Source organism: Vibrio sp. 10N.222.51.C5 (genome assembly GCF_041474575.1).
GTDB lineage: Bacteria > Pseudomonadota > Gammaproteobacteria > Enterobacterales > Vibrionaceae > Vibrio > Vibrio crassostreae_C.
Map to the genome: position 1 here is coordinate 115,343 of NZ_JBFRUJ010000046.1, position 57,204 is coordinate 172,546.

The 57,204-nt window shown below is 45.1% G+C and carries 55 protein-coding genes and 1 pseudogene (2 of these 56 only partly in view); 24 read left to right on the forward strand and 32 right to left on the reverse strand.

Translation table 11 applies throughout. The features are described 5' to 3' along the window. The 3 genes from AB4558_RS14835 to AB4558_RS14845 form a co-directional block, all read left to right on the forward strand. On the forward strand, positions 1-209 hold the final stretch of the coding sequence (locus AB4558_RS14835; protein ID WP_004732237.1) for a DeoR/GlpR family transcriptional regulator. Its footprint begins 577 nt before the window's first position; only the last 209 of its 786 coding nucleotides appear in the window; its start codon lies off the left edge, out of view; its stop codon occupies positions 207-209. 268 nt (positions 210-477) lie between these two features. Beyond that, complete coding sequence (glpD, locus tag AB4558_RS14840) at positions 478-2,037, forward strand: glycerol-3-phosphate dehydrogenase (protein WP_372158892.1); 1,560 nt, start codon at positions 478-480, stop codon at positions 2,035-2,037. A 302-nt stretch (positions 2,038-2,339) separates the two neighbouring features. Beyond that, complete coding sequence (locus tag AB4558_RS14845) at positions 2,340-3,152, forward strand: SDR family NAD(P)-dependent oxidoreductase (RefSeq protein WP_372158893.1); 813 nt, start codon at positions 2,340-2,342, stop codon at positions 3,150-3,152. 99 nt (positions 3,153-3,251) lie between these two features. Here AB4558_RS14845 and AB4558_RS14850 read toward each other — a convergent pair whose 3' ends face one another. From AB4558_RS14850 to AB4558_RS14880, 7 genes are all read right to left on the reverse strand, one after another. After that, on the reverse strand, positions 3,252-4,148 hold the full coding sequence (locus AB4558_RS14850) for a LysR family transcriptional regulator (RefSeq protein WP_004732242.1): 897 nt from the start codon (positions 4,146-4,148) through the stop codon (positions 3,252-3,254). Between the two features lie 192 nt (positions 4,149-4,340). Beyond that, positions 4,341-4,577 (reverse strand): YdcH family protein, encoded by a 237-nt coding sequence (locus AB4558_RS14855; RefSeq protein ID WP_372158894.1) that lies wholly within the window; start codon positions 4,575-4,577, stop codon positions 4,341-4,343. A gap of 267 nt (positions 4,578-4,844) precedes the next feature. Next, positions 4,845-5,717: a radical SAM protein gene (locus AB4558_RS14860; protein WP_372158895.1), complete on the reverse strand. Its 873-nt coding sequence runs from the start codon at positions 5,715-5,717 to the stop codon at positions 4,845-4,847. A gap of 199 nt (positions 5,718-5,916) precedes the next feature. Next, complete coding sequence (locus AB4558_RS14865) at positions 5,917-6,039, reverse strand: hypothetical protein (RefSeq protein WP_258182976.1); 123 nt, start codon at positions 6,037-6,039, stop codon at positions 5,917-5,919. A gap of 223 nt (positions 6,040-6,262) precedes the next feature. Then, on the reverse strand, positions 6,263-6,958 hold the full coding sequence (locus AB4558_RS14870) for an aspartate/glutamate racemase family protein (protein ID WP_372158896.1): 696 nt from the start codon (positions 6,956-6,958) through the stop codon (positions 6,263-6,265). Between the two features lie 159 nt (positions 6,959-7,117). Then, positions 7,118-8,101: an HAD family hydrolase gene (locus AB4558_RS14875; protein WP_372158897.1), complete on the reverse strand. Its 984-nt coding sequence runs from the start codon at positions 8,099-8,101 to the stop codon at positions 7,118-7,120. Between the two features lie 236 nt (positions 8,102-8,337). Then, entirely contained in the window at positions 8,338-9,582 is a 1,245-nt protein-coding gene (locus tag AB4558_RS14880; RefSeq protein ID WP_372158898.1) for an NADH:flavin oxidoreductase/NADH oxidase family protein, read from the reverse strand. 278 nt (positions 9,583-9,860) lie between these two features. Here AB4558_RS14880 and nfsA point away from each other — a divergent pair, with 278 nt between their 5' ends. Beyond that, a complete protein-coding gene (gene nfsA, locus AB4558_RS14885) occupies positions 9,861-10,583 on the forward strand; it encodes an oxygen-insensitive NADPH nitroreductase (protein ID WP_017060948.1) in 723 nt (240 codons plus the stop codon). A 128-nt stretch (positions 10,584-10,711) separates the two neighbouring features. On the opposite strand, the gene AB4558_RS14890 is transcribed toward nfsA, so the two are convergent. Then, the gene (locus AB4558_RS14890) at positions 10,712-12,244 is read right to left on the reverse strand and encodes a phospholipase D family protein (protein ID WP_372158899.1); all 1,533 of its coding nucleotides are present in this window, start codon (positions 12,242-12,244) and stop codon (positions 10,712-10,714) included. A 493-nt stretch (positions 12,245-12,737) separates the two neighbouring features. On the opposite strand from AB4558_RS14890, the gene AB4558_RS14895 reads away from it, so the two are divergent. Next, on the forward strand, positions 12,738-13,235 hold the full coding sequence (locus tag AB4558_RS14895) for a hypothetical protein (RefSeq protein WP_372158900.1): 498 nt from the start codon (positions 12,738-12,740) through the stop codon (positions 13,233-13,235). 207 nt (positions 13,236-13,442) lie between these two features. Next, positions 13,443-13,733 carry a putative quinol monooxygenase gene (locus AB4558_RS14900; protein ID WP_017062386.1) on the forward strand — a complete coding sequence of 97 codons (291 nt, stop codon included), beginning with the start codon at positions 13,443-13,445 and terminating at the stop codon, positions 13,731-13,733. A 120-nt stretch (positions 13,734-13,853) separates the two neighbouring features. Here AB4558_RS14900 and AB4558_RS14905 read toward each other — a convergent pair whose 3' ends face one another. Then, on the reverse strand, positions 13,854-14,735 hold the full coding sequence (locus tag AB4558_RS14905) for a LysR family transcriptional regulator (protein WP_136977970.1): 882 nt from the start codon (positions 14,733-14,735) through the stop codon (positions 13,854-13,856). A 280-nt stretch (positions 14,736-15,015) separates the two neighbouring features. On the opposite strand from AB4558_RS14905, the gene AB4558_RS14910 reads away from it, so the two are divergent. Then, on the forward strand, positions 15,016-16,203 hold the full coding sequence (locus tag AB4558_RS14910; protein ID WP_017062388.1) for an MFS transporter: 1,188 nt from the start codon (positions 15,016-15,018) through the stop codon (positions 16,201-16,203). Between the two features lie 88 nt (positions 16,204-16,291). Here the strand turns inward: AB4558_RS14910 and AB4558_RS14915 are convergent. The 5 genes and pseudogenes from AB4558_RS14915 to AB4558_RS14935 all read right to left on the reverse strand — a co-directional run bounded on the left by AB4558_RS14915 (position 16,292) and on the right by AB4558_RS14935 (position 20,696). Next, positions 16,292-16,821, reverse strand: a pseudogene (locus tag AB4558_RS14915) (sugar O-acetyltransferase). Positions 16,822-17,023: 202 nt separating this feature from the next. Beyond that, on the reverse strand, positions 17,024-18,022 hold the full coding sequence (locus tag AB4558_RS14920; RefSeq protein WP_372074164.1) for a LacI family DNA-binding transcriptional regulator: 999 nt from the start codon (positions 18,020-18,022) through the stop codon (positions 17,024-17,026). Between the two features lie 99 nt (positions 18,023-18,121). Beyond that, positions 18,122-19,561, reverse strand: coding sequence for a 6-phospho-beta-glucosidase (locus tag AB4558_RS14925; protein ID WP_017069700.1), 1,440 nt, complete (start codon positions 19,559-19,561; stop codon positions 18,122-18,124). A gap of 169 nt (positions 19,562-19,730) precedes the next feature. Then, positions 19,731-20,255 (reverse strand): hypothetical protein, encoded by a 525-nt coding sequence (locus AB4558_RS14930; RefSeq protein ID WP_004732288.1) that lies wholly within the window; start codon positions 20,253-20,255, stop codon positions 19,731-19,733. A gap of 51 nt (positions 20,256-20,306) precedes the next feature. Next, complete coding sequence (locus tag AB4558_RS14935) at positions 20,307-20,696, reverse strand: VOC family protein (protein ID WP_017064032.1); 390 nt, start codon at positions 20,694-20,696, stop codon at positions 20,307-20,309. A 197-nt stretch (positions 20,697-20,893) separates the two neighbouring features. Between AB4558_RS14935 and AB4558_RS14940 the strand changes: the two genes are divergently transcribed. After that, entirely contained in the window at positions 20,894-21,793 is a 900-nt protein-coding gene (locus AB4558_RS14940) for a DMT family transporter (protein WP_017059463.1), read from the forward strand. Here AB4558_RS14940 and AB4558_RS14945 read toward each other — a convergent pair. Beyond that, positions 21,790-22,692 (reverse strand): LysR family transcriptional regulator, encoded by a 903-nt coding sequence (locus tag AB4558_RS14945; RefSeq protein WP_017059462.1) that lies wholly within the window; start codon positions 22,690-22,692, stop codon positions 21,790-21,792. The genes AB4558_RS14940 and AB4558_RS14945 overlap by 4 nt on opposite strands. A gap of 188 nt (positions 22,693-22,880) precedes the next feature. Between AB4558_RS14945 and AB4558_RS14950 the strand changes: the two genes are divergently transcribed. After that, on the forward strand, positions 22,881-24,953 hold the full coding sequence (locus tag AB4558_RS14950; RefSeq protein WP_017087622.1) for an alkyl/aryl-sulfatase: 2,073 nt from the start codon (positions 22,881-22,883) through the stop codon (positions 24,951-24,953). A gap of 134 nt (positions 24,954-25,087) precedes the next feature. Here AB4558_RS14950 and AB4558_RS14955 read toward each other — a convergent pair whose 3' ends face one another. Next, the gene (locus AB4558_RS14955) at positions 25,088-26,002 is read right to left on the reverse strand and encodes a LysR family transcriptional regulator (RefSeq protein WP_017078505.1); all 915 of its coding nucleotides are present in this window, start codon (positions 26,000-26,002) and stop codon (positions 25,088-25,090) included. A 9-nt stretch (positions 26,003-26,011) separates the two neighbouring features. After that, complete coding sequence (locus AB4558_RS14960; RefSeq protein ID WP_372074160.1) at positions 26,012-27,385, reverse strand: MATE family efflux transporter; 1,374 nt, start codon at positions 27,383-27,385, stop codon at positions 26,012-26,014. A 327-nt stretch (positions 27,386-27,712) separates the two neighbouring features. On the opposite strand from AB4558_RS14960, the gene AB4558_RS14965 reads away from it, so the two are divergent. The 3 genes from AB4558_RS14965 to AB4558_RS14975 all read left to right on the forward strand — a co-directional run bounded on the left by AB4558_RS14965 (position 27,713) and on the right by AB4558_RS14975 (position 30,674). Next, positions 27,713-28,558, forward strand: a complete 846-nt coding sequence (locus AB4558_RS14965; protein ID WP_004732302.1) for an enoyl-CoA hydratase/isomerase family protein — start codon at positions 27,713-27,715, stop codon at positions 28,556-28,558. Between the two features lie 210 nt (positions 28,559-28,768). After that, positions 28,769-29,590, forward strand: coding sequence for an SDR family NAD(P)-dependent oxidoreductase (locus AB4558_RS14970; protein WP_137002222.1), 822 nt, complete (start codon positions 28,769-28,771; stop codon positions 29,588-29,590). A 208-nt stretch (positions 29,591-29,798) separates the two neighbouring features. After that, positions 29,799-30,674, forward strand: a complete 876-nt coding sequence (locus AB4558_RS14975; protein ID WP_017087617.1) for a radical SAM protein — start codon at positions 29,799-29,801, stop codon at positions 30,672-30,674. A 90-nt stretch (positions 30,675-30,764) separates the two neighbouring features. Here AB4558_RS14975 and AB4558_RS14980 read toward each other — a convergent pair whose 3' ends face one another. The 3 genes from AB4558_RS14980 to ascF all read right to left on the reverse strand — a co-directional run bounded on the left by AB4558_RS14980 (position 30,765) and on the right by ascF (position 34,394). Beyond that, positions 30,765-31,382 carry a bifunctional 4-hydroxy-2-oxoglutarate aldolase/2-dehydro-3-deoxy-phosphogluconate aldolase gene (locus tag AB4558_RS14980; RefSeq protein WP_102398561.1) on the reverse strand — a complete coding sequence of 206 codons (618 nt, stop codon included), beginning with the start codon at positions 31,380-31,382 and terminating at the stop codon, positions 30,765-30,767. Positions 31,383-31,413: 31 nt separating this feature from the next. Next, complete coding sequence (gene ascB / locus AB4558_RS14985) at positions 31,414-32,844, reverse strand: 6-phospho-beta-glucosidase (RefSeq protein ID WP_017059454.1); 1,431 nt, start codon at positions 32,842-32,844, stop codon at positions 31,414-31,416. A 71-nt stretch (positions 32,845-32,915) separates the two neighbouring features. Beyond that, positions 32,916-34,394, reverse strand: coding sequence for a PTS cellobiose/arbutin/salicin transporter subunit IIBC (gene ascF, locus AB4558_RS14990; RefSeq protein ID WP_372158901.1), 1,479 nt, complete (start codon positions 34,392-34,394; stop codon positions 32,916-32,918). Positions 34,395-34,636: 242 nt separating this feature from the next. On the opposite strand from ascF, the gene AB4558_RS14995 reads away from it, so the two are divergent. After that, positions 34,637-35,161, forward strand: a complete 525-nt coding sequence (locus AB4558_RS14995) for a gluconokinase (protein WP_017059452.1) — start codon at positions 34,637-34,639, stop codon at positions 35,159-35,161. Then, positions 35,158-36,954, forward strand: a complete 1,797-nt coding sequence (gene edd, locus AB4558_RS15000; protein ID WP_372074156.1) for a phosphogluconate dehydratase — start codon at positions 35,158-35,160, stop codon at positions 36,952-36,954. The genes AB4558_RS14995 and edd overlap by 4 nt, the downstream gene beginning before the upstream one ends. A gap of 73 nt (positions 36,955-37,027) precedes the next feature. Here the strand turns inward: edd and AB4558_RS15005 are convergent, their stop codons facing one another. Together AB4558_RS15005 and AB4558_RS15010 are read right to left on the reverse strand one after the other, a co-directional pair. Further along, positions 37,028-38,035 (reverse strand): LacI family DNA-binding transcriptional regulator, encoded by a 1,008-nt coding sequence (locus AB4558_RS15005; protein ID WP_017059450.1) that lies wholly within the window; start codon positions 38,033-38,035, stop codon positions 37,028-37,030. A 105-nt stretch (positions 38,036-38,140) separates the two neighbouring features. Beyond that, entirely contained in the window at positions 38,141-38,842 is a 702-nt protein-coding gene (locus tag AB4558_RS15010; protein ID WP_137002218.1) for a lipoyl protein ligase domain-containing protein, read from the reverse strand. Positions 38,843-39,027: 185 nt separating this feature from the next. Between AB4558_RS15010 and AB4558_RS15015 the strand changes: the two genes are divergently transcribed. Together AB4558_RS15015 and AB4558_RS15020 are read left to right on the forward strand one after the other, a co-directional pair. Continuing rightward, complete coding sequence (locus AB4558_RS15015) at positions 39,028-39,312, forward strand: hypothetical protein (RefSeq protein WP_017059448.1); 285 nt, start codon at positions 39,028-39,030, stop codon at positions 39,310-39,312. Beyond that, positions 39,309-39,587, forward strand: coding sequence for a type II toxin-antitoxin system mRNA interferase toxin, RelE/StbE family (locus tag AB4558_RS15020; RefSeq protein ID WP_017064043.1), 279 nt, complete (start codon positions 39,309-39,311; stop codon positions 39,585-39,587). The genes AB4558_RS15015 and AB4558_RS15020 overlap by 4 nt, the downstream gene beginning before the upstream one ends. 149 nt (positions 39,588-39,736) lie before the next feature. On the opposite strand, the gene AB4558_RS15025 is transcribed toward AB4558_RS15020, so the two are convergent. Both AB4558_RS15025 and AB4558_RS15030 read right to left on the reverse strand, forming a co-directional pair. Further along, positions 39,737-40,024, reverse strand: a complete 288-nt coding sequence (locus AB4558_RS15025; protein WP_372074154.1) for a type II toxin-antitoxin system RelE/ParE family toxin — start codon at positions 40,022-40,024, stop codon at positions 39,737-39,739. Then, the gene (locus AB4558_RS15030) at positions 40,021-40,302 is read right to left on the reverse strand and encodes a type II toxin-antitoxin system Phd/YefM family antitoxin (RefSeq protein WP_011080399.1); all 282 of its coding nucleotides are present in this window, start codon (positions 40,300-40,302) and stop codon (positions 40,021-40,023) included. Before AB4558_RS15030 ends, AB4558_RS15025 begins: the two co-directional genes overlap by 4 nt. A gap of 401 nt (positions 40,303-40,703) precedes the next feature. Between AB4558_RS15030 and AB4558_RS15035 the strand changes: the two genes are divergently transcribed. After that, entirely contained in the window at positions 40,704-41,660 is a 957-nt protein-coding gene (locus AB4558_RS15035) for an IS110 family transposase (protein ID WP_372074152.1), read from the forward strand. A 22-nt stretch (positions 41,661-41,682) separates the two neighbouring features. On the opposite strand, the gene AB4558_RS15040 is transcribed toward AB4558_RS15035, so the two are convergent. After that, positions 41,683-42,771, reverse strand: coding sequence for a hypothetical protein (locus tag AB4558_RS15040; RefSeq protein WP_161437624.1), 1,089 nt, complete (start codon positions 42,769-42,771; stop codon positions 41,683-41,685). A gap of 346 nt (positions 42,772-43,117) precedes the next feature. Here AB4558_RS15040 and AB4558_RS15045 point away from each other — a divergent pair, with 346 nt between their 5' ends. The 4 genes from AB4558_RS15045 to AB4558_RS15060 all read left to right on the forward strand — a co-directional run bounded on the left by AB4558_RS15045 (position 43,118) and on the right by AB4558_RS15060 (position 47,738). Continuing rightward, entirely contained in the window at positions 43,118-44,074 is a 957-nt protein-coding gene (locus AB4558_RS15045) for an integron integrase (protein WP_372074150.1), read from the forward strand. Positions 44,075-44,183: 109 nt separating this feature from the next. Beyond that, positions 44,184-45,083, forward strand: coding sequence for a homocysteine S-methyltransferase family protein (locus tag AB4558_RS15050; protein WP_017065219.1), 900 nt, complete (start codon positions 44,184-44,186; stop codon positions 45,081-45,083). 113 nt (positions 45,084-45,196) lie between these two features. Continuing rightward, positions 45,197-46,207: a Gfo/Idh/MocA family protein gene (locus tag AB4558_RS15055; RefSeq protein ID WP_372074148.1), complete on the forward strand. Its 1,011-nt coding sequence runs from the start codon at positions 45,197-45,199 to the stop codon at positions 46,205-46,207. 10 nt (positions 46,208-46,217) lie between these two features. Next, positions 46,218-47,738, forward strand: coding sequence for an SgrR family transcriptional regulator (locus AB4558_RS15060; protein ID WP_372074146.1), 1,521 nt, complete (start codon positions 46,218-46,220; stop codon positions 47,736-47,738). Positions 47,739-47,834: 96 nt separating this feature from the next. Here AB4558_RS15060 and AB4558_RS15065 read toward each other — a convergent pair whose 3' ends face one another. The 4 genes from AB4558_RS15065 to AB4558_RS15080 form a co-directional block, all read right to left on the reverse strand. After that, positions 47,835-48,929 carry an HDOD domain-containing protein gene (locus AB4558_RS15065; RefSeq protein WP_372074144.1) on the reverse strand — a complete coding sequence of 365 codons (1,095 nt, stop codon included), beginning with the start codon at positions 48,927-48,929 and terminating at the stop codon, positions 47,835-47,837. A gap of 236 nt (positions 48,930-49,165) precedes the next feature. Further along, positions 49,166-50,221: an alcohol dehydrogenase family protein gene (locus tag AB4558_RS15070; protein ID WP_372074142.1), complete on the reverse strand. Its 1,056-nt coding sequence runs from the start codon at positions 50,219-50,221 to the stop codon at positions 49,166-49,168. Further along, complete coding sequence (locus AB4558_RS15075; protein ID WP_017065213.1) at positions 50,218-50,736, reverse strand: TetR/AcrR family transcriptional regulator; 519 nt, start codon at positions 50,734-50,736, stop codon at positions 50,218-50,220. Before AB4558_RS15075 ends, AB4558_RS15070 begins: the two co-directional genes overlap by 4 nt. Positions 50,737-50,891: 155 nt before the next feature. Beyond that, the gene (locus AB4558_RS15080; RefSeq protein WP_102398044.1) at positions 50,892-52,025 is read right to left on the reverse strand and encodes a multidrug effflux MFS transporter; all 1,134 of its coding nucleotides are present in this window, start codon (positions 52,023-52,025) and stop codon (positions 50,892-50,894) included. A gap of 97 nt (positions 52,026-52,122) precedes the next feature. On the opposite strand from AB4558_RS15080, the gene AB4558_RS15085 reads away from it, so the two are divergent. Continuing rightward, positions 52,123-52,896, forward strand: a complete 774-nt coding sequence (locus AB4558_RS15085) for a helix-turn-helix domain-containing protein (protein WP_372074140.1) — start codon at positions 52,123-52,125, stop codon at positions 52,894-52,896. A 99-nt stretch (positions 52,897-52,995) separates the two neighbouring features. On the opposite strand, the gene uxuA is transcribed toward AB4558_RS15085, so the two are convergent. The 3 genes from uxuA to AB4558_RS15100 all read right to left on the reverse strand — a co-directional run bounded on the left by uxuA (position 52,996) and on the right by AB4558_RS15100 (position 56,264). Then, positions 52,996-54,183 carry a mannonate dehydratase gene (gene uxuA / locus AB4558_RS15090; protein WP_017068145.1) on the reverse strand — a complete coding sequence of 396 codons (1,188 nt, stop codon included), beginning with the start codon at positions 54,181-54,183 and terminating at the stop codon, positions 52,996-52,998. A 207-nt stretch (positions 54,184-54,390) separates the two neighbouring features. Continuing rightward, entirely contained in the window at positions 54,391-55,173 is a 783-nt protein-coding gene (locus tag AB4558_RS15095) for an FCD domain-containing protein (RefSeq protein WP_017068144.1), read from the reverse strand. A 107-nt stretch (positions 55,174-55,280) separates the two neighbouring features. Further along, positions 55,281-56,264: a TRAP transporter substrate-binding protein gene (locus AB4558_RS15100; RefSeq protein ID WP_029235323.1), complete on the reverse strand. Its 984-nt coding sequence runs from the start codon at positions 56,262-56,264 to the stop codon at positions 55,281-55,283. A gap of 299 nt (positions 56,265-56,563) precedes the next feature. On the opposite strand from AB4558_RS15100, the gene AB4558_RS15105 reads away from it, so the two are divergent. Together AB4558_RS15105 and AB4558_RS15110 are read left to right on the forward strand one after the other, a co-directional pair. Further along, positions 56,564-57,076 carry a TRAP transporter small permease gene (locus AB4558_RS15105; protein WP_017068142.1) on the forward strand — a complete coding sequence of 171 codons (513 nt, stop codon included), beginning with the start codon at positions 56,564-56,566 and terminating at the stop codon, positions 57,074-57,076. A gap of 15 nt (positions 57,077-57,091) precedes the next feature. Further along, positions 57,092-57,204, forward strand: the 5' end (the start) of a protein-coding gene (locus AB4558_RS15110; RefSeq protein WP_017068141.1) for a TRAP transporter large permease. Its footprint extends 1,195 nt past the window's final position; only the first 113 of its 1,308 coding nucleotides appear in the window; the start codon lies at positions 57,092-57,094; the stop codon falls past the right edge of the window.

Below are 57,204 nucleotides of genomic sequence, written 5' to 3' on the forward strand. Positions count from 1 at the left end.
AACAAGCTATCATCGAAAACAGTCGCAGCATCTTCTTAGCCGTCGACCACACTAAGTTTGGCCGTAACGCGATGGTTAAGCTCGGTAATATCTCTCAAGCGCACATGGTCTTTACCAACAAGCAGCCACCGGAAGAGATTCTCAACATCCTTAAAGATTCAGCAATACCATTAGAAGTGATCGATACTGCTCGTCCTGTGAGCGAATAACTCAACATAAGTGCCCGGTGAGCCGCTTTCTATAATGAATCACGATTCTTTATAGAAAAGTTAAAAAAGTAAAACTTGCTCACTACCACTGTCGCTTCTATGCTCGAATTAGACTTATTTGAACCTCTGCTTTCATAAGCAGAGGTTTTTTTATGCCCAAATCACATAAAACGCGCATAAACGAAAATAATAAATGACCGCAAACGAAAGTTCATATAGGATTCAATTATGTTCTAAAATGCTCGTTCGCTCAGAAGAGGTCAAAACCATGAGTGCTCAACAAAATAATTCAAACAACAGTACATCTTCCACTTTAGACTTGATCGTGATTGGCGGCGGCATCAATGGTGCAGGCATCGCGGCAGACGCATCAGGTCGTGGTCTAAACGTTGGCTTATACGAAGCAAATGATTTCGCATCTGCAACGTCTTCTGCCAGCTCAAAGCTTATCCACGGTGGCCTACGCTACCTTGAACATTACGAATTTCGTTTGGTTTCGGAAGCACTCGCTGAACGTGAAGTCTTGTTAAGAAAAGCGCCTCATGTTGCTCAGCCAATGCGCTTCCGTTTACCTCATCGACCATTTTTACGCCCAGCTTGGATGATCCGCTGCGGCCTATTCCTTTACGATAACTTGGGTAAGCGCACCACTCTTCCGGGAAGTAAGACAGTCAACCTAGCGAAATCAGGCCTACTGAAACCAGAAATGAAGACGGGCTTCGAATACTCAGATTGCTGGGTTGATGATGCGCGTATGGTGTTGCTTAACGTGTTGGCAGCAAAAGAGAACAACGCAGAAGTTCGTAACTACTGCCGTGTTGAAAAAGCGCACCGTGAAGGTGGTATTTGGCATGTGACGATCCTTGATGTGATGACAAACCAACGTTTTGAACGTAAAGCGAAAGCGCTGGTTAACGCTGCTGGCCCTTGGGTTAAGCAGTTCTTTGATGATGGATTAGAGCAGGCTTCGCCTCGTAATATTCGTCTTATCAAAGGCTCACACATTGTTGTGCCACGCATTCATGACGAACCACAAGCGTACATTCTGCAAAACAAAGACAATCGCATTGTGTTCATGATCCCTTACCTAGATAAGTTCTCGATTATCGGCACTACCGACCTTGAATACAAAGGCGACCCTCGTAACGTCGCAATTGATGATGTCGAAGTGGATTACTTGATTGATATCGTTAACCAACACTTTGTTAAACAACTTGGCCGTGAAGACGTGGTTTGGACATACAGTGGCGTAAGACCGCTTTGTGACGACGAATCTGATTCACCACAAGCGATCACTCGTGACTACACATTGGAATTGGACGCAGAGCTTGATCAAGCACCACTGCTTTCGATCTTCGGTGGCAAGTTAACCACTTACCGTAAGCTCGGCGAAGCGGCGCTTAAGAAGCTTGAGCCACACCTAACCAACATGGGTGCGCCATGGACAGCGAACGACACGCTTCCAGGTGGTAACTTTAGTTGCAGCAGAGAGCAACTTGCGAAGATGATCCACACTAAATACCCTTGGGTATCTGAAGCGTTGTTACTTCGCTACGTGACTCAATTTGGTACTTACACGTGGAAGCTACTGGAAGGCGCGAATAGTGAAGCAGACCTTGGCAGCCAATTTTCAAACGAAGCGCATGGCGTTTATCAAGTTGAGATTGATTACTTGATCAATGAAGAGATGGCGATGACTGACGAAGACATCTTGTGGCGCAGAACCAAGCTTGGCCTGTACACGAGTGAATCAGAGCAGCAAGCAGTAACGGATTACCTGAAAGAGAAACTACAAAGCAAGGTAGTGAGCTTTTCTCAAGTAGGCTAACCCCACCAGCCTAAACATGGTTCAAGAACATACTTAACAACGAAGCTTAGCGTCCCCCGCGCTAAGCTTTTTTATTGCCTGCTATTCCGGCCTAAGAACTCGATCAGATAAATCTCTCGATTGATCGTCTCCTTCGCACGGGCTGAGGCTTTGTTCACTCCCCCATTTTCAACAAAAACTAAATAGTGTTTTATTAATCAGCTTGATTATCAACTTTACAAAAGATTGCTATTCTTTACCTCAACGAAACGACACATTTAGAAACGCTCACTATGTCAGCGCTTTAATAAGGAATCTATTCCATGCAAAAAGTTATTCTGATCACAGGCTCTACCGATGGTATCGGCTTCGAAACGGCAAAAGTACTTGTTCAACAAGGTCACCACGTTTTATTGCATGGACGTAACCCAAGCAAGCTCAAAGACGTAGAGCAACAACTTGTGGAGATCTCTGATGAAGTGAAAATTCAAAGTTATGTGGCAGACTTGTCTGTTCTGGCCGATGTGGATGCGTTGGCTGACGAAATAATTGCTGAGCACGATAAGATTGATGTACTGATTAACAACGCAGGTGTGTTCAACACTCCGAACCCGATCACTAAGGACGGTTTAGATGTTCGTTTTGTTGTGAATACTATTTCACCATACCATCTGACTAAACGTCTGCTACCTGTCCTCGATGCATCTAGCCGAGTGGTGAACCTGTCTTCAGCGGCGCAAGCAGCAGTGAACATCGAAGCGCTAGAAGGTAAAAAACCGCTTTCTGATGGCGACGCTTACGCACAAAGCAAGCTTGCGATCACTATGTGGACTCGCGAGATGGCAAAAGAGTTAGGCTCTACGGGGCCAATGGTGGTTGCGGTTAACCCAGCTTCGTTACTAGGCAGCAAGATGGTGAAAGACGCTTACGGTATTGCAGGCGGCGACCTAAGCATTGGTTCTGATATTCTAGTTCGCGCATCATTGTCTGATGAGTTCGCACAAGTAGGTGGTCAATACTTTGATAACGACAACAACACGTTTGCGAACCCGCACCCAGATGCGATTTACGGCGATAAATCGCAGCAAGTTGTCGCTAAAATTGAAGAGATCATCAAAGCAACGCTTTCTTCATGACAGCTATGCTCAATTGATTTTCTAATTCCAAGAAAAAAGCCCTACGTGACTAACGCATAACTTAGTCACGTAGGGCTTTTTCCTTAAATCTATCTGACTCTACTTTTGTTCCCAATACGGTGGATTACCATAATATTCAGAGAAGTAGTCAATGAAGGCTCTCACCTTTGGTGCAAGTAACCTTGTGCTTGGGTACACAGCCCAAATCGCAGGCTCTGAGGTTAATGGGTAATCTTCTAATATTTGAACCAGCTGACCGCTTTTCAGTTGTTCATAGGCACACCAATTCGACGTCACCGTGATACCCATACCACCAGAGGCTGCGTCTCGCAGTGCTTCACCGTTATCTGCCCTGAACGACCCAGATGCCTTAATCGTCTTAGGCCCGCTTTCAGTATTGAAGGTCCAGTTTTCTAAACCAATCAAGCTAATACACTGATGATCATTAAGATCTCGAGGTGTAGCTGGCTTACCATATTTGATTAAGTAATCAGGCGATGCACACACAATACGCTTGTCTGTCGCCAATTTTCGGGCAATCAGTGTCGAGTCTTTCAGCTCTGAGATACGAATCGCGATATCAAAGCCACCCTCAACAACATCCACCATCGAATCTGATAGCCTGAGATCGACTTTTAACCCAGGGTAGCGTTCTAAGAATCCAGGTAAAGCAGGAACAAGATGCAAACGCCCAAAAGACGCAGATGCGGTAACTCTCAGCGTTCCGGTTGGAGAATCACAGCCCACACCGACCGCCGATTTGGCAGCATCCACGCTCGATAACACTTCTTCAGCATGAGGTAAGAATGCTTCCCCCTCTTCGGTTAAAGAGACCTTACGAGTGGTTCTGTGGACCAAGCGAACGCCTAAATTGTCTTCCAGTTTACTGATGTGCGAGCTTGCAACAGCAGGAGATAAACCAAGCTCTTGCCCAGCCATGCTGATGTTATGTGTGGAAGCTAAACGAACAAACAATTTGAGGTGTTCAATATTCATGAGATTACCAATAAAATCTTAAAAATCGTGTACCAGTAACCCTCATTATGCGTCATTCACATAACAATACAACGTATTAACTCAGTTGAATTGTGAAGAAGTGATTGAGCCAAAACGAAAAAAAACTCCCGAAGGAGTTTTTGTCTAAGTCTGTAATTCGCCATTTAGATAGTCAGCAAAATTACCAACTCACTAGCCCGTTAAACGAGCATGCAGTAAATCTTTAAGCTCAGAACGATCATGTTTCAATTGGTGCATCGAGCCGTCATCAATGGGTGAATCTTTCAGCTCAAGCTTACGAATCTCTTTATCAAGGTTGTCGTACGTCTTCATGTCTGCTGCAAAGCCATCGTCAGTTTTAACAAGCTCAGCAATTTTATCTTTCATTTCAGGAAATTCGTGAACAAGAGAATGATTTTCACCTAGCATAGAAACCTCTTAAGTTGAGTAAAGTGATTGGTATTACGCATTCATTATTAACCTTAGCAAGGGAGTCAAATAACAAATGAGATCCAGTACACAGCATAGAATATAGACAATTCAGATTCACAAATTTACAACATCCACCAAGAAAATGGCTTTGCTGATTTTGAATTGTCTCAGTAACGGAAGTAGGTTTATGGCGATTATCCCGCCTCGAAAACAATACTTCTTTCGATTTTCACTTAGCCTGCAAGTATCGTTTTTAACTAAACGCTACCAAGCAAACGTCTGAATAACACTGTCTTTAGCCATTGGGTTTGATGCTATCGCATGGTTCACCTTAGCCAAAAATTGCTCTCTTGAATCAAGCAGGAAACCTTTCTGAGTCACGATGTTATTACCATGGTTGCCCCAATAGAAAGTGTCGATGTTTAGATTCTCAAGCAGATACTTTTCTTCTTCTAAGATCTGAAGTTGCGTCGGCATAACGAACTTGCCACCTTTTACTTCTTGTTCCATCACGGTTCCTGGCTGAATCGCTAACGCCATTGGCGCTATCTGCTCAGGCTTCATGATATTCAGTAATCTTGTGGTTTCGACAATATGTTCACGTGATCGATCGCGACCACCAAGGCCGAAGATAAACGAAAGTAAGGTTTCAATGCCGGCTTCTTTGGCTAATTCCATGCCTTCGATCGCTTGTTCTGGTGTCATGCGCTTTTTGATGTTGTCGAGTACAACCGCATCGCCTGACTCCAACCCCGCATAAGACATAGTGAGACCGGCACTTTTAAGCTCTTTAAGTTCGCTCAAGCTTTTACGACGGAAATCGTTCAAACCACTATAGAGCGATACTTTTCTGCTTTCTGGAAAGGTATGACGAAGCTTATCCAAAATCTTAAGGAGATAATCCGTGCGGGCGGCCATCACGTTGCCATCGATAAGGAAAATTGATTCAACATAAGGATAAATCAGGCGAGCTTCTTCGATATCTTTAAACACATCCTCAATATCACAAACCTTGAATCGTTTATCGCTGAACATATTACAGAACGTGCACGTGTTGATACTGCAACCTAAAGTGGTTTGAATCAGAATGCTCTTCGCCTCTGTCCATGGACGATATACTTTTCCCTCGTAATTCATATTGGTTTCTCCGGTCTATAAGCACGAGAGCGTGCTTTAATAAAACAGAGTTTATCAACACCAGTATTCATTGATAATTCGCGATATAGTCGAATCAGTTTTTAGATTTTGTATAAAATAAAAGCCTTGTGACAACACAAGGCTTTGTAGGGGTAACTCTCTACCGGAGCAGCTGAAAATGTGTTTCCACAAAAGAAGATTAGCTGCTGCACCCTTGGGTATGAACTCGATTCATGTCGTCACCGACTTGTGCTTCTTGAGACCCCGTCGATTGGCATCCTGCCACGAATAACAGCGTTACAGATAAGATAAGCCATTTCATAATAAATCCTCTTTCGGTCATGACTAAAGCATAGTGCTTAAAAGCGCGGATACCTCAGTCATTAACTAAAACCTTACCTACCGATAAGGCCTTGGTTAATGAACAAAGCATCGCTTCTTTAACTAACGACCTGCTTTTGTACAAAAAACTTTCACTTCAACGAATGAAAATCGTACAAGAGCGAAAATAGGACAGCTATGGAACTAAGAATAAGAACTAGAAGTTAGTCACTCGTCGCCAAACGTACAGCCGCTTCTGCATGAATGGCTGTGGTATCAAACAAGGGAACATCAGTGTGTTGCTGCTGAATCAGGAGGGCGATTTCAGTACAGCCCAGAATAACGGCTTCTGCACCTTGTTGGCCTAGCTTCTCAATGATTTGACGGTATACATCTCGAGATTCTTCTTTTACTTGGCCTCGACACAGCTCTTGATAAATGATGTTGTGGACTTTCTCTCGGTCACTCTCATCAGGAATCACCACATCGATACCGAATTTGTTAGTCAGACGGCCTTTATAGAAATCTTGTTCCATGGTGAAAGCGGTACCGAGTAATCCAACTTTCTTTACACCCTGTTCAAGCAACTCCTGCGCTGTGGTATCAGCGATGTGCAAGATAGGAATCGTGACCTTCTCTTCGATCTCAGGAACGACCTTATGCATGGTATTGGTACAAATTAAGATGAAGTCTGCGCCACCTTTCTCAACAGATAATGCCGCGTCAGCTAAAATATCGGCAGTCTCAGCCCAACGGCCTTGGTGTTGTAACTTTTCAATCTCATCGAAGTTCACGCTATACATACAAATCTTTGCAGAGTTCAACCCTCCCAGCGTCGCTTTAACACCTTCGTTAATGGATTTGTAATAGCTCATGGTCGATTCCCAACTCATACCACCAAGCAAACCGATCGTTTTCATTTTTTATTCCTTTAATTTCTGACTATCCCGATTAAAGCGTCATGCGTTAAAAATTTATAGTACGATCTTGCTGAAAATGAGACGAAGTCTTCGCTATTTAGCAAAAGGCTCGAATGAACCATCCGAGCCTTTGCTGTTTTGTCCGAATGTTTGTGTGGGTTAATACACCTCACACCAATCGGATTTCATGTCGATCAGTGTCCAATCCTCTCTGGAATTTGCCTCATCTAGTGCTTTATCAAGCTTGCCAACATGGGACTTACGATCGTACTGCCACTCGCGCTCAGCATCAGTGTGATGAACAATCATCGCCATTGAGTTGGGTTGGCTCGTTGCCCATTGCATCATGGCTTGATCACCGTCTGAGTTACCGACCGCTAGAATAGGTTTTTTGCCGATAATATGCTGAATGTTAGTGACCTTTCCGGCTTTGTCATCAATGGTCAAAATGGACGAGTCTTTAGTAACGGTTGGCTTACCATCGTTGTAGCTGTAGTTGTATTTAAGCGCGCTACCGATGATTTGCTCTGTAGGAATATTATAAGCTTGTGGAGCCCACGCTCTCATGAAATCAACGCCTCCGCCCGACACAATATAAGTCTTAAAGTCATGCTCTTGCAGGTAAGTCAGCATCTCTTTCATTGGCTGATAAGTAAGGTCTGTGTAGGCTTTGTTGAAACGTTTATCTTTTGCTACCGTCAGCCATTGCTCAACGTCTTGCTGGTATTGCTCAACAGTCATACCAGAATGTGTCGCCATGATGATTTTCAATAGCCCTTCTTCACCGCTGCCCAGAACGCTCTCAATATCATCTTCGAGTACAAACTTAAACGGTGCTTCGGTTTTCCATTCAGGGTGATCAGGCGCCATCTCTTTTACACGATCTAGTGCAAAGGCTAATTGGAAGTAATAAGGCTTTTCCGACCAAAGCGTACCGTCGTTATCGAACACGGCAATGCGATCTTCAATTGCCACGAACGTATCAGACTCAGCTTTAGTGGCTTGCCCAACAAAGTCGACGATAGCGGATTTACTCTCGCTGTCCTTCCAAGAAGGCAGCAAGTTGGGATCACAATCTTTAGCAAAAGATGAGAAAGAGAGACTGGATAAGATCGCGACAGATAAGAGGGTTATTTTCTTCATAGCAACTACCATGTTGTTGAATTAATTGTAGGGTTTAATTCAATTCATCCTAGTTGGTCTACTCTGATTTGCCACTTATGAACACTATAACCAATGCTCATGTTGGTATTAGATTAGTACCACAGCTAAGCTGGCTGAGGGTGCTCTGCGATGTATTTATCGAGAACTTAAAAGGAGACAAACAAAAAAGCAGAACTTCAATTCCTCAAAGTTCTGCTTTATCAATCCATGACTGCTTACACTCTGCGCTTTTTGAAAGCGTGCCAGCCAGCGCTGAGAATTGTTTTTACCACCACGCTTAATGCGCTAAGTTTAGGGTCAGCATTCTTGCCAGAGGCAATGCGCCACATTTGATGTTCATACCAAACCAGCCCGACCATCGCCATCTTGTCTAATGCGGGCTTTCCTGTGGTTGGCACCGTTAGTGGCATGCCGTGGCTAGGGTCTTCAATTAACTTGTTAGGGAAATCAGGATCAACCGCCATTGTGCGTGCAATACCAATAAAATCGGTCGCCGAGGTGTTTAATGCTTCATTCATTGCTTGCGCGGTTCGAAAACCACCCGTGACCACCAGCGGTGTGCTGACGAGTTTTCTCGCCTTCACCATGTAATCCATAAAATACGCTTCACGCTTTACCGTGCTGGCCTTGATTGGTTCAGCTTTGCTTTTCGAACCCATCATTGATGGACTTTCATAGGTGCCGCCGGAGATCTCAATCAGGTCGATACCGTTATCACTCAGTGTTTGCACAACCTGCATCGACTCTTCTTCAGTGAAGCCACCTTTCATGAAATCAGCACTATTGAGCTTAATTCCGACAGGGAAATCGTCACCGACCTCTTTTCGAATCGCGCGATAAACCTCAAGCACGAAACGAAGTCTGTTTTCGAGTGAGCCACCCCATTTGTCTTGGCGTTGATTATGTCTTGAAGACAAAAACTGACTCACGAGATAACCATGAGCACCGTGGATCTGCACACCGGTAAAACCCGCTTGTTTTGATAGCTTTGCACTCAGCGCAAATTTATCAATGATTGCGATTATTTCCGTCTCAGTCAGAGCTCGTGGCGTATTGAAGCCTTTCTCTAATCCACGCTCTAAAGAGATAGCCGAAGGAGCAACCGGGCTATCACATAAGAATTTAGGGATTTGCTTTCCTGGGTGGTTCAATTGCATCCATATCTGCGAACCATTTTGTGCTCCAGCCTTCGCCCACTCACGAAATACGCTTAAGTCACTTTGTTCATCCAACACAACGTTTTTAGGTTCACCAAGCGCGCCTCTATCGACCATCACGTTACCCGTTATGGATAGACCAATTCCTCCTTGAGCCCAACGCTGATAGAGCGTGACTAAACCTTGCTTAGGGTTATGCTGTTTATCACCTAGCTGTTCACTCATTGCCGATTTGAACAGGCGATTTTTGATCACTTGACCATTAGGAAGAGAAAAAGGGTCGTTGAGGCAGATTGGATTCATGCGCGTGGTTACTTTCTTGGGTTTATATATTGAGTCCAGTATGCCCTATTTTATCCGGCACTTCTGAGCATTTAACGCCTATTTCGAAGCAAGTTTCGCTCAATAAAAAATGCCAGCGGCATGGCAGCTGGCATTAATCGACTATAAATAGAATCTCAAAAACTGGGCTGACGCTGCTGAAAAATGTCAACCAGAAAGGCTCAAACACCCTTTACGCTCATGGTAATTGTCGTTATTGTGATTCTCTACGCCATCATCACAAGGACAGTCTGAGAGTTATGAACAGCACGATTGAAACTATTCTGGGGCACCGCTCCATTCGTCAATATACAAATCAACCGATTGAAAAAGCACAACTTGATGTGATTATTCAGGCTGGTCTCGCGGCTTCATCATCGAGCTTACTGCAGGCTGTTTCTATCGTGAGAGTGACAGACACAGAGAAGCGCAAGTTGCTAGCTGAATACGCAGGCAATCAAGCTTACGTGGAGAACGCGGCTGAGTTTTTGGTGTTCTGTATCGACTATCAACGCCACGCTCAAATTAACCCTGAAGTGAAAACCGACTTTACTGAACTGACCCTGATTGGCGCGGTAGATTCTGGCATCATGGCGCAAAACTGCATGCTGGCTGCTGAGTCTCTAGGTTTGGGTGGCGTTTACATTGGCGGGTTGCGTAACAGCGCACAACAAGTCGATGAACTGTTAGAACTGCCACAGCACACCGCCGTGTTGTTCGGGATGTGCTTAGGTCACCCGGCACAACAACCAGAGGTGAAACCTCGCCTCCCTGCTCACGTAGTAATGCACGAAAACCAATACCAACCGCTGAGCCTAGATGAAATTGCCAGCTACGATGATTCGATGCAAAGCTACTACGCAAGCCGTTCAAGCAACCAAAAGCAGAGCAGTTGGTCACAGCAGATCACACAGAAACTCTCTGGTGAATCTCGCCCACATATCCTGCCTTACTTAAACAGCAAGCAGCTGACCAAGCGTTAAGCCGTTAAGCCGTTAAGCCGTTAAGCCGTTAAGCCGTTAAGCGATTAGAGCTAGCAGCAAACAGCAGTACAAACAAAAATGTCAGCGTAATATACGCTGACATTTTTATTTATCCGGAGGCGGCTAGCTTACAGATATTTCTCAATCGGTAACAACTGTAGGAAACCTGATTGCATTCGTTCCCACTTACCCGTTTCTGGTTCGCTGTCCCAGCTTTGATCGCCTGAATACCAATACACATCACCGTCTTCCAGTTCCAAACGCCAGCTATTGTCGTCACTCATTGCTTGCTCAATAGTTTTTGCTAACGTTTCAGCAACCTCTTTATTCTCGATGATCAAAACCGATTCAGTATTGAGGTAGGTAGAACGCAAGTTGAAGTTAAATGAACCGATGCTCGCGATGCTGCGGTCGAATACGACTGATTTAGCGTGCAAGCCATAGGCCGTTTCAGGCGCACATTTAGACACGTCTTGAGTCGATGCTTCACACAGCTTAGATTCTGGTTTTAGCTCAAACAGATCGATGCCATGCTCCAACATGTCGTAACGTCTGCCTGCATAAGCAGAATGATTAGTCACCAGATCATTAGACGCCATAGAGTTAGTTAGCGCTTTTATCTCAACGCCCTTGTTGTTCAATACCTGCCACTCTTCAAGCTGACCATCATCGAATACAAGGTAAGCGGATTCCAGCAAGATCTCTTGTTTCGATTCGCTCGCTAATTTCCCTAGAAGAATCGCGGTCGCTTTCGGTTCATCGGTATTGTCTGAATCATCAGGGACGGGTTGATCGTAAACAAAACGAGCATTCACCCATGTCATCTCACCAATCACCTCTTTCAGCAAACTATCAGCAGCCTCACGGTCTAATGGTAATTCAGGGTAATTTTGATAGTGCGGAACGACAATATTATCTATCTTTGAGAGATCAGGTTGTTCGTCATCCCCCAGCATATCGACAGGGTAAGACCAACGACTGTTCCAGTATTCAACAAAACTGGTTTGGATGGTGTTAACTACCGAGCCCATGACTAATACATCGCGGTCTCGGAAATTGATTTCATCAGAAAGGTCAAAGTATTCATCACCAATATTACGCCCGCCAACCACAGACAAAGTACCATCTACGGTAAACGACTTATTGTGCATACGGCGATTTAAGCGAGAAAAGTCACCGACAAAGCTCAGCCATTTACTGAAGCCACGGCGTGTTGGTGTTGGATTGAAGATACGAATCTCGACGTTCGGGTGCGCATCCAATGCCGACAGCAAACCTTCACGTTCGTTGAGGTTGATATCATCCAGCATTACACGAACCTTCACACCGCGCTCAGCCGCGGCTAATAAACGGCTAGCGAGATAGCTTCCCGATTCGTCAGAGTTCCAGATGTAGTATTGAATGTCGATGGTGTGCTCGGCACTTTCTACCAGCGCTAATCGCTGTGCCAAAGCATCCCAACCGGACTCTTGCAGACGAACCGCAGTGTTGCCTTGCTCTAAAGCTTCAGGCTGAAATTCATTGGTTAGAACCGATAAAGAGCTAGGTGCAGGAGAGGTTGGCGGTTCTGTTGGATGATCGATGCCTTCAGGAAGTGAAGAACACCCACCTAAAACGGCGATTAAGATTAACGTTAAACTGATGCGTTGGAGCACAGGCATGTATCTGACTTCCTTTTCACGATGCGTCTTTAGAAACTTTCCGTACAGCTTTTCAATGAACAAGCTATTCCGATCTATTCATTGATTATTACTGCTAAATCCTGAAATTTATAGGTAATTATCCAGTATAAATTTGAAGATCAGTAAATTGACCTACAAATCACCTAAGTTGAGTGAGTGTCAGGCAATATAAACTTAGCGGGTTTTCTACCATTTCGATGGTGAGTCTGTTCGGTCTGGGTGATGCTTCACCATTGTTTGGAGATCTAGTTTCACCGCTTGATTTCACACTAACAGGCGTGTCGACTTACTTATATGAGATCGTGCAAACGCATTACTTACGTAAGCGCTAAAGCTGTTGTTCATCTAAGGGACATGTAAGGATCAACACCGAAAACATTGTTCACACTACATAACGTTTATCGTCCCTACACAAGCCTTCCCTATAGTAGTACCCTTTATTGTCTCTCATTCTTGATGGTAACTGGATATTATGAAGCTTTTGGTCGATCGCACTGGTGAACAGTTTTTAGATATTCTGCAAGAATCGGGAGACACGCTGACGGTTCAATTCATTACCAATGAAGGCAATCGAAAGGGCAAGCCGTTCCAAGATCACTTGAGTGGATTGTTCCTCACAGGGTGGAAGCCGCGCACTACTTCAACCGCCATCGGATTAGAACGCTTTAAGCAAGGCAAGCTTGAAGATCCCAAAGTGAGTTTCGCATTGCACCAGCTCTATCCACTGGGTCGAGACGTAAAGTTACCTTCTGGTGATATCGCAACTATCGCGAGTTACGCCAATACCCATGCCCATGGCTACTATATGTTTGTGCGCCTCAACGATGAGTTGACCCGACTCAAGATTACACCCGATTGGGAACTGCAACCTTCCACTCAAAGATTGGCTCTGCCTTATTACCCAGCCCCAAGAACTAAAGAAGAGCTCGACAACATTGACGATTTTGATGCGTGGGCGGGCGGCTTCTAAATACTCCTCACCTACGCCTAGTAGCACATAATACCCAAGTTATTATCAATTATTTTTTGACAATAATTCAAATGTAGCACTGTTTATCGTTTCAAATATTCCCACTATTATTTATCCATCGACACAGACTGCAGCTCAATGAACAAAGAGTGGCACTGTAAACACAGACAAATCACCATTTCGGTGAAAAATAATATAGGTACCAACATGACTCAACTAACTATCGTCGCTAACATCGTCGCTAACGAAGACAAAATTGAATTGGTTAAAGCAGAGCTGCTAAAGCTGATTGATATTACTCGCGCTGAAGAAGGCTGCATCAACTACGACCTTCACCAAGACAATGAAAACCCAGCACATTTCACTTTCTACGAAAACTGGACGTCTCGTGAACTTTGGCAAACACACATGGGTAATACTCACCTCGCTGAATACATGGCAGCAACCGAAGGTAGTGTTACGTCATTTACACTTAACGAGATGACTAAGATCGCTTAAGTACAGTTTCAGTAGTCTGTTACTAGAAAGCACACTGACAAGCTATCGAGTTCAATTTGAAAGCCCCGCTACACGTCAGCGGGGCTTTTTCATTTATGCGGATATCGTCAGCCGCCTTAGTTAGAGCTTCAAACGGGGTTGAATAAAATCAATAAACGCCGAGATACGTTTAGAGACCGATGACGACTTGTAGTAAACCGCATTCACTCGCTCTCGGTCTGTGTTGGCAAGTTTGTCTTGTTCCAGAATAGGGATTAGGCGACCCGCAGCCATATCTTCCTGCACCATAAACCCCGATAAACAAGCAATCCCATTTCCAGCTAAGACTAGTTGACGCACGGTTTCACCATTACTGGCTGTCACAGTAGGCGCGACATCACTTTGGTTTGGTAAAGGCCAATGGTTAAGCACTTTGTTACCCGCAAACCCCACAATTTGATGCGAACTCAAATCTTCAGGTTTGGTGGGCACCCCACGCTTAGCGAGATAATCAGGTGACGCAACAATATGGAGTAAACTTTTTCCTAACGGGCGAGCGTGCAGTGTTGAATCGGACAACTTACCGATTCGAATCGCAACATCAGTTCTCTTTTCGAGAAGATCAACGAAGCCTTCGTTGGAAGTGAGTTCCAACTCAATGTCTGGGTAAGCCTCTTTGAATGACTGCACCAACGGCACTAGTTGGTGAAATACGAATGGACTGGCGGCATCGACTCTTAAACGACCTTTTGGCAACTCACCGCGCGACACGATTTCTTCTTCCGCGCTCTGAATCATCTGTAATCCCACCCTGACTGAATCGACAAACTGCCGTCCTTCCTCCGTCAATTCCACGCGTCTCGTTGTTCGGTTGAATATTGAGACGCCGAGTTGTAACTCAACCTTACTCACCGAGCGAGACACCTTGGCGACCTGCACATCCAGCGCCTCTGCCGCCGCAGAAAAACCACCAGCATCGACAACGGTGAGTACCATTTCTAAATCATCTGAACGGGTTAACATGAGGCTCCTTCGCTATCTTCATTTTGTTTAATGTCATCTCGCTTGTGCTCATCACAGCTCAAATCACGGTGTCTTTTCGATCTCATCAGCTTAATCCAATGATCGGCTAACCCTCCAATTATTGCAAATATCACAAAGGTTATTTGTTAATGATGGCATTTTTCACAAATATATTTTGCTAGATAATCCTCGCCATCAAACGAAGCGCTCCTATTGCAGTCACAAGCTGCCCCATTTTATCGCGCTCGGTACTTAACAAAGAACAGTAAGAGAGATGATTATGCCACTAGCATTACTTGCATTGACGCTCAGCGCCTTTGCCATCGGAACCACAGAATTTGTCATCGTAGGCTTGATTCCTACCATGGCGAGCGACTTGAATGTATCTCTGCCATCAGCAGGCCTATTAGTCAGTTTATACGCGCTTGGCGTTGCTATTGGCGCACCAGTCTTAACGGCATTAACCGGCAAATGGAATCGTAAAGCGGTGTTGCTGACCGTGATGGCATTGTTTGTCATTGGTAACTTATTGGCGTGGCAAGCTCCAGGCTATAACACGCTGATCGCCGCACGAATTTTGACTGGCCTTGCCCATGGTGTGTTCTTCTCGATTGGATCGACCATCGCGACAGGTTTGGTTTCAAAAGATAAAGCAGCCAGTGCCATTGCGATCATGTTTACAGGTTTAACGGTTGCATTGGTAACCGGCGTACCACTGGGCACTTATATCGGCCAAACCTTTGGCTGGCAAGCGACCTTCTTGATCGTTGCTCTGCTTGGTCTTATTGCTCTTATCGGCAGCGCTATCTTGGTTCCAAGCAACCTTAAGCAACCACCAGCGGCGAAGATTTCAGCACAACTAAAGGTTCTAACTCAACCACGCTTACTGTTGGTTTACGCTATCACAGCACTAGGTTATGGCGGCACATTCACAGCGTTTACCTTCCTTGCTCCAATACTGGAAAATGTATCAGGATTTGATTCGAGCTCAATCAGCTTAATCATGTTGGTTTACGGTGTGTCAGTGGCGGTCGGTAACATCTGGGGCGGAAAAATGGCCGACAAGATGGGCCCAATTAAAGCACTGACCGTTATCTTCTCTGGTTTAGCCGCAGTACTGGTGGTATTCAACTTTACCGCAGTAAACCCTTACGCAGCTGTTGCTACCATTTTGGTTTGGGGTGCATTCGCATTCGGTAACGTTCCAGGACTACAAGTGTATGTTGTGAAACTGGCTGAGAAATACACACCAGACGCCGTCGATGTCGCTTCTGGATTGAACATTGCAGCCTTCAACGTCGGTATTGCATTAGGCTCATGGGGCGGTGGTTTGATTGTCGCGAAATCTGGATTAATGAACACCCCTTGGGTAGGTGCTGTGATCGTTTTGATCGCTCTTGTTCTGACTCGATTCAGTGGTGCGTTAGATAAGAAGCAAGCACAACAAGCTGTTCCATCTAGCATCTAGCATCTAGCATCTAGCATCTAGCATCTAGCAAGAATAGAAAAAACAAAGCCCGAACCTAGGTTCGGGCTTTATCAATTCAATCTGATTATTACTCGTTATCGATCGCTTTCAGCACTTTACATGGATTACCGACTGCAACCACATTGGCTGGGATGTCTTTGGTTACGACACTGCCCGCGCCAATCACGCTGTTTTCGCCAATGGTGACACCGGGGCAGATAATTACACCACCGCCAAGCCAAACTCAACGCCTTCTTCTACACGGCCTTTCACATCGAGTGGGTGACCTGCAGTCAGGATTTGAACGTTCGGACCAAGCAGCACATTATCGCCAATAGTCACTTCAGCCACATCCAAAATCACGCAGTTAAAGTTAGCGTAGAAGTTCTTGCCTAGCTTGATGTTCGAGCCGTAGTCACAACGAAATGGAGGTTCTAAATGTGCATTTTCACAGTCCGGAATGAGCTCTTGCGTTGCTGCTTCCCATTCAGATGTGCCAGGAATACTGTTATTGAGTTTTTGAAGCACCTTACGACATTCGATACGAGCTGCATAAAGCTCTTTATCCCAAGCCTGATAAGGTTCACCTGCTAGCATTTTTTGTTTTTCTGTTTTCACGTTACTTACCTGTTCTCACATCAATTAGCTATTTTCATATTACTTATCTAGCTTCACATTACTTAACTAATGGTGGTCAATTCATCGACCAAAAACGCAATATCGCACATCTAAATAACAGTGAATAAGGAGTGTTTGAGCTTGGTTTAAGAGATGCGCAGCTCGTCACTTTTTGTAGGTAAAATATGAAATTCGAACAGTGCTAATTTAGCTTCGCTATCGAATCACGTAACACCAAACTACCAGTGGTATTGATGGTGGTCGCTTGCTCTGTTTCACCGACAATTTGCAGGATCGCCTTTTGCGTCATTTGCTCTAATGGCACACTCACAGACGTTAAGCTTGGCGTTAAAAACGCCCCCACTTTGCTGTTATCAAAGCCGACGATCGAAACATCTTGAGGCAATGAGTACCCAAGTTCGGTTAACGCCTTAATTGCACCAATCGCCATATCATCGTTTTCAGACAAGATAGCAGTGAATGTGGTTCTGCTTTTTGCCAAAGCCTGAGCCGCGTGATAACCGCTCTCCATCGTCCAATCACCTTGAACAACGTTGGACTCATCCAACGCAACACCATGTTTAGTTAACACATCTTGATAGGCTTGGTAACGCAGCTCATCGGTCGAAGAACCGGCTTTACCACGAATCACTGCAATATCGGTATGACCCTGCTCGATGATGTGTTCAACCATAAAACAAGCGCTCTGATAATGGTCGGTGGTAATAGCATGATTGGGCTTCGACGGCATTTCTCGGTTGAGTACCAGAATCGGAGTGTCAGTGCTTTCGATGATCTGAGCTATCTCGCTTTCGGTTAAACATTGCGGATAGATGATGATGCCCGCGCACTTCATATCAAGCAGGAAATTGATCGCCTTTCTTTCGTCTTCAGCGCTGTGTTTGCCATCGGTGATCACCAATTGGTGATTCGACTTTTCGCTATAAGAAGCCGCGTGATACATCAAGGAAGAGAAGTAAGGGCCATTGAACAACTCATTGGTAATTACAAAGCCGATGAAATTGGTCTTCTTGGTCGCCAATTGCTGAGCCAACAAGTTCGGTCGATAACCTGTTTCTTGAATCGCATCAAATACCTTTTTCACCACATCTGGGCGCACGATGTTCTTGCCATTTAAGACACGAGAAACGGTCGATTTAGATACGCCTGCGCGGTTTGCGACATCAAGCATGGTTACCATTCGCTTCTTTTCCTTTATAAAAAATTAGCCGACATAGGCCGACTAATTCATTGCAAAATGACAGCTCACAGTTCACATAACTGCGCTGGGGAATGCATTCTAAATAGTGGCACCGTTAGATGCAATCACACCTTTATACCACTCGAAAGACTTCTTGCGCTTGCGTTCTAGTGAGCCAGATTGATCGTTGTGCTTATCTACGTAAATGAATCCGTAGCGTTTTTTCATCTCGCCCGTGGTGAACGAAACTAAGTCGATACAGCCCCAAGGGGTGTAACCCATCAAATCAACACCATCAATCGCAACGGCTTTTTTCATCTCTTTGATGTGGTCGCCAAGGTAAGCGATACGGTAGTCGTCATTAATGCTGCCATCTTCTTCAATGGTATCAACAGCGCCAAAACCGTTCTCAACGATGAACAATGGCACTTCATAACGTTCATACAGAGACGCTAAACAGAAACGCAAACCGGTTGGGTCAATTGGCCAGCCCCAATCGCTAGACTGGATAAACGGGTTATCGACCGAGTTTTCATGACCGCCGTCCATCGCTTCTTCAGTCGATTGGTGAGAAGAAGAATCCAAGGTATTAGACATGTAGTAGCTAAAGCCTAAGTAATCAGCCTTGCCTTCTTTTAGGATCTGCTCATCTTCGGGCTGCATCTCAATGTTGAAGCCTTTGATTGCCCAGTCACGCGTAGCGTAATTTGGGTAATGACCGCGAACCATCACATCTGAGAAGAAGTAACGGTCACGCATCGCTTGTTGTGCCACCATAATGTCTTCCGGTTTAGAAGAACGAGGATAGAAAGGCACCATCGCACACATTGCGCCAATTTGAAGATTTGAATTGATCTCGTGACCTTTCTTAACCACCAACGCACTCGCAACAAACTGGTGGTGAACCGCTTGATACATAGCTTCTTGCGGCTTTTCACATTGCGGGAACTTCACGCCAGAGCACAACCAACCGAAGATGTCTGCCGAGGTGTTCATCTGGTTGTTGATCTCGTTAAACGTCATCCAGTATTTCACTTTGTGCTGGTAACGCTCCATCACCGTAGTTGAGTACTTAACGAAGAAGTCGATCACTTTACGGTTCATCCAGCCACCATATTCGTTAGCTAGATGGTAAGGCATTTCAAAGTGGCTCAGTGTTACCACAGGCTGAATGTCGTATTTCAACAGCTCGTCAAACAGATCATCGTAAAACGCTAAACCCGCTTCACACGGTTCAGCTTCATCGCCATTTGGGAAGATACGCGTCCACGCGATACTGGTACGGAAACACTTAAAGCCCATCTCAGCGAATAACTTAATGTCTTCTTTGTAGCGATGGTAGAAATCCACTGCGACTTGGTTAGGATAGTTTTCGCCATCAATCACGCCATCGGTGATTCGACGTTGTACACCATGAGCGCCCGCTGTTAATACATCAACAACACTGACACCTTTACCATTCGCATCCCAGCCGCCTTCTAGTTGATGCGCTGCTACTGCACCGCCCCATAAAAAATCGTTCGGAAATTCGTTGTTCATACCATTACTCGCTACAAGTTATTCGTGAAAAAGATCAGGATTAGAGAGCTCATTGCAACTCTGAAACCGATTTCAATAAAAGAAAAGATACAGGTTGAAACCGGTTTCAGCAATAGTTAAAAGATCTTTTTTGATCGAACTACAGACTAATCAACAGTCAGCATTACGATCAATGCTGCTCAAAATACTGATCATGCTGCGATTTGCCAGATTGGTCTTGAGTGCCAGGGTAAAACTGGACGAGTGTCTGATCGGCTAGTGTGAGGTGAATCCAACCCTCTTTGACTTTCAGCCAATTGGTGCCGTTGGTCTTATAGACGGCAGGGAAATTGCCCCAGCCTGACTCTGATACCTGCAACTCTTGAAAGCGGTTAATCGGCGTTAGCTTATTGCTGGCAAAATCTGCGTCGGCATAGACTGATAAAGGTTCGATAGCATCGTTTGGCTTAAACGTATAACAGCTCACAGAGGCTGAAGTGCGATCAAACCACTGGTAGGGCTGTGCACCGATTAAATCGTAGACCGTGCAATCATTGAATTGAATGGCCCACTCTTGATGGGCTTTGAAGCCAAGGTAACCTATGGGTTGGGATGGTTCAGGCTTCGAGTCAGCCTCTGGTTCATATACCGGTTCTGAGGTAGCACATCCCATCAGCCCAAGACTAAAAAGGAAAGTCAAAGCACGCTTCATCATTGTAATACCTCAGTTCCGTTAGTAGATGAGTAACTCAATTAAGTCTCTACATTAAACGGTAAGTTCCAAACGATTACCATCCGGATCGAGTACACAGCTCTCATAATAGCCATCGCCTGTTCTTCTTGGGCCATCTAAGCGCTCATAGCCGTCTTCGACCAAGTGTTGAGTCAGTTGATCGACCGCCTGTTCCGAACCTAATGATATCGCCATGTGAATGAAGCCTGTGAACTGGTCATAGATGTCGTCTTTCGATTCAGGGACAGAGTCCATTTCCATAATCTCTAAACGACTTCCCGTATCAAACGAGAGGAAGTATGAAGAAAACCCTTTAGTTGGGTTGTGATATTTTGAGTTCAATGTCGCGCCGAAATAATCTTCATAAAATCGCTTCAGTACTTCGAGTTGTTTGGTCCAAATTGCGATGTGTTCAATCTTCATTTTGTTTGCCTAAGTTTGATGTCTAACGCTAGATTACTCATCAAATAAGGAACAATAAACAGAACGAAATTCATCGAAATTGTTCCTGATTAACGGGCTCGATTTTATGTCCATAACTGCACAGTATTGGCATCTATGTTTGTGTAATAGTTATCTTTCCTCCATAGTCAGGTTTTACACAATCTGAGATTCAAACTGTGAGCTTTTTAAAACTGATACTACTTGCGGCTATATGGGGAGGCTCGTTTCTTTTCATGAGAATGGCCGCCAATCCATTAGGGCCCGCAGTCTTAATTGAAGCGCGAGTTCTGTTTGCAGCACTTACTCTGCTTTTAGTTTCTTTCTATTTAAAAAAGAAGCTCTCTTTTCATGATCACGCAAAACACTTCTTCATTCTCGGCCTGTTTAACACCACACTTCCTTTTTTGCTTTTCGCTTATGCCGCGCAGACACTTAACGCCTCGACACTCGCCATCTTGAACTCTACCGCGCCAATATGGGCGGCAATCATTGGTGCAATATGGACCAAAACAGCACTCGAGGCGAAAGTTCTATTGGGACTTGGGATTGGGGTAACAGGAGTTGGCGTGTTAGTCGGTTGGGATGCGATGAACATTGGCCGTGAGGCTATGCTTCCTATCTTTGCAGCAGTGATGGCGGCCTTTAGCTACGGAATAGCGTCAAACTATACCAAACAAGCCCCTAAAGTTGAGGCATTCAACAATGCTCATGGCAGCATGTGGGCTGCGGTATTGCTGGTTTTGCCGTTTGTATTCTTTATTCCGATGAGAGAAACACCCGACGTTACGATCACTACATCGGTTGTCTTATTAGGCGCGGTATGTACTGGGTTAGCGTATCTACTTTACTTCAATCTCGTCTCTGAACTCGGCGCACCTTCAGCCCTGTCCGTGACCTTCATCATTCCGGTATTTGGTATTCTATGGGGTAACTTATTCTTAGATGAAGCAATTGGCATCAATACGATTGTTGGTTCAATTCTGGTTATCACCGGCACCATGTTGGTGACAGGAATGACGCCTTCTAAGATGATAGAGAGCGCCAAACAGAAACGAGCAGCAAGAGCGGCTCGTTAATCAGCCATATATTGCTGAATCTTGTTTCTCAGCCACTGATGAGCAGGGTTCAAATCGGTTCTTTTATGCCAAATCATGTATTGCTGCATCGGTAAGATTTCAAACGGCTGATCAAGGACTTGAAGCTGGAAGGATTCGGAAAATTGATTGGCAAAATCACGCGATGTACTGCCGACACAATCTGAGCCCGATACCAGCACACACATGGTCATCAGCGAGTCACACTCGGCACTCACTTTTCTCTGTTTCAGTGGCGACTTGGTAAAATAATCTGCCGTGTATAAACGGGTTCGACGCATTCTAAAAGTAACATGCTTTTCGTTGTAATATTGCTCTTGCGTCACAGAGCCATTGATTCTCGGATGCCCCTTTCGAGCTATCAGCACCAACTCATCTTCAATCATCGGCTGCTTCATGTAGCCGTTAACTTGCGGGTAATGGATATCAATCGCTAAATCAGCTTGTTGCATGCTCAAGCCTTGCAATAATTCTTCTTCGTTGTTCGGCACCATATTGAATTCAATCGAGATATTGCCCAACGTCTCATCTTGCTCGACGAGAGGTTGAAGCTTGGTTAATCCAATCTCATTCACCAGGATACGAAACACATGATGCTGCTGATTATCAAATGTCTTTAAAGTGCTTACTGCGCTGCTTATCCCTTCTAGAGCAGGCTCTACTCGGTCTGCCAATTGCACCGCAGCGTTAGTCGGAATAATCCCACGCCCTTCACGAATAAACAGGTCGGTATCAAGCTGAGATTGCAATCGCTTCAATGCCCCACTAACCCCAGGCTGAGTCATACCAAGCGATTCTGATGCAAGCGTGATCGACTTTAATCGATACACTTCTAAGAACACGCTCAATAGATTTAAATCCAACTTTTCCACGTCGCTCACCGTTACTCTCCCTGTCAATGTGGTCTTAATCAATCATAGGTCAGGATTCGTCTTCGCTCCCCAACCATTGCATGACTCAATACATAGCCAATAGTGATGTATTAAATAAAGCTTACTTTATTTTTTGCTATATGTCTTATTCCTATAATCGCCTCAACGAAACAAAATTCTGAAATGAAGAGGCTCTTATGACAACTTCTCGCACGTTCAAAAATGCATCACTGTTCCTAGCTATCTCGTTGGCATTCCCTGCGATTGCAGCTAACCATGATCACGCACACTTCAGCGAAATTGGCGATCAAGGTGGCAAAAGCGCAACCGAGATGACGACCAAAGCAAACCAAGAGTTCGCAAAAACACTTAACTTTGCCGACACTCGCGCTTTCGACAATAACAACAAGGGTCTGATTGCTAGCTTCGACCAAGAGACAGGCGACATCATTCGTAATAGCTTTAACTTCATCGATCCAAGTGTGACGAATGCAGACCAAGCACCAGATTCAGTAAACCCTTCACTGTGGCGCCAAGCGGTATTGAACCAAGCGGCGGAAGGTTTATATGAAGTTGTTCCGGGTAAAGTTTACCAAGTTCGAGGCGCGGATTTAGCGTCTATTTCTTTCATTCGTAGTGACAACGGTTGGATCGCCTACGACGTTCTTCTTACCAAAGAATCAGCCGCCAAATCACTCGAATTCTTCAAGAACAATGTGCCTGATGGCGGTGAACTGCCCGTCGTTGCAATGATTTACTCTCACTCGCACGCTGATCACTTTGGTGGCGCAAGAGCAATCAAAGACGCGTATCCAGATGTAAAAGTGTACGGTTCGAAAAACATCACTAAAGAAATCGTCGACGAAAACGTATTGGCGGGTAACGCAATGTCTCGTCGTACCGCATATCAATATGGCGCAACCCTGAACCGACACGAACACGGTATTGTGGATGCGGCACTGTCTAAAGGTCTATCAACCGGTAGCATTACTTACGTCCTGCCAGACTACGAGCTGAACCATAACGAAGAGATTGAAACTCTGGTTATCGACGGCCTAGAAATGCAATTCATGGATGCTTCAGGTACCGAAGCGGCATCAGAAATGGTGACGTACATTCCGAGCATGAAAGCACTTTGGACTGGCGAACTGACCTACCAAGGCATGCACAACCTGTACACGCTGCGTGGTGCTAAAGTACGTGACGGCTTGAAATGGTCTAAGAAGATCAACGAAATGTTAGTCACTTGGGGCGAAGAAACAGAAGTACTGTTTGCGTCTCACTCAGCCCCAATCTGGGGTGAACAAGAGATTTCTGATTACCTAAAAATGCAGCGTGATGCTTACGGTTTTACTCATAACCAAACGCTTCGTTTAGCCAATAACGGTGTGGTTCTACAAGACATCGGTGACGAGATTTACAAGGTAATGCCAGACAGCATTCAACAGTCTTGGCACACCAATGGTTACCACGGTACCTACTCTCACAACGCTCGTGCTGTGTACAACATGTATCTTGGTTACTTCGACATGAACCCAGCTAACCTTAATCCATTACCAATCGAGCCAGAATCGGTGAAGTTTGTTGAGTACATGGGCGGCAGCGATGCTGTGATTGAAAAAGCGCAGCAAGATTTCCAAGAAGGTGAATACCGCTTCGTTGCAACAGCACTGAATAAGGTGATTCAAGCTGAGCCAGAGAACAAAGTTGCACGTGGCTTATTGGCAGATACATACGAGCAATTGGGTTATCAATCAGAAGGTGCAGGTTGGAGAAACATCTACCTAACGGGCGCTCAAGAGCTTCGTATTGGCACACAACCGGGCGCTCCAAAAACTGCATCTCCGGATGTATTGGCTAACATGACTATTGAGAACTTGTTGGATTACTTGGCAGTTAAAGTGGATTCGCTAAAGGCGCAAGAAACACCATTTACGTTGAATATTCAGTTGCCTGATGTAAAAGAGTTCTACTACGTTGAAATGTCTAACGGCAACCTGAACAACATCCAAGTATCAGAGCTGCAAGATGCGGATACAACACTGATCATCAATAAGTCTGACGTGTCTGACATCGTGCTTAAGAAAACAAGCCTAGGGAAACTGTTAGAAGACGGACAAGCAGGTGTGAAAGGCGACAAGACATCGCTTAACAAACTGCTGTCTTCACTGACAGAAGCTGACACCTCTTTTGAGATTGTTCCTCGTCCAAACAAAGGCGAAGAAGTTGATGCCGAGCTATACCAAGATTCAGCGGTACACGCGCATTAAACGTCCGAAACGCTAAATAGATAAAACAACAGCAGTAAGCTAGAAAAAACGTTCTATATAGAACATAAAACAAGCCCCTACCTTTTGGTCGGGGCTTTCTTATTTGTTCTCAATGAGTGTCTCTTTCTTAGACGTTACTGAGCTTGACCGTTTACTTCGCAATCCCAATAAGAAGGAGAACCATAATATTGCACAAAGTAGTCGATAAATACGCGTACCTTCGGCGCGAGCAGCTGTGCACTCGGGTATACCGCCCAGATCGCCGCCTCATCCTTTAAAGGGTAATCTGGCAACACCTCAACCAGCGAGCCTTCCGCGAGCTGCTTATAAGCAATCCAAGTCGCACACATGGCAATGCCCAAGCCATCGACACATACATCCCTTACCGCTTCGCCATGATCAACACGGATCGCACCTTTTTTCTTGATGGTGACATCGCCTTCTGGCGTATCGAACGTCCAACCTTCCAAGCCGGTTTGATTGATACATTGATGTTGCTTGAGGTCTTCTGGTGTTTTCGGATGACCATGAGCAGCCAGATATTCTGGCGATGCACACAAAATACGTTTATCCGTAGAGAGCTTACGAGCGATCAGGCTTGAGTTTTGTAGCTCCGCGTTACGAATCGCCACATCAAAACCACCATCGACCAGATCGACGATTGAGTCACTGAGTGAAATGTCCACCGACAGATCTGGATACTTAGCCAAAAAGCCTTTTAGCGCTGGCATAACATGCATGCGACCAAACGAAGAAGGTGCAGATATTCGCAACACCCCTTTTGGTAATTCATTACCGGTTCCGACAGAGGCTACACCCGCTTCGACACTCAAAAGGATTTGCTTGGCGTGAGGAAGAAATGCCATGCCTTCTTCGGTCAGGGAAACCTTTCTCGTGGTGCGATGCACAAGACGGGCACCTAGGCTCTCTTCGAGCTTTCCGATATGAATACTGGCTACCGGAGGTGACAACCCAAGCTCTTGTCCTGCTTGACTTATATTGTGCGTAGACGCGAGTCGCACAAACAATTTCAGATGTTCAATATTCATCAATAATGGCTAGCCTGCGCTGAGTACACGCTGCTTACTGGCCGCAGCGGCACGAGGGATAATGTGAGTTTTAATATAGGCATTAAGCTTAAACCATGCAAAAGCGCCCGCTAAAACATTGGCGACGGTCGCAGCAATAACCGCATTGATCATGTCTCCAGTTATCGAGCCGAGCCATAAAGCAGGAATGTAGAAAACAAACAAGCGTAAGAAAGAGACATTCAAAGCTTTACGAGGCACACCCAAGGCATTAAAGACCGAAGCAACCAACATGCAAAGCCCAAGCGGGCCATAGCTGAACGGTATAAATAACAAGGTCACTTCAAACCAGCTGCGTATGCTTTGTTCTTCCGAGATAACAGGAATAATCCAGCCACTAAACAGCGCCAACAATGTTGCCATCACGGTGTGGAAAACCAATAAGAACTTCGCTGTTGTATTCAATAGCTCAGGGATTTTGCATCGCTGCTGCGCCCCTAGGTAACGACCAATCATAGGCGGGATAGACATGGTCAGAGCAAGAGAAAACACCAGCATAAAACTTTCAACACGGGCAAGTAAGCTCCAAAAAGCCATCTCATCGGTTCCGATTCTCGCAATCAAAAGCATTGAGAAGAATGCGCTGACCGCAGGTAATATCTGATTCGCAGTGGTTGGCATTACCGTCTTGAATAGCTCAAAACTGTAGCCTTTGATTTGGTTACGGCACGCGCCATTGAAGCCAAACCAACCCTTGCCGCGAGACTTAATTAACATGTAGATTGCGCCGAATGCATAGCCAATGCTCGATGCGATCGCTGCACCTGCGATGCCCATATCCAATCCAAAGATCAGAATAGGGTCGAGTATCAGGTTAATCACACTGGCAGCTAAGAACATGCTGCCGGTTGTTTTGGTATCGCCATTGGCACGATAAACGCAGGTGGCCAGATAAAGCACTGCCACCATCAATGCACTGAACAGCCACAGTGGCCAGTACACATTAAAAATCGACAGCATGGATTGGTATTGAGCGTCAGAGACATCATTCACAAACGACGCAAAAACAGAATCGCTAAAAACAATCAGGCCTAAGCAGATTAAGGCTATTACCACCACACCAAACCCGGCCGACAACGTGGCAATTGAGGTGGCCTTACGTTGCTCTTTTGCCCCTACCGCTTGAGAAATAATGGACGTTGCCGCCACACCGATGCCCACTTGAACCCCGGTAAACGCCGCTTGGAATGGCAAGGTGATACCGTGAACCGCCAACTCATTCACCCCTAGCTGACCGATAAAGATCGAATCGACCAATTGCACCATCATGATCGCAAACACACCCAGTGTCAGTGGCAGTGTTTTCTCAATAATGGTTTTCAAAGTCGCGGATCTCATCTGCATAAGTCGGTTCACTCTTGTCTGTACCTTAGGGCTAATTACCTAGTTGAGCAGTATACGAAGCTAAATGAAAAGGATAAGAGCGCCAGACAAGGAATGAGTTTTTAGATTTCGTTGACAATCGAATTAGCAAGATACCTTCAACGTTAAAATATCCATCTAAGACACTGAATAAATTGAAATTACAAAACCCGCCAACACTCTTAATAATTCGTTAATAGTGTTTCGTTTAATTGTTAATTGTTGGTTCGAACATTCCTCGCTAGCCTGAATTTAGGTCGCATTCACACTGAATAGGCTGAAATGAAATCTCTCAGAAGGAATATGGAAATGGCATATCAAGGTTATACAACGTTTAAAGCTCAAGCCGAGGATGGAATTCTTACCGTCACTTTTGACTTCGGTACTGTGAATGTTCAAGGGCAAGAGATGCTTGCCGACCTCAATGGTTTAGCAATGAGACTAGAGCGCGATCGTGACATCAAGGTCGTGGTATTTCAGTCAGCAAACCCTGAAGTTTGGGTCTGCCACTACGACACTAATCTATTAAAAGACATGTCGACAGAAGCCGTTTCTCGTGAAGAAGCGAAGTTACTCGACCTGCAAGTGGTGCTAGAAAGAATCAGCAAACTGCCACAAGCCACCATTGCCAAGCTTGAAGGGTTCGCTCGAGGTGGAGGCCACGAATTTGCACTGGCGTGTGACATGCGATTCGCGGCTCGCGGTAAATACAAATTCATGCAAATGGAAGTGGGTATGGGCATCCTTCCTTGTGGTGGCGGCGCATCACGTATGGCACGCCAAGTCGGCTTAGGTCGCGCACTCGAAATCGTCCTAAGTGCACGTGACTTTGATGCTGACGAAGCCGAAGCATACGGCACCATCAACAAGGCACTAGAGCCGGATGAAATTGGCGAATATGTTGATACTCTAGCCAAACGAATCTCAAAATTCCCTGCCGAATCGATCAATGCATGTAAGCAAGCGGTGTACGAGTCTATCGACAAACCGATCGACGAAGCACTCAAAGCGGAAGCTTATTGGTTGTATCAAGCTACGAGCAAAACCCCTGCGGTTAAGCGCTTCCAAATTGCCGATGAGCAAGGCCTAGAGCACGATATGGAAAACCAACGTAACTGGGAAACTCTGGTTATGAACGTTCAAGACATCAAATAACTCGGTCACTTCTCTTAATTTGGGTCAGTCACAAACTGACCCATTGTCTTACTTAATCGTTAAACGCCAACGGTTAACCACCAAGTGTTAAAATGGTCATTATTTGCCCCATAGACTCACATTTGAGTCTTCAGCTTGTGAGCCAAATGCAACTATGTGTCATTAATCTTTGTTATAACGTTGTTCAAACTATTTTTTGAAGGACGGAATATGCAAAAAATAATTCTGATCACAGGTGCCACGGATGGCATTGGTTTAGAGACCGCAAAAGCACTAACGCAGCAAGGGCACCATGTTCTAATTCATGGCCGCAACCCAGCTAAGGTCAATAAAGTCGTGACCGCTCTGTCTCGCCTGTCTAAGAATGCAATCATCGAAAGCTACATCGCAGACCTATCGACGCTCTCTGAAGTTGAGGCGCTCGTAACCCAAATCAAAAGCGATCACAAACGACTCGATATACTCATTAACAACGCAGGTGTGTATAAGGTGTCGGACATCACCACTCCAGACAATCTTGATGTACGTTTTGTCGTAAACACCATTGCGCCGTATCTCCTGACACAAAAGCTGCTTCCTCTTTTTGATGCGACAGGTCGTATCGTCAATCTATCTTCAGCAGCCCAAGCACCCGTCGATTTAGAGGCATTAATCAGCCCGAGTGCGGGTGAACTTGATGGTCCGGTTTACGCGCAAAGTAAGCTGGCGCTAACGATGTGGTCCATCGAATTAGCCAATACTCTTTTAGACAAAGGCACCGCAATTATCCCTGTAAACCCAGCCTCTTTCCTTGGCAGTAAATTAGTAAAAGATGCTTATGGCGTTGATGGAAACGACCTAGCGATTGGAGCCGATATTCTTTGTCGTGCTGCGCTCAGTGATGAGTTTGCCAACGCTTCTGGTAAATATTTTGATAATGATTCTGGGTTGTTCAAAGACCCGCACGCCGACGCATTAGACAACACTAAGAACCACAAGCTGGTGACAGTGCTTAATCAATTACTCGAAGAAAAGCTGTGCGTTACGCACTGATCATTAATTAGTAAAAAACGACCACTAACACTCCCCCCACACACGATCCAAGCCGCAGTTCTATCCATACAGACAAAGAACTGCGCGCTCTTTCGATTATTAAAATTTCTTTAATACTGATTCCCCGCTTTGCCCAATTATCACCCAAGATGCAGATTGCTAAACTTGCCCTCGTCGAAACAACACAGGCTACGGCCGAGGAGCATTTATGCGTTTTGAAGGTAAAGTTTATCGTCCTTGGATGGAAGCAGAGAGCGTACTCATCCAGACAACATTGGGGTGCAGTAACAACCAATGTACCTTCTGCACGATGTTTGATGATAAGCGTTTCAAAGTAAGAGATATCAAAGACATCTTTGAAGATATTGATGCGGCGAGAAAAATCTACCCGCATGTAGAGTCTATCTTTTTAGTCGATGGTAACGTAATGGCAATCCGAACCGAGATGCTGATTTCGATTCTGGATTACATCAAAATCACCTTTCCAGAGATCAAGAACATTTCTCTGTATTCAGGGTTCAATGACTTTCGCCGTAAGAGCTTGTCTGAATTAAAAGAGATTAAGTCGGCAGGTTTAAGCATGGCCTATTCCGGCTTGGAGTCCGGTGACCCAATTGTGCTTGAACGCATTCAAAAGCGCATGACGCGTGAGCATGCAATTGAAGGTATGAACTTAGCCCGTGAAGCAGACATCAAGGTGCTGGCTTCTTTCATCTTTGGCCTTGGCGGCAAAGAACGTTCTGTAGAGCATGCGATTAATACCACCAGCTTGCTGAACATCATGCAGCCAGATGCAATTGCACCGATGGCTTTAGCCGTTCAACCGGGGTCGGTGTTGGAAAAAGAAGTAAACCGTGGCGAGTTTGTTTTACCAACGCCATTGCAGATTCTGGAAGAAGAAAAATACTTGCTCGAAAACCTAGAAGATTTCGATTGCTACTACTGGGGCGACCACGGCAATAACATCTCACCAATGCGTGGCATGTTGCCTCAGGCTCGTAAGCCGTTTCTTGACAAGATAAATCAAGACATCGCGCATAACCCAATCACTAAGCAAAACGTCATTAAAACCTTTGCTTGGTAACGAGTAACCTCTACATCGTTTGAAGCAGCCACAAAAAGGGCCAGTATCAGCTGGCCCTTTCATTTTCTACTTATGTCGCTCTCTATCGAACTACCTGGAGCCGACCGCTCGGACTAATTCTGCGATTCCATCCCAATCACCCTTGTCCATTTTGTCTGTCGGTACCATCCAAGTTCCACCGCAGGCAACAACTGATTTCAGTGCTAAGTAAGACTCAACGTTCGCTGGGCTTACTCCGCCTGTCGGCATAAAGTTAACCGGATAAACAGCCGTCAACGCTTTCAACATAGCAACACCGCCAGATGGCTCTGCTGGGAAGAACTTTAGTGTCTTAAGCCCCATTTCCATTGCTTGTTCAACCAAGCTTGGGTTATTCACTCCAGGAACGATCGTAACCCCTCTTTGCTGACAGTATTTGACTGTGGTTGGATTCAAACCTGGGCTAACAATGAAATCAACACCCGCATCAATGGCAGTATCCACCTGATCTGTAGTCAGCACAGTACCTGCGCCAATCAGTAACTCAGGGTAGGCTTCACGCATCAAACGAATCGACTCTGCTGCCGCTTCTGTACGAAATGTCACTTCAGCACAAGGCAAACCATTTTCAACCAGCACTTTCGCCAGTGGTACAGCCTGAGCAACGTCATTAATGGCGATCACCGGAACGATGCGAATATCTCTGAGTCGCTGTTCAATTGTTTTCATTGTTCATTTCTCTCATTATCAAACAGACAAATTAAGCCAAGTCGCTGCCGTTGCTTGCGATCACTTTTTTGTACCAGTGGAATGACTTTTTAGGAATACGATTTAACGTACCATTGCCTAGGTTGTCTCTGTCCACGTAGATAAACCCATAGCGCTTGCTCATCTCTCCGGTCGACGCTGCGACAAGATCGATACAACCCCAAGGCGTATAGCCCATCAGTGGGACGCCATCTTCCATTGCTTCATGCATCGCAACAATGTGCTGACGAAGGTAATCAATGCGGTAATCATCGTTCACTTCTCCATTGTCATCCAAGGTATCACGAGCACCTAAGCCATTTTCTACCAAGAAAAGTGGTTTCTGGTAACGGTCATAGAGTGTGTTCATCGTAATTCGAAGACCTGTAGGGTCAATGACCCAGCCCCAATCACTTGCTGGAAGATGAGGGTTTTTGATGGACTTAACGACGTTCGCTGCACTCGTATTTCCTGCATTCATATCAGCGGAAGCACAGCGTGAAGCGTAATAACTGAAAGAAATGAAATCGACAGTATTTTTCAGAATCTCGAAATCTTCTTCTTGTGTTTCAAGCACCACACCTTTGTTATCAAACACTTTTTGAGCATAAGATGGGTAGTAACCACGCGATTGAACATCGATAAAGAACAGGTTCTCGCGGTCTTTTTCCATAGCCATCAGCACATCTTCTGGCTTACATGAATATGGATAGAAGTTACCGCCCGCCAGCATACAACCCACTTGGTTTTGCTCATCAACTTCATGGGCAATCTTGGTTACCAAAGCGCTTGCTACTAGCTCATGGTGAGCTGCTTGGTACTTCACTTGATCGTGATTTTCGCCCTCCTGAAACAACAATCCAGCACCAGAAAACGGGCTCGCTAGTAAAATATTGATTTCGTTGAAAGTTAACCAGTATTTCACCAAGCCTTTGTAGTTTTCGAAACAGGTTCTCGCGTAACGGCTAAAGAACTCAATCATCTTACGATTACGCCACGAACCATACTCGTTGACCAAGTGCATAGGCACATCGAAATGGCACAAGGTAACGAGCGGCTCAATACCGTATTTCTTACACTCTTCAAAAACATCACGGTAAAAATCTAAGCCAGCTTGGTTCGGCTCTAGCTCGTCACCTTTTGGAAAGATTCGGCTCCAAGCGATGGATACGCGGAAGACTTTAAATCCCATCTCTGCCAGCAAGGCGATGTCTTCTTTGTAACGGTGATAAAAGTCTATCGCGTTATGGCTTGGGTAGAACTCGTCTTCGCTGAGCGTCACCTTATCAACCTGACCAAGCTTAATTGGCATGCGGTTCTCACCATAAGGGATCATATCTACGGTTGTTAGGCCTTTACCACCCGCTAAGTGAGCGCCTTCAGACTGGTTTGCAGCAATAGCGCCGCCCCATAAGAAATCTTCGGGAAATTGAATGTTTGACATCGAATACCTCGGAAACAATAAAAGTCACCTTACGCTGAAGTAAGGTGACTGAATAAATTAATCAATTCTAATTAAGACGCGGACACTACTGTCGGCTTGTCTTCTGCCTTACCAGCTTCTTTGTTTGCTGACTCTGAAGTTGCTTTCTCATCGGCATCATCTTCTGGAACATCTTCAAAGCCTAAAACTAGGGTTAGAACAAATGACAGAACAATAGACAATGCGATCAGACCGAACACCCAAACGATACTCATTGGGTCATTCACATCGAAGAACTGAACACTCGTAAACAAGCTTGGTGCTGCCATCGAGTGACTCGCAAGGCCACCCATGCCCGCTAATGCACCTACGATAAAACCAGTAATCATTGTTGCGATAAGTGGACGTTTCAGACGAACAAGCACGCCGTACAATGCAGGCTCAGAGATACCGGCGAAGATAGCTGAAGCACCTGCGGCTAATGATGTCTGCTTTAGTGCGCTGTTTTTGGTTTTGTAAGCAACAGCCAGACACGCACCACCCATACCGAGGTTGGCACCGATTTCTGAAGGCATAACCATACCTTCACGACCCGTCTCAGCAATGGTTTGAATAATCGTTGGAGTAAATACACGGTGCATACCAGTAAGAACAAGTAGAGGCCACAGTGCGCCCATGATAGCAACCGACAACCAACCTAATGTGTCATGAATTGTGTAAACAAGCGCTGAAAGTGCAGTACCAACCCAAATACCAAATGGACCGATAAGTACGATAGCAACCGGAGCTGCAATCAATACGATAAGCATAGGTTTCAGGAAGTTTTTAGTCACAGCAGGGGTAATGCTATCTACCCAACGTTCTATGTAAGAAAGAGCCCAAGTCATCACAAGTACAGGAATAACCGTGTAGGTGTATTTCACTGACGTGATTGGGATACCGAAGAAATCAACGTGCTTGCCTTCTGCTGCTTGCGCCATCAATTCCATAAAGTTCGGGTGGATTAAGACACCGGCAATCGCAATGGAAAGAGACATATTGGTCTTGAATTTGATCGATGCGGAAGCGGCAACCATAACCGGTAGGAAGAAGAAGGCGCCATCGCCAATCGCTTTCAAGATAATCAAGGTAGGTGCATTTGGCTCAACCCAGCCCAGCATCTCAAGTACCATGGCGAGCAGTTTGACCATTGAAGCGCCAATGATTGCTGGGATAAGAGGCGACATGGTACCAACCAGTGCGTCCAACATTTTCGCACCAATTGACTTAGCCGTTAGCTTCTCTTTTTTAGCAGGAACCTCTGACTCAGATACAGTGGATAGCTTACAAAGCACCATCACTTCTTTGTATGCATACGATACCTCGTTACCAATGATAACTTGTACTTTGTCTCCATTATCAACAACACCCATAACACCTTTCAGTGCTTTTAGCTTGTTAATATCGACGCCATCTTGGCTGTGTAAAACGAATCGTAGTCGAGTCATGCAGTGTGTTAGGGCAGCCACATTTGTCTTGCCCCCAAGATGCTCAACAACAGATTTCGCAATTGCGCGGTAATCGTTGGCCATTTTATCCTCCAAAGATCTCTTTCCAGTGATTTTTAAACGCGAATATAGTGAGATGTGACTAATTTTCCGTCAGTTGGATGCAAAAACAATCACAATTGTTGTGAATTGTTGTTTTGTGTCCTTCATCACACTTCCTTAAGTTACCGGTAACATGTTACCGGTAACGCTTATAAGATAAAGCCATATTTACAAGCGATGTTCAAAATTGAGATCACGCGCAAATTTGTTAAGAGGATTGAGTTATGGCTGGTAGTAGTGTCATCGTCATGGGTGTCAGTGCTTGTGGGAAAAGCACGATAGGCGAGCAGTTGGCAAAAAAACTTGGGCGTAAGTTCATTGATGGTGACGACCTTCATCCTCGAGCAAACATTCAAAAAATGGCGTCAGGCCAACCTCTTAATGATGATGATCGCATTCCATGGCTGGAACGCGTTCGTGATGCAGCGTACAGCCTAGAAAGTAAAAATGAGCACGGCATTATTGTGTGTTCTGCGTTGAAGAAGAAGTACCGCGACCAAATTCGCGAAGGGAACAAAAACCTCACCTTTCTCTTTTTAGATGGCAACATTGACCTGATCTTGCATCGAATGCGTCAGCGCCAAGGCCACTTCATGAAAGAGAACATGATTAAAAGCCAGTTCGAAACATTAGAAAGACCCGATCACGAGCCAGATACGGTTGTCATCAGCATTGATGGCGATATTGATGACGTTGTGGACTGTGCTGCGATTGTGCTTTCAATGACTGATGAGGCAGAAACAGCATGACCCTTCCAACCATCCAAGCGGTGACTCAACGATTAATTGAACGAAGCAAAGAGACTCATGAAGCGTTTCTAAACCGAACCCAACACCAAGCCTCTGCTGGCAAAGGTGGTAAAGGGCTTTCTTGCGGCAACTTGGCTCATGCTGTCGCAGCTTCTTGCTCCGATGAGAAACGCTCGATTCTTGATCTCACTAAATCCAATGTGGCGTTAATCAGCTCTTACAACGATATGTTAAGCGCTCACCAGCCGTATCAACACTATCCAGATCAGATCAAAAAGGCGTTAGCTAAGTTCGGCCACACCTCTCAAGTAGCGGGCTGTGTTCCCGCGATGTGCGATGGGGTAACTCAAGGCCAACCAGGCATGGATATGTCTTTGTTTTCAAGGGACTTGATTGCTCAATCGACCGCTCTTTCACTGAGTCACAACGTGTTTGATTCAACCCTATTGCTTGGCATTTGCGACAAGATAGCTCCAGGACAACTGATGGGCGCGCTCTCTTTTGCGCATCTACCCACCGCTTTTGTTCCGGCGGGCTTGATGGCAACGGGCATCAGCAATGATGAGAAAGTACATATTCGCCAAGAATACGCGGCTGGCAAGGTAGGAAAAAGTGCCTTGCTGGACATGGAGTGCAACGCTTATCACTCAGCGGGCACCTGCACTTTTTACGGCACAGCCAATACCAATCAGCTGGTATTTGAAGCGATGGGGCTGATGCTTCCGGGCTCAGCGTTTATTCACCCTGACTCTGAATTGCGCGCATCACTCACTCAGCATGCCGCCATTGAAATTGCTTCAATGACACCACAAGCCGCAAACTTCCGCCCACTTTCTGAAGTCTTTACCGCTAAAAGCTTAATCAATGGCATTGTTGCCCTACTCGCATCAGGTGGCAGTACCAACCACAGCATTCACATGGTCGCGGTAGCACGCGCAGCAGGATTTATTCTGACTTGGCAAGACATCAGCGATCTATCCGATGTGGTGCCTTTACTTGCTCGAGTTTATCCCAACGGCCCAGCAGATATGAATGCGTTCCAAGCGGCAGGCGGAGTTCCCGCGCTGTTACGCCGTTTAGATCAAGCCAACTTACTGCACCGAGATGTCACACCTACCTTTGGCTCGTTTGAAGATCAAATGAGTATTCCAGAGCTTGAAAATGGAAAGCTAACGTGGAAAAAATGCAAACAGTCGGCAGATGCAGAGGTAATTGCAGGCCAAGAACAGGTATTCCAAAGCACAGGCGGAACGCGAGTCCTTTCAGGGAACCTTGGCAACGCAGTGATTAAAGTGTCAGCGGTTGCAGAAGAGCAACGTGTAATAGAAGCACCTGCGGTAGTTTTTGATTGCCAACATAAGGTAGAAGCTGCGTATCAACGAGGTGAGCTCAACAAAGATTGCATTGTTGTGGTGATAAATAATGGACCAGCTGCGAACGGTATGCCTGAACTGCATAAGCTCATGCCGATTCTAGGTAATGTTCAGAAACAAGGGTTTAAAGTGGCTCTGGTTACTGATGGGCGCCTTTCTGGAGCCTCAGGAAAGATCCCATCCGCGATTCATGTCTCACCAGAGGCCATTCGAGGAGGAACTATTGGGCTTGTTTGCGAAGGCGATATCCTGCGCTTAGATTGCGCGAGTGGCGAACTCAATAACCTCAACGACATGCAATCTCGCCAAGCGAAGGTATTTGAGGCAGACGCCAACCAGCAAACCATGGGGCGCAACCTATTTAGCGTGATGCGCCAAAGCGTTTCGAGTGCAGAACAAGGGGCGAGTTTTATCGTCTAGCTGTGTCATTACTTAAATGTAAAAGCAAAAGGGGCATCATTTCGATGCCCCTTTCCGTTCCCACCATACTTGGTTAAACGCTTTCGCCATCAGTGATGCGATAGCCCATATCCACTACCGTTTCCGTAACTGGCTCACCTTTCAATCGGGCAAGCAGTAGCTCGGCACTTTTCTTACCTATTTCATAACGTGGCGTATCCACGCTAGTCAGTTTTGGGCGTATGGTTTGACCAATATCTAACGCGTTATAGCCCACCACAGATAGCTGTTGCGGCACTTGGATTCCACGTTGCTGGGCAATGAGCAAGGTACCTATCGCGATGTCATCATTGGTGCAGAACACGCCATCTAGATCTGGGTAATCCGCAAGAGCGCGATCAAGCAGATCTTCAGCCAAAGAGAAGTTAGAGTGCTGTTCAGTCAACACGTGTTTAGGCTCTAATCCAGCCTCATACATCGCTTTGTCATAGCCTTGCAAACGCAACTTAGTTCGCGCATCCAATCGAGCGCCAAAGTAAGCAATAGAGCGTTTACCAGCTTCAATCATTCGCTTCACGACATGGTAAGAAGCATCAATATGGTCCAAGCCAACAACCATATCGATCGGATTGGTTGGGAGTTCCATCGTTTCAACAACAGAAACACCTGAATTCTTGATCATCTGTAACGTGCGGGGGGTGTGGTGGCTTTCCGTCAATATCAACCCATCAACTTGATACGAAAGCAGCGAAGCAATCTTTTCCTCTTCTTCCACAGCATCATAGCTAAAGTGAGCAAGCAACGTCTCGTAGCCATTCTCTTTAGTAACCGTTTCGATACCTTGAACAAACGCGGCAAAGATTTGGTTTGATAACGAAGGGAGCAAGATACCGATCGCTTTACTCGACGATTTAGAGAGCATAGCTGGCGCTTTGTTTTCGATGTATCCCATCTCTTCAATAACCGCTGCAATTTTAACGCGAGTTTTGGCTGCGACTGAATCGGGATTGCGCATGTAACGAGAGACGGTCATCTTTGTGACCCCCACTTTGTCTGCAACATCTTGAAGTGTGGTTCGAGTTTTCTTCTGCTGTTCTGTCATAACTATTTGAACTCTTTATTATGTTACAAGTAACATTATAAAGTTCTCACCGCCTTAAGTTCAACCCATCCGACAAATTAGCATGGCGTTAACGAAAGGTTGGTATCACGCATGCTTGATGAAAGCTTGGCTTAACTGCTGAAAGAGTGAGTCTACGTTGGGTAGAGTTGTCAGATGTGCGGACAACGGAGTATGAACTTGCGCGTCCACCACGGTTGGATTTCCACAAACTTGATTATAAAAATTTACGGGTGCAACGATGTTCTCTAGGTCGACATCCAACAAGATACAAGCTTGCGAAAGTACGATTTGGCCGCCCCCTTGTTTAAGCAAAACACGCTGCGCCGTGCCCACTATTTTTTGTTTATTGATATTGAGGTTGTAGTCACCATCACAATAAGAACCGGGAGTCGCGTGTACATCCACATCGATGCCCAGTTCTTTAAAAAACAGGGTTAAGACATTGCACAGATGTAGATACGCTTTTTGGATGTTGTAGGCTTCATCACGAGGCCAATGATAAATATGCGATAAGTTAATGATCCCCGGCAGTTGAGGAACGGGAGCACCACCCGTTTTACGTGAGGTGAGTTGCCAGCCTTGTGCCGCGAGTTGCTTTCTAGACTCGACCGTCACTGGCCACTTCTTACCTGCGGGCAAAACAAGTGTCGGCGCTTTTGCTTGCCACAACATTAAGGCTTGCCCAATCTCACCCGCCTGAATTTGCTGCAATAATTCAGCTTCTTTTTCAAACGCACGATTAACATCAATGTGCGGGTAACGTACGAGTTTATTGGTTAACTTCAATGCACTTTCCTCTACAGATTGTGGTGACCTATCATTTAACGTTCTGCAATGGTTGATGAGATATGGGACTATGTGCGATGAAACATAGCACCAAAAGTTAGTTATTGGCGCCATAGTAGCTTGTCAGTTGCCCATCTCAAAGGTGAGTGCTAACATTTGTACACACACCAATAAAGGAATACACCATGGACACTAGAATTCAATTTCGTGTTGATGAAGAAACAAAACGCCTAGCTCAACAGATGGCTGAGAGCCAAGGTCGCACACTGAGTGGTGCTTGCCGTGAGCTTACTGAGCAACTCGCTGAGCAACAAAGACAGACATTATCTCACGATGCATGGCTAACTGAACAAGTAAACCTAGCATTTGAGAAGTTTGACTCAGGAGAATCCGTTTTCGTTGAACACCAAACTGCTAAATCTCGAATGGAAGAACGCAAAGCCAGAATACGTAATCGAGGTAAGCAATGATTTTATGGGAAGAAGAATCACTCAATGATCGTGAAAGGATCTTTGAGTTTATCTATGACTTCAACCCTGATGCGGCAGAAAACGCTGACAACCTCATTGAAACAAAAGTAGAAAACTTGCTTGAGCAGCCTCTAATGGGTGTACAGAGAGACGGCATTCGTGGGCAATTACTTATAATTCCTGAGATTTCAATGATCGTCTCCTATTGGATCGAAGGCGACATTATCCGAATTATGCGCGTACTCCACCAGAAACAAAAGTTCCCAATGGATTGATTACTTCCTCTGGGCAACTAGCCCAATTAAGGGGTGAACAACGCCTCCACCCAACCTAAAGCATTGTGCCATAAACACTTAACTTGAAGTAGGAGCAAAAGTGCCAAGCGTTGTGAATCCATCTTAAATTGCTTGTTATAACACAATTGCTACACGTCACTTTCCGTTAGTATCTGACGACAATTTCGTACTGTAAGGACGCGAATTTCATGGCTGAGGCTATATATGATTCGATAGTGACCAAACAAGATTTCGCGGTAATTGGTATGAGGTAGCTCAGGAGCCATTCGTCCCATTTCAGGCATACTTGAGAGAAGGTCTGTTTTATCGAAGACCTCATTAACCCAGTTTTCTGCCGCCACTGGATTATCTAGCGAAATAAACTCGGCTGCATCACCTAACTTTTGTAATGCTAGTGGTGACCAGACTACTTTCATTTCTTAATGCGCCCCAATACTTGAGCACGAGCGTCTTCATTGGAAACACCTAAACCTGAAGCTAATTGTGCTTCAGCAGTACGCATTTCTTCCAGTAACTCGATCTTCTCTTGCATTGCTTCATATTCTGCAACATCAAGGACAACCGCAACACCCTTACCACGTTGTGTGATAACTAGTGGTCTGCGAGTTTCGTTAATCTGTTTAATAAATGACGTCACGCCAGCACGAAATTCAGACAAAGGCTGAATATCTTGATCAAAATGGATGCGGCTCATGTTGAACTCCCTATGGTACAATTTAATGTACAAATAATAGTTCAAATAGCAATTTTGAGCAATAGCCTGATTTTGTGTTATAGCCCTGTTAAGGTGTGAGCAACGCAATACCGATGCTACCGTATACCGCCTTAAACACTGAACGCAACGCATAATAAAAATGCCACGCGTTGCGAATCACTCTTAAACAGTTTGTATGGATAATAAGCACTCCAATCGGGTAATGTGAGACCCAGGCTTTAGCTGCAACTAAAGCTTTCTATGTAGTAGTTCGTTTAAACGCTGGCTCCTCTATCGAGAGACCGATAACAAACATGAACGCTACATAGGACTTCAAGCATAAACCTCGAATAGTCGACTGGGTCTCGAACCCGCATTACGCAAGCATGAGTTAGCTTATTATGAATACCAAAATCAATCAAAGCATCAACGTTGGAGTTGATACCGGCAAAACACAATTAGACATCCACATCAGGCCACTAGACCTATTTTTCTCAGTAGAGAACAATGATAAAGGCATCAAAAAAGCACTCAAAACGATTAAGAGTCACAGTCCTGAACGAATCGTTATTGAAGCAACAGGCCGATTAGAAATGCCTTTTGTTCTTGCATGTGCAGAGGCTCAATTACCTATTGTCAGAGCAAACCCTGTCCACATAAAACGGTTCGCTGGTGCTATTGGCCGCAGAGCCAAAAATGATCGTTTAGATGCAGAATTGATTGCTCACTATGGAGAAGCAATCAAACCAGCTCTTACTGTCATAAAGCCAAAAAACATATGCCTAATGAGTGACTTAGTCATTCGCCGAAACCAGTTGTTATCCATGCAAACCATGGAAAAGAACCGAATCCAGATACTTCCCGCTTCTCTCCATCCGACTATCAAACCAATGCTAACCACGATAAAAAATCAAATCACCAAGTTAGAAGAAAAGCTCGTTAAACTCATTGAAGATAGCCCTGAATACCAAGCTAAAAACACAATATTGCAAAGCGTCCCAGGAATAGGAAACATTGCCGCTGCATCAATAATTAGCAACGTACCTGAACTTGGTTACATCACGAATAAACAAGCAGCATCACTGATTGGTGTCGCTCCAATAACACGCGAAAGTGGGCGCTACAAAGGTAAGCGCGTGATACAAGGCGGTCGAGCGCAAGTACGAACCGTTTTATACATGGCGATGATGTCAGCCATGCAATGTAACCCCATATTCAAAGCGACTTATGCTCGACTTTTAGCTGCTGGGAAACCTAAAAAAGTCGCAATAATCGCGTGCGTACGAAAGATGGTTGTGACACTTAACTCTATGCTCAGAGATGGCGCCATGTGGGATGAAAACACAGCCAAAAATTAATCATTGACGCCATAGTCGTTTGTTATACAACAGGCTTTTTCAGTTCGATAATTTCGTTTTTCTTAGCAATTATTCTCTTACACTCTGCTACTATTCTTTCAAAGCTCCTGCAATGGCTTCTATCCGATACATACTGGTACTCAACCGGAATACCATCACCTCGCTTCGGTACAAGACCCACTCGTACCAGCAATGAGAGCTTTTTGCTTTCATCATCATATTTCACTTCTAGTTCTCGTATAATTTCCTGAACATTGTGAAAGTGTGAAACATGCTCAAATAGACTCAACATGTTGATGTTTACATTTGTACTGCGAGAGCTCTTAACATTATTTTTCAAGTAATAGATTCTTACACTCTCATTTTTCACCACTATTTCAATAGGTTCAACGCCACGAAGCTTAAAGCCACTTTCTTTCGCATAAACGATATTGAAGTTATTAAATAAACTATTTTCAGAAACATCATCTCTAACACCACCTCTAATAACATAGTTCTCAACGCTAGCAACAGACAATCGATTTGCATTAGTAACCAATTTATTTAGGTATTTCGTTAGAGAGTTTTTGTAATGAACAGAATTTGTCTTCCATTGGTTTGGAGAGATTCTTACAGGGTTAAAACCTTCCTGTTGAAGAGTTCCAGCGTCTCTATGGTGCGCCTTTATTATATTGCTTTCTGTATAATGAGAATCGTGGCCATCATATTCATAAGCAACTCTACCGAGTAGCACGCGAGTGTCATGGTCGAATTCTTTATATAACTCAATGACTAAATCTACGGACCAAGGTTGACCATTAGGTTTAGGTGATGTTTCTGGTTTTATTACCTTAAATTGCGGTATTATACGAACTTCATATCCCGCTCCATAATCACTACTTAACTCTAATGAGCGTGGTGCATTCTCAAAATTAACAACTTTCAGGTTTTCCAATTCAGAAATAAGCTCAGCGACAAATTTGATCTCTTGTTGTGAGGTTCCACCAACCCCTTGCATGCTGATCAAAGCTATAGCAACAATATCACCGACCAAAGGCTCAATTTTTTTATAAACCACCGTTTGCTTGTTACTAAAGTTATCTTTGATTTTTTTTAGTTGAGACTCTAACACCGAATACACCACCTATTTTTGTTGTATAACATTTTAATATTGTGCAAGCACGAATCCATCCGCTTAACATATCAAAAAGGTCACTCATAACCAACTGAATGCTATGCATTTAATATAAAAGTGGGTCTAAACAATAAGTGTGAAAACGTGCAAGCACATATTGCCGACTATGTAACGCTCGGCCTCATTCTTAACCACCCATAAATCTGCAGTATAATCAATAATTTAAAATAAGCCTCTCGTTAAATTCGTGCTCAATCAGAGTTAAAAACCACTCTTTTTTAAGTCATTAATTATTCAACAAGCAATAAACTGTCTGTATGTACAGATTTTGTGAGGGGAATATATGGCGAGTCAATTCATGCAGGCAATTTGCGAACATATGACGATGCGAGGCTATAGTCGCAAGACAATCAAAGCCTACTGTTACTGGATAAAATACTTCATTCATTTTCATAAGCTTAAACACCCTGAACAGATGCATGCCGCTGAAGTTGTCTCCTTTCTTTCTCATTTAGCTAATCAACAAAAAGTAGCCATCAATACTCAAAAGGTAGCTCTCAATGCTCTAGCCTATTTATACAATCAATTTATTAAGCAACCTCTAGGAGACTTAGGGTTTAGCTATGCGACTCGGTCTCGAAAAATTCCTAGCGTACTCAATCATGCGGAAGCTATCTCGGTGATCAATGAAATAGATCCTAAATATCAACTGTTTTTTCGCTTGTTGTATGGTTCAGGTTTGAGAGTATCGGAATGCCTGAGGCTTCGAGTACAAGATATAGATCTAAAACAAGGGTCTCTCACTGTTCACAATGGGAAAGGAAATAGAGACCGAGTGACAATTTTAAGTTTTTCACTCACTGAAGCTATACAAGACAAAATTTCACAAGTTGCAGTTCTGCTCGCTAAAGATAACTTGAATGGGTTTGGGCCATCTTTACCTCACCGATTAGGTAAAAAATACCCTAGTGCCTATCGACAACTTGCTTGGATGTACCTATTCCCATCAAAATCCGTCACTCAACACTCTGAGTCGGGGATCGTATGCCGACACCACCTACATGATTCGGTACTCCGAAAAACGCTGAAGAAGGCGACTAACTCTAATAAATTGCGCCACAAGCGAATTAGTTGTCATACTTTCAGGCACAGTTTTGCTACGCAACTTCTAAAGTCAGGCTCCGATATCAGAACGGTTCAAGAGCTACTGGGGCACAGTGATGTTAAGACAACTCAGATTTACACTCACGTTATTGGGCAACACTTTAGTGGCACGACTAGCCCGCTAGACGGCTTATAACGAAACTCCCTCATCGATAGTTGAACCTTGGCTTGATGGCTTCTGTCTGACAAGGTTGTCTGATATGGTGACGGCAGAACTTCAGCAACTGTTTTAGATAGTATTAAATATGAAAACACTAACCATACTTGATGGCGGCATGGGCCGAGAACTCAAAGAAATTGGCGCGCCATTTTCTCAACCGCTTTGGAGTGCTCAAGCGCTGATTGAAGCACCCGAATTTGTCAGCCAAGCACATCAAAACTTTGTCGATGCAGGTGCTGAAATCCTAATCACCAATAGCTACGCCTGTGTGCCTTTTCACTTGGGTGAAGAGCTGTTCGAGCAGCGAGGCTTTGAACTAGCCACACTGTCTGGTGAGCTGGCTAAAGCAGTTGCAGACAATGCTACCCACACAGTGAAAGTAGCAGGCGCGATTCCACCGCCATTTGGCAGCTACCGACCAGACTTGTTTAAGGTAGAAGAGGCAGCGCCAATCATTCAAACGCTTTACGATGCCCAGGATCCAAACATCGATCTTTGGATAGCGGAAACCATCTGCAGCCTGCAAGAGTTCGAATCCATTCATGCGGTTCTTAAGCAGTCAGATAAGCCGTGTTACTACGCATTCAGTTTGGAAGATACCAAGGGCGATTCTGCCAATATTCGTTCTGGCGAGAGCGTAACAGACGCCATCAAACTTGCCTGCCAATCAAACGCGACAGGCATTATGTTTAACTGTTCAGTGCCTGAAGTGATGGATCAAGCCATTATCGATGCCAAGAAAGTGATCGATGAGCTAGGCAGTGATTTAGAAGTTGGTGTCTATGCCAACAATTTTGCGCCTATCAGCAACGAACATGAAGCGAATGATATGTTTCAGGAGATGCGTGAGCTGGATGGCCAAGGTTACTTAACTTACGCTAAACGCTGGCATGCACTGGGCGCGAATATTATCGGTGGCTGTTGTGGCATCGGGCCAAAACACATTAAAGCCCTAGCCGATTGGAAACACTCAATACAGAGCTAATCCTGAGCTTCAACTAGAATAAAATAAATAGAGAACAGGTTGAGAAATCTGTTCTCTATTTGTATGTGACGTCTCTGAGTACACTGATACAAAACAACGATTTGGAGCAACAGATGAGCGACACGCAACGCAAAATAAAATGGGGCATCGCAGGGCTAGGTAATATCGCCAATCGATTCGCAACGGTAGTCACAGAGCACTCTCTGCATGGTGAATTGTATGCCGTTGCCGCAAGAGATCACTCACGCGCAACCACGTTCGCCAATAAGTTTGGTTGCGACAAGGCTTATGGTTCTTATGAAGAGATAGCGAATGACCCAAGTGTTGAAGCGGTTTACATCGCTACGGTTCACCCATACCACCAGCCACTCGCCGAACTGTTTCTAAAGAATAAAAAACATGTATTAGTCGAGAAGCCAGCTTTTACCAACCTTGCTGACTGGCTTGAGATGAAAGCCCTCGCCAAGCAAAATGGCGTGATGCTGTTAGAAGCGATGAAAACAGTGGTGTTTCCCGCGTATCGTGAGCTCCAATCATTCTTGGTCGACAACAATATTCAGATAGATTCCATCGAAGCCAGCTTTGGTAACCATCATGACTATGAGCCCGATTTGTTTATCTTCAATCCGGATTTGTCAGGCGGAGCAACACTCGATGTTGGGGTCTATGGGCTTTGGTTCTTTTACGATCTGTGCCGAACGCTGGGTGTAAACCCTTCAAAACCTCAGGTAGAGATGTCGTGTCTTTATGAGGGAGCGAATGTTGATACCAATGCATGCTTTACATTCTCTGGTGATATAAGCGGTAAGATATCGGCATCAACAGTGCAAAACCTTCCCCGATCAGCACACTTGAGTGGACCTGAAACCAAAATCACCATTCACGAAAAATGGTGGAATCCGGCCTTTATTGAGATTGAACATCAAGGCCAAAAGTCGACCATTAACTACCGAGTGATAGGGAATGGATTCGAGTTTGAAATCGACCATTTTTCAGATTTGGTGCTTCAAGGCAAAACTGAATCGAATATCCTGAGCTCAGAGATAACCTCTCGAGTTCTCGATACGATGGAAAACGCACTGATTGATTCTGGCTATTCACATTTAACTCAACCTCGTCGTTAGGAAAAGCAAATTGGGCAACCTTAAGCGTAAGCTTGAACTGTATGAAAAGATATTTCAGGCTTTTGGGCCTGGAGTATCACACTGTCAGGTCAACCAACTGGCCACACTGCTGCACGTGAGTGAACGTCACGTTCAGACCTTACTCAAAGCGATGACAGCACAAGGCTGGATTGAGTGGCAAGCTAGCTCAGGCCGCAGCAAGAAGGCACAACTCACGTGTCTGGTTGAACCCATTGAGGCGTGTTACCAATACGCACAAACCCAAGCTGACGCAGGCAACATAGAACAGGTGTTTAGCACCTTGAGCTTCAACGGCCGCAATGCTGGCACTGAGTTGCAAGACTTTCTAAGCAATACCAATCCGTCGACGCAGAATATCGCGTACATCCCGTTTCACCGAGAACTCGAAGCGCTTCACCCTCAACGCGTGCTTAGACGCACCGAACGTTTCTTAGTGATGCAAGTTTGCCAACGCCTAACCTCCGTTAAGCACGGCAAACTCAGCGGCGATCTGGCTTATCATTGGCAGCCTAATCAAGATGCGACACAGTGGCACTTTCAGATTCGCAATGGTGTTCACTTTCATAACGGTCGAACACTCGAACCTCAAGACATAGCACGCAACCTTAACTCTCTCTGCCAAAGCAAAATATGGCATCGCTGTTATCAGCATATTAATGAGGTCTCTGTCTCGGCAGGCAATGTGGTTGTCGTAAAGTTGAATCAACCTGATTGGCATTTACCGCGCCTACTTGCTAGGGCTGAAGCCTCCGTATTCGATCACTCATCACCGACTGATAGGCTGATTGGATCTGGCGCGTTCTCATTAGACATCTTCTCAAGCAAGATGTTGAGATTGAGCCGCAATAGCGCGTATTCACACAGCACGCCGATTCTTAATCGAGTCGAGTTCTGGGTCTACCCGGAATGGGCACAGAGCAAAGCCTGCGCTCAAAATCAGGTGTGCGTGAAACTGCCCGAGAAAACGATCACTGTGCGTTGCGATAATCATGCTTCCAAACCGGAATTCGGCTCAACCTTCTTCAAGATTCAAAACCCAGCGTTGTCGAAAACAGAGCGTGAATTCACCGTTGAAGACACCTCTGAATGCCAAACCCTTTTCGATCAATTATCAGTATCCGGCGACAGCAAAACCAACGTGGAATATGGCCACTACCTAACTAACTACCTAACTACCAAAGACGTCGTGTTGTGTAGCATTATTGATGAGAACGACACCTTCACTTCGTGGTTAAGCTTCTTCAGTCGCTTCCCGTTTGAGGAATTAACTTTACCTTCTGAGATGCTAGAGACAATCGAACAAGGCTTAGCCTCAATAACAAACCAGCCCAACTTTGAGTTAGCAATGAATGCACTGTTGGTGCTTCGGCATTGGTTGCATGAATCTGGAGTTGTGGTTGAGCTCAAGCAAGAGGCGTTCAACTTAGAGGTTTCTGAAAAGATACACGGCGCACAAGTAAATGGTTTCGGTTGGTGCGAACTCGACAAGCTGTGGATTAGCCATTTGTAAGCGTATTTCGTAGCTGAATGTATTTCACAACCTAGCCCAACCAAGCTGCAACCAATCATTATGTTCAGTCACAGCGTAGGTCGAATAGGCTAAGGGTTAGCTCACTAGCGATAATTCAGACTCTTTATAGATACGGTTAACCACTTTGTATGCAGCCGGAGACATCAGTGTCTCTTTGCATCTGCGCTTAAATTGCTCGACTTCAATCGTTTGTTCTTCCAGTAAATAGCACAGCTCACTCAAGTAGTTAGCTTCAAACACAGCTTGACCAAGTGGTGTGCATTCGTATCGGCTAGACTCTTGGTAGCCAATCGCGGTCAACACTGATTCTGGCAGTTCCCAGAACTTAGCAATGGTGTAAGTCAGGCGAATAGAGTAGCTGTTCATCAGGCGCTTCAATGCCAACGAGTTAGGTGGAACAGAAGGATCAACATGCTTGAAGGCTTCTACCATCATCTGGAAAATGATCATCTTGCCTAAGTTGCGAATTAACCCAACAAAGTATGCCGCTGCTTGATCTTCTTGAGGTGAAGAGTCTTTCATCAACTCCTTAGAAAACGACGCGGTTTGAACACTGTGATTCCAAATTTTCTCACCGAAGTGACGCCAGTAAATATTGTTGCCCGGCGTGAAGTTCTTCATGTAGCTATTCACCACTCCTTCAACGAGCCCTTGTGAACCCATATTGAGGAAAGCAGTTTTTAAGTCAGTAACTTGTTTTTCACTGCGTTTGTAGAAGGCGCTGTTAGCCAGTTTAATCACATCGGCAGCCATACTCGGCTCACGTTCAATCACTTTTAACAGTGCTTCGACGTCAAACTCATCATTTTGTAACTCCCTCATTAATGTGGTGACAGAGGCAGGCATCACTGGCAATTCATTGAGTAACACTTTAGGGGAGCGTATCAAACGCTCGACTTGGCAAGCGACAAAATCGCTAAACGGGTCAGATTCGGTTCGCAGGCGAGACTCTCCGAACAGATAATCAAGAAACTCACCGTCGTGTAGGCTTATCGTTTTATCGACGATTAATGATGATGGCTGAGTGGACGACGGCGGAACAAAGATTGAAGACTGAACAGAATCAGTAGCAACGGTTTGTTGTTGCTCTTGTTGGGCAGGCTCTGCAGAGGGTTTGTTTTTTGAATAAACAAAAGGTGAGAATAGTGCCTGCAATACCCTTTTAAACATCAATACGGCTTCTAGATAAATACAACATAGATAGGGATATATAATGGCGGTAATTATCGCACAGTTAATTCATAAACCACACAATGATAAATGAATCATTAACTTTTCAGCTGTATAGGATCTGTTACTCAACGGGTTGCAAGACTGAGCCCGCCAGTATTCGCCAGAAACAAGAAGAGCGAGCACATAACGCTTGCTCGCTCTTCCATAAATCTAAACCGTGAAGCTGACTAAAACTAGCGTTCTGCCACTTCCAACACGATCTTACCAACATGCTTTTTCTTTAAGAACTCATCTTGCGCTTTATGGATATCGGCTAGCGGATAAGACTCTGCAACGATGGCGCCAATCTGCTGTTTCTCGATACGATTAACCAAGTTTTGGAATACTTGCGGTTCTAAAACCGTGCAACCAAAAAAGCTGAGGTCTTTGAGATACAAAGTTCGCACATCAAGCTCAACCATTGCACCACCAATCGCACCAGACACAGCATAACGGCCATGCGGTTTTAGGACTTCAAGAAACTCTGGCCACTTGTCACCAGCAACTAAATCGATCACCACATTCACGCTGCTTTCGCCTAGCGCGTTAACCAAATCTGCATCACGGGCAATCACTTCATCAGCGCCAAGTTCAAGTAACTGTTGGTTCTTGCTTGGGCTAGTGATGGCAATAACATACGCGCCGCGAGCTTTTGCTAGCTGAATAGCCGCAGAGCCCACACCGCCCGATGCACCTGAGATAAGCACGCGATCACCTTCAGCCACATTGGCACGAGTTAGCATGTTCTCTGCTGTTGAGTAAGAACATGGGAAAGACGCTAGCTCAACATCCGACATAGAACTGTTCACCGCGTAAGCATGCTTAGCTGCTACTTTGGTGTATTCAGCGAAACCACCATCGCATTCAGATCCGAAATACCATGGCTGTGGTAGATCTTGTCCATAAACCTCGGTCAAACAAGGCTCAATCAGAACACGCTCACCAATACGGTCAGCCGAAACTTCGTTACCAACGGCTACGATGAAGCCGCACACGTCAGCACCTTGGATACGAGGGAATTTCAACGCTTCGCCAGACCAACTGGCATCGTCTGAATCATCACTTTTAGAATACCAACCGATTCGTGTGTTGATGTCGGTGTTGTTCACGCCTGCCGCCATCACCTTGATCAGCACTTCATTAGGCTCAATTTTTGGAACAGCAATGTCTTCACGGTAGCCAAGCATTTCTGCCCCGCCGTGCCCTAGCATCTCTACGCCTTTCATTGTTTTCGGTAGTTCGAATTTCATCGTGTTTCCTCGAGTAATTTTGTCACCATATTCTGCGCCGATGCCACTGCTTCTTCGCCTAATACTGGCCACGCGCTTGATACGCCTTCATGAAGTAAAAACAGTGGTGTCGCGAGATCCTCTCGAAGGCTCTGATTGCCTATAAGCAAACGAACTTGTTCTTTATGCTGTGTAACCGCTTGGCTGATAAGCTCATTATCGGGAAACGCGGCCATCGCATTCATCGACATACACCCGTGCGGCGCATATTCTTCTAACCATTGTTGAAGCTTGTTGAAGATATGAGTAACCGATGCGAGCCCCTTTTCAGGCGACGTTTCCAACAAGAAATCTAGGTAACGTTGATGTCGATACTCCAAGGCACCAACGATCATCGCTTCTTTTGAAGGGAAGTGTTTATACAAGGTTCTTAGGCTTACATCGCACGCCGTTTTCAGCTGTGCAACACTCGGCTCAGCAAAACCTTGCTGGCTGAACGCTACTTCAAGGCTTGCTGCAATCTGTTCTCTCAACATAGTGCTCTCTCAATACCCGACAAAGGGTAGAATGATTGTTCTACTTACAGAGTAGAACGATCACTCTACCCCTGTCAATATCCAAATTTACAAACCAAGAAATGATAAATTCCGCGCCAAACAGGACACGGAATTTATCAATACAGATGAGAGACTTAGCGTTTAAGCTGGAGTCGACTGCGTATCGTCACCAGAACAGATAACGCGCCACAAAGTACCAACACTACACCTAGATCTTGGAGCATTCCCGCTAAAGCGAGCCCTGAGCCGATCAAGGTGTAATACATCAAACCAAACAGTGCGCCTGCACTTCCTGCTTGAGATTGGTAACGTACCAACGCTCGGCTCAATACATTGGGAATCGCAATGCCAAACGCCATAACCACCAACATCATTGGAAGCAAGAACCAGATCGTGTGTTGTGAAAAATACACACCCACCGCACCTAATGTTTGAAGCCCTGCTGCGATACCAATCAGAGACATTGAAGACACTTGTCTCTTCAACAATGTCTTGTTCACCAAGCTTCCCAACAGAGTCCCGAACCCAAGCACAATGCCGCTGTAGCCAAACTGCTCAACGCTAAATCCAAGTTGAATGAAGGCAAATGAACCCAATTGATAATAGGAAAACAGTGCAATATTGAACGACGCGACCAGCAACGCAGACATCCATATATCGCTATCTTTGACCATGTGAATACTGAGTGACTTTAACTGCAATGGCTGCTTAGATTGTTGCGTTTCAGGCAATGACCATAGGCTATGTGCCAACAGCACTAACACCATAATAAACAGGGCAATAAACACATATTGATGCCCGCCCGCTTGGCTTAATTGACCGCCAAGAAGCAGCCCGATGATTGGGCTAATCGACAGCCCCATCCCCATGTAACCAAACACCTTGGCCAGTTCAGCGCCGCTAAAGGCATCTCGCAACATGGTTTGTGTCACAACCGAGCCAACCGCAAGCCCGAAAGCGCCCATGGCTCGGGCTATCATCAACCAAACAAAGCTATTGGTTTGCATAGCAATGAGTGCTGAACAAGCGAATAACCCCATGCCCAATAACATGGTTGGTCGGCGCCCCCATTTGTCTGCCAATATGCCCCATACCACAACACCGAGCGCAAACGCTGAGAAGTAGATCGAGAGGGTTTGCGCCGCTTGTGCGTAACTCACATCAAAGGATTTCGATATTGAATCCAGAGTCGGGCTATAGATGGTTTCTGCGATTTGAGGGAACATCAGCAATAGCACCATTTGCCATAAAGAAGGTTTTGTTTTCATCATTTTTCCAAGGCCAGTGAACTTGACGAGGAGTCTAGGGGAAACTAACCTTGGCTCGTTAACAACATTAAAACCAAAAACAACAAGATTGGGACAAATGGCATTAATCAGCGAAACCATTGAGTTTGATGCAGACAGCTTACCTGCGCCCGTAATAGGGATTGCGGCAGAGCTAGGTCAGCATGACTCAGGAATACATCACCACGTAAAAGGACAGCTGCTGTATGCTCCGCAGGGTTGCATCACCTTGACCTTAAAAAACGCCATTTGCATTTTGCCGCCGACTAAAGCCGTGTGGATCCCGCCTTATACCAAACATCGCGCGCAGATGACCAATGTGGTTGCTTATCGGTCGCTCTATTTTGATAGCAGTATTTACACCTGCCCAGAAGCGATTGAAATTGTGGAAGTGAATGAGCTTTTAAAAGCCCTGATCAATAAGATAGCTTTCTGGGATTGGGACGTTGCCCGCGAGCAAACCACCAATACCGCCAACCTATTCTGGGAAGAGTTTTACAGTGCTAACCAACACTCGTTTATCTTGCCACTACCGACAGATCGCCGCTTTAAAAGCTTTTGCAAACAAGTCCGAGCCGCTTCCTTTCTTGCCCCAGCCCTCTCGACATTAGCGAACTCGGTTGGCGCAAGCACCAAAACGATTACTCGATTATTCAAAGCCGAAACAGGCATGACTTACCAAGAGTGGCGACAGCAATGGCGCTTGTTTAAAGCGATTGAACTGCTCTCAGAAAACCGACAAGTCGGTGATGTGGCACATTTGCTAGAGTTCTCATCCAACAGTGCGTTTATCGCTTTTTTCAAACAGCAAACCGGGCAAACCCCTTTGGCCTTTACCAAGTTAGGGACGTGATCTTAGTAATCCAAACTCTGAAGTTTTACTGAGCTCAGATACAAAAAACCAGAACATGAGTTCTGGTTTTTAAAAGTATTTTAAAGCTAGATGCCGTCGTTACTTGGTATAGAAAGCGCGTTTCAATGCCATCTCTAAACCACGAACTTCAGCTAAGCCTTTCAATCGACCAATCGCCGAATAACCTGGGTTAGTGGTTTTCTTAAGGTCATCCAGCATTTGATGACCGTGATCCGGACGCATTGGAATTAAGCGGTGATCGCCCACTTCTGCACGACGATTTTCTTCATCCAAAATAGCCATCACAACGTTGTACATGTCCACATCACCATCGAGGTGCGCTGCTTCGTGGAATGTCATTGGGTTGCTCTCTTCACGCTTAGTTGAACGCAGGTGCGTAAAGTAAATTCGGTCACCGTGCTTTTTGATCATATTAACCAGATCATTGTCGCCACGAACACCGTATGAACCCGTACACATCGTCAAGCCATTCATTTTGCTCGGTACATGCTCGGTCAACCAATCAATGTCTTCGATCGTTGAAACGATGCGAGGCAAGCCTAGAATCGGACGCGGTGGATCGTCTGGGTGAACCGCCATCTTCAAGCCATTCGCATCACAGATAGGCATCAGCTCAGCGAGGAAGTAAGACATGTGCTCACGTAGCTTGTCTTTGTCGATTCCCGCATAGCGATCTAGCTGTGCTTGAAACGCTTCTAGTGTGTAACCTTCTTCAGCGCCTGGCAGGCCAGCGATGATGTTATTAGTCAGTTGCTGAATTTGCTCTGGCGTCATGTTGTTGAAGTAATCCAACGCTTGAGCTTGCTCTGATTCTGAATAGTCCGATTCTGCACCTGGACGTTTCAAGATATGCAGCTCAAATGCCGCAAACGCGATTTGGTCAAAACGCAGTGCGCGCGAGCCATCAGGCATTTCAAATTCTAAATCGGTACGCGTCCAGTCCAACACTGGCATGAAATTATAACAAACCGTATCGATGCCACACTCAGCAAGGTTAGACAGAGTTTGCTTATAGTTATCAATCCACTGCTGGTAGTTGCCAGTTTGAGTTTTGATCTCTTCGTGCACAGGCACGCTTTCTACAACCGACCACGTTAAACCTTTCTCTTCGATAATGGCTTTACGCTTGAGGATTTCTTCTTTTGTCCAAACTTCACCATTTGGAATATGATGCAGTGCATTCACAATACCAGTTGCGCCCGCTTGACGAATATCGTCTAGCGAGACTTGATCATTAGGGCCGTACCAACGCCACGTTTGTTCCATGAGACTTACCTTTCTTTAAGACGCACTTAGCCGGCTCGAATTAATCAAGCTAAATGCAATAACGACTTCTTAATGGCAGCAATGACAATTACTGCCCGAGATAGCACCGGTCTACGCCGGTCTAAAGACGATTACCTATCTACAACCTATTGAATGAATCAGCTTTCAAGAGGAGCCTTGTCGCTGAATTCAACATTAGCTTCAGAACTAGCTTTCTGAGCTAAGCAGCACCACTGGGTTGGAGCTAAATAAGTAACCATCAAAGTTTGGGTCATCAATGTCTGACAGCGCTAACAAACGCTGTTTAACATTCTCAAGGTGTTGCCACATTGCGTTCTTAGCAGCGACAGGGTCTTTGCGCTGTAAGGCGGCGAGGATACGAGCGTGATCATCTAACCATTCTTCACGGTAATCTTGACCACTGATGTGAGAGTGGAGTTTATTCCACATTGGACTCTTTTCGCGTCGATCCCAGGATTGTTTCAACATATCTACCAGCACAGAGTTTTGAGTTGCCTCTGCAATACACATGTGAAATCTTTCATCTCCGCTGCAATCGGTAGTGCCGCTTGCAAGCTCTTCGCGCTCGAGTTCGAGTGCAGAGCGCATCTTAATGATGTCGCCCGGAGTGACCTGAGTTGCCGCAAACTCCGCGATATTACTTTCCAGTAATTGGCGGGCCTGCAGCATCTCGAATGGACCAGCGTCATCGCTGACCACATTCTCGCGAGAATGAGTAGGAATGTTCAGGACATAAACACCTGACCCTTTTTTTACCTCAACTAAGTTTTCAAGCTCTAGCATGATGATCGCTTCACGCACTACAGTGCGGCTTACATCTAGACGATCAGCAATATCGCGTTCTGGAGGTAACCTATCTCCGACCTTATACAGGCCTTCAATCAGTTCTTTTCTTAGTACTAACCCTATCTCCTGATAAGGTCTTTTCGGCTCGAAAGGCATCATGATGATATTGTCACTTCTTTCCATTGTATTTCTCTCGCCATCATAATGACCAAATATAATTGGTCAACCTCTATATCTTAAAATGCAGTAACACCTTGTTTTTGTATTACTCTTTTTTCTATATTTGCTCGTTATTCAACAGCCTGAATACGGTCAATCAATGCGCTCAATTCTGGGTCCGCTTTATCTAGCGCGTCGTACATAGGTTGAACCGCTAGTGCGAACGCAGCCTTGTCTGGTTCCACAAAAGTAACGCCCATTTTCTCGGCTTTAGCACGCTCTTTTGCTTCCGATTCAGCCCACAATTTTTTCATCAATTCAGATGAATCACTTGCCGCCTTCATTAGCGCATCTTGTTGTTCTGCAGTCAGTTTATCGTATGCTTTGGTTGAGATAACCAACACATCCGGAACCATCGTGTGCTCATCTAAGCTGAAGTATTTAGACACTTCACTGTGACGGCTCAAGCTGAAAGAAGGAATGTTATTTTCAGCCGCATCTACGACACCTTGCTGCAGTGCTGTGTACAACTCACCGTAAGCTAGTGGCGTTGGGTTACCGCCTAACGCTTTCACCATCGCAATTGCTGATGGGCTTGGTTGAACACGAACTTTCAAACCTTTCAGATCTTCTGGTGTGTTAATTGGCTTATTGGTATAGAAGCTACGCGCACCAGCGTCGTAGTAAGTCACACCAATAAAGCCGCTATCACGAGAAGAGTTAAGAATGTCACGGCCTACTTCACCATCAGTCACACTGTAGTAGTGCGCTTGATCGCGGAATAAGTAAGGCATGTTGAATGATGAATAAGCAGGAGAAAAAGCTTCTAGCTCAGCAGCATTACTTTTCACCATATCTAAAGCGCCGTTCTGCATCAGCTCCATAGATTCACGCTGTGTACCCAATTGAGCATCAGGGTAAATACGAATACGCACCTCACCATCAGTCAATTCACGTACTTCTTTCGCCATAAACGTCATCGCTTCATGTACTGCATGGTCACGAGGGTGGTTATGGCTCAGTTTCAATGTTGTCGCTGCATAAGCAGAAGCTGTTGCTCCAAAAGTCAAAGCAGCACCGACAACCGCACTAATCAAAGTTTTACGCGTCATCATCATTCTTATTCTCCGTGGATTGGTTATCCAAAATGTAGGGTGTTTTTTGTTATGGGCTCATATTGGGGCTCAAAAAAGGAACCGTCAAAGCTGAAATTAAAATTGATTGACCAAAGTCACAATAAAAACCCATAAATTGGTCAACCAAAATCATTTGTGAAGTTGCTCACGCCAACCAAAAAATGAATAGCTTATGATTCAGCCAGATTTTTGAACATCCCATCCCTACATAGAAACAATTTCTTACATTGGTAAACCAATTGTTATGAGATACGCAATTTTGTTGAAAGGAAATAAACATGAATAAATTGGTCAGTTACATAAATAGAGGGTTGGCCGCCTTTACAGTGTCTCTATCGTCTTTCTTGGTGCTATGCGTGATATGGCAGGTTCTATCCCGCTATGTTATTGGCAAACCAAGTACTGTTACCGACGAGCTCGCTCGTTACCTCTTTATGTGGGTAGCCCTGATTGGTGCTGCTTACACAACAGGTCTGAAACGCCACCTTGCCATCGACCTACTTACGATGAAGCTGACTGGCAAACGTAAATTAATCAACGAAATCATTATCCAAATAGCCATCGCTTCTTTCTCTTATATCGTTCTGGTACACGGTGGCAGCCAACTTGCAGCTAAAACACTTGCGATGGGACAACTGACTCCCGCTCTAGGTTTAGAAATGGGCTACATCTACTTCTGCTTACCGGTTAGTGGCGCTTTGATGATTTTTTACTCAGTCGTATTTACCTACGAACGCGTTAAACAATTAATGTCAGGTGACGATTTGATCACCGACTCACAACTTGATTGATAGAAGGATTTCACAATGGAATGGCAAGTAATACTGACATTATTCGGTAGTTTCGCTGTACTGCTTACAATCGGTGTACCGGTCTCTTTTGCGATTGGTTTATCGTCACTAGCAACCATCTTAATGAG

What these genes read in the sequence shown, in the direction of transcription:
- glpD (WP_372158892.1), top strand. Translation starts at nt 478, where the DNA reads ATGAGTGCTCAACAAAATAATTCAAACAACAGTACATCTTCCACTTTA.
- AB4558_RS14845 (WP_372158893.1), top strand. Translation starts at nt 2,340, where the DNA reads ATGCAAAAAGTTATTCTGATCACAGGCTCTACCGATGGTATCGGCTTC.
- AB4558_RS14850 (WP_004732242.1), bottom strand. Translation starts at nt 4,148, where the DNA reads ATGAATATTGAACACCTCAAATTGTTTGTTCGTTTAGCTTCCACACAT.
- AB4558_RS14855 (WP_372158894.1), bottom strand. Translation starts at nt 4,577, where the DNA reads ATGCTAGGTGAAAATCATTCTCTTGTTCACGAATTTCCTGAAATGAAA.
- AB4558_RS14860 (WP_372158895.1), bottom strand. Translation starts at nt 5,717, where the DNA reads ATGAATTACGAGGGAAAAGTATATCGTCCATGGACAGAGGCGAAGAGC.
- AB4558_RS14865 (WP_258182976.1), bottom strand. Translation starts at nt 6,039, where the DNA reads ATGAAATGGCTTATCTTATCTGTAACGCTGTTATTCGTGGCAGGATGC.
- AB4558_RS14870 (WP_372158896.1), bottom strand. Translation starts at nt 6,958, where the DNA reads ATGAAAACGATCGGTTTGCTTGGTGGTATGAGTTGGGAATCGACCATG.
- AB4558_RS14875 (WP_372158897.1), bottom strand. Translation starts at nt 8,101, where the DNA reads ATGAAGAAAATAACCCTCTTATCTGTCGCGATCTTATCCAGTCTCTCT.
- AB4558_RS14880 (WP_372158898.1), bottom strand. Translation starts at nt 9,582, where the DNA reads ATGAATCCAATCTGCCTCAACGACCCTTTTTCTCTTCCTAATGGTCAA.
- nfsA (WP_017060948.1), top strand. Translation starts at nt 9,861, where the DNA reads ATGAACAGCACGATTGAAACTATTCTGGGGCACCGCTCCATTCGTCAA.
- AB4558_RS14890 (WP_372158899.1), bottom strand. Translation starts at nt 12,244, where the DNA reads ATGCCTGTGCTCCAACGCATCAGTTTAACGTTAATCTTAATCGCCGTT.
- AB4558_RS14895 (WP_372158900.1), top strand. Translation starts at nt 12,738, where the DNA reads ATGAAGCTTTTGGTCGATCGCACTGGTGAACAGTTTTTAGATATTCTG.
- AB4558_RS14900 (WP_017062386.1), top strand. Translation starts at nt 13,443, where the DNA reads ATGACTCAACTAACTATCGTCGCTAACATCGTCGCTAACGAAGACAAA.
- AB4558_RS14905 (WP_136977970.1), bottom strand. Translation starts at nt 14,735, where the DNA reads ATGTTAACCCGTTCAGATGATTTAGAAATGGTACTCACCGTTGTCGAT.
- AB4558_RS14910 (WP_017062388.1), top strand. Translation starts at nt 15,016, where the DNA reads ATGCCACTAGCATTACTTGCATTGACGCTCAGCGCCTTTGCCATCGGA.
- AB4558_RS14920 (WP_372074164.1), bottom strand. Translation starts at nt 18,022, where the DNA reads ATGGTAACCATGCTTGATGTCGCAAACCGCGCAGGCGTATCTAAATCG.
- AB4558_RS14925 (WP_017069700.1), bottom strand. Translation starts at nt 19,561, where the DNA reads ATGAACAACGAATTTCCGAACGATTTTTTATGGGGCGGTGCAGTAGCA.
- AB4558_RS14930 (WP_004732288.1), bottom strand. Translation starts at nt 20,255, where the DNA reads ATGATGAAGCGTGCTTTGACTTTCCTTTTTAGTCTTGGGCTGATGGGA.
- AB4558_RS14935 (WP_017064032.1), bottom strand. Translation starts at nt 20,696, where the DNA reads ATGAAGATTGAACACATCGCAATTTGGACCAAACAACTCGAAGTACTG.
- AB4558_RS14950 (WP_017087622.1), top strand. Translation starts at nt 22,881, where the DNA reads ATGACAACTTCTCGCACGTTCAAAAATGCATCACTGTTCCTAGCTATC.
- AB4558_RS14955 (WP_017078505.1), bottom strand. Translation starts at nt 26,002, where the DNA reads ATGAATATTGAACATCTGAAATTGTTTGTGCGACTCGCGTCTACGCAC.
- AB4558_RS14960 (WP_372074160.1), bottom strand. Translation starts at nt 27,385, where the DNA reads ATGCAGATGAGATCCGCGACTTTGAAAACCATTATTGAGAAAACACTG.
- AB4558_RS14965 (WP_004732302.1), top strand. Translation starts at nt 27,713, where the DNA reads ATGGCATATCAAGGTTATACAACGTTTAAAGCTCAAGCCGAGGATGGA.
- AB4558_RS14970 (WP_137002222.1), top strand. Translation starts at nt 28,769, where the DNA reads ATGCAAAAAATAATTCTGATCACAGGTGCCACGGATGGCATTGGTTTA.
- AB4558_RS14975 (WP_017087617.1), top strand. Translation starts at nt 29,799, where the DNA reads ATGCGTTTTGAAGGTAAAGTTTATCGTCCTTGGATGGAAGCAGAGAGC.
- AB4558_RS14980 (WP_102398561.1), bottom strand. Translation starts at nt 31,382, where the DNA reads ATGAAAACAATTGAACAGCGACTCAGAGATATTCGCATCGTTCCGGTG.
- ascB (WP_017059454.1), bottom strand. Translation starts at nt 32,844, where the DNA reads ATGTCAAACATTCAATTTCCCGAAGATTTCTTATGGGGCGGCGCTATT.
- ascF (WP_372158901.1), bottom strand. Translation starts at nt 34,394, where the DNA reads ATGGCCAACGATTACCGCGCAATTGCGAAATCTGTTGTTGAGCATCTT.
- AB4558_RS14995 (WP_017059452.1), top strand. Translation starts at nt 34,637, where the DNA reads ATGGCTGGTAGTAGTGTCATCGTCATGGGTGTCAGTGCTTGTGGGAAA.
- edd (WP_372074156.1), top strand. Translation starts at nt 35,158, where the DNA reads ATGACCCTTCCAACCATCCAAGCGGTGACTCAACGATTAATTGAACGA.
- AB4558_RS15005 (WP_017059450.1), bottom strand. Translation starts at nt 38,035, where the DNA reads ATGACAGAACAGCAGAAGAAAACTCGAACCACACTTCAAGATGTTGCA.
- AB4558_RS15015 (WP_017059448.1), top strand. Translation starts at nt 39,028, where the DNA reads ATGGACACTAGAATTCAATTTCGTGTTGATGAAGAAACAAAACGCCTA.
- AB4558_RS15020 (WP_017064043.1), top strand. Translation starts at nt 39,309, where the DNA reads ATGATTTTATGGGAAGAAGAATCACTCAATGATCGTGAAAGGATCTTT.
- AB4558_RS15025 (WP_372074154.1), bottom strand. Translation starts at nt 40,024, where the DNA reads ATGAAAGTAGTCTGGTCACCACTAGCATTACAAAAGTTAGGTGATGCA.
- AB4558_RS15030 (WP_011080399.1), bottom strand. Translation starts at nt 40,302, where the DNA reads ATGAGCCGCATCCATTTTGATCAAGATATTCAGCCTTTGTCTGAATTT.
- AB4558_RS15035 (WP_372074152.1), top strand. Translation starts at nt 40,704, where the DNA reads ATGAATACCAAAATCAATCAAAGCATCAACGTTGGAGTTGATACCGGC.
- AB4558_RS15045 (WP_372074150.1), top strand. Translation starts at nt 43,118, where the DNA reads ATGGCGAGTCAATTCATGCAGGCAATTTGCGAACATATGACGATGCGA.
- AB4558_RS15050 (WP_017065219.1), top strand. Translation starts at nt 44,184, where the DNA reads ATGAAAACACTAACCATACTTGATGGCGGCATGGGCCGAGAACTCAAA.
- AB4558_RS15055 (WP_372074148.1), top strand. Translation starts at nt 45,197, where the DNA reads ATGAGCGACACGCAACGCAAAATAAAATGGGGCATCGCAGGGCTAGGT.
- AB4558_RS15065 (WP_372074144.1), bottom strand. Translation starts at nt 48,929, where the DNA reads ATGTTTAAAAGGGTATTGCAGGCACTATTCTCACCTTTTGTTTATTCA.
- AB4558_RS15070 (WP_372074142.1), bottom strand. Translation starts at nt 50,221, where the DNA reads ATGAAATTCGAACTACCGAAAACAATGAAAGGCGTAGAGATGCTAGGG.
- AB4558_RS15075 (WP_017065213.1), bottom strand. Translation starts at nt 50,736, where the DNA reads ATGTTGAGAGAACAGATTGCAGCAAGCCTTGAAGTAGCGTTCAGCCAG.
- AB4558_RS15080 (WP_102398044.1), bottom strand. Translation starts at nt 52,025, where the DNA reads ATGAAAACAAAACCTTCTTTATGGCAAATGGTGCTATTGCTGATGTTC.
- AB4558_RS15085 (WP_372074140.1), top strand. Translation starts at nt 52,123, where the DNA reads ATGGCATTAATCAGCGAAACCATTGAGTTTGATGCAGACAGCTTACCT.
- uxuA (WP_017068145.1), bottom strand. Translation starts at nt 54,183, where the DNA reads ATGGAACAAACGTGGCGTTGGTACGGCCCTAATGATCAAGTCTCGCTA.
- AB4558_RS15095 (WP_017068144.1), bottom strand. Translation starts at nt 55,173, where the DNA reads ATGGAAAGAAGTGACAATATCATCATGATGCCTTTCGAGCCGAAAAGA.
- AB4558_RS15100 (WP_029235323.1), bottom strand. Translation starts at nt 56,264, where the DNA reads ATGATGACGCGTAAAACTTTGATTAGTGCGGTTGTCGGTGCTGCTTTG.
- AB4558_RS15105 (WP_017068142.1), top strand. Translation starts at nt 56,564, where the DNA reads ATGAATAAATTGGTCAGTTACATAAATAGAGGGTTGGCCGCCTTTACA.